The sequence below is a fragment of the Williamsia soli genome (assembly GCF_017377795.1).
Classification (GTDB): Bacteria; Actinomycetota; Actinomycetes; order Mycobacteriales; family Mycobacteriaceae; genus Williamsia; species Williamsia soli.
On the sequence record NZ_JAFRDR010000008.1, the window covers coordinates 1 to 57671 of the forward strand.

Consider the following 57671-nt stretch of genomic DNA (forward strand, 5'->3'; position numbering starts at 1 on the left):
ATTCCAGCGCTCGATGATCCGCTGGGTGTTCATTGCGCCCAATCTAGTGGCACCGGACGCGGTCGCACATCAGACCTGGGGTGGATCTGTATCCCCGGAATTGGTGGGTTGTGGCGACGCCGACCTGGACGAATGCTCGCCAGAACCCACCACGATCGGGCTAGCGCAGGAGTGCTCGTGACATCACGACGCGCTGGATCTGGTTGGTGCCCTCGTAGATCTGGGTGATCTTGGCATCACGCATCATCCGCTCCACCGGGAAATCACGGGTGTAACCGGCACCACCGAACAACTGCACCGCATCGGTGGTCACCTCCATCGCCACATCCGAGGCAAAACACTTCGCCGCCGCCGAGATGAACCCCAGATTCTTCTCCCCTCGCTCAGCCCGCGCCGCCGAGGTGTACACCATCAGACGAGCAGCCTCGATCTTCATCGCCATATCCGCGATCATGAACTCCACACCCTGAAACGAGCTGATCGACTTCCCGAACTGCTTACGATCCTTCACGTACGCAATCGTCTGATCCAGCGCCCCCTGGGCAATACCGATCGCCTGCGCACCAATAGTCGGACGCGTGTGATCCAACGTCTCCAGAGCCGTCTTGAACCCGGTACCCGGCGCGCCGATGATCCGATCACCCGGAATCGTGCAATTCTCGAAATACAACTCCGCAGTCGGCGAACCCTTGATCCCCAGCTTCTTCTCCAACGGCCCGACCGTGAACCCCGGATCGTCCTTGTGCACCATGAACGACGAGATCCCGTTCGCACCCTTGTCCGGATCGGTCACCGCCATCACCGTGTACCACGTCGACTTGCCACCATTGGTGATCCAGCACTTGCTGCCGTTGAGCACCCAGGTGTCACCGTCCTGCTTCGCCCGGGTCTTCATCGACGCCGCATCCGAACCGGCCTCACGCTCGGACAACGCATACGACGCCATCGCCTCACCCGAAGCGATCGAGGGCAGCACCTGCTGCTTCAGCTCCTCCGAACCCTTCAGGATCAAACCCATCGTGCCGAGCTTGTTGACCGCCGGGATCAGCGACGCCGACGCATCCACCCGCGCGACCTCCTCGATCACAATGCACGCCGCCACCGAATCGCCACCCTGCCCATCGAACTCCTCGGGCACATGGATCGCGTTGAACCCCGAAGCGGTCAACGCCGCCAAGGCCTCATCGGGAAACCGCGAATTCTCATCCACATCAGCCGCGTACGGCTCGATCTCCTTCTCCGACAGCGCCCGAATCGCCGCACGCAACTCATCGTGCTCCTCACCGAGCTTGAACAAATCGAAATCGGGGTTGCCGGCCATCAGAACACTCCTCATATGCGCCAGTGAAAAATCGGACTCCTCGCCCGAGTGCAAAGTCGGGCTCTACGCCCTCAAGCGTAATACCGCGTCCACACTCAGTTACTGGCGGGTAACTGAAGATCGCGTACTCCCCACCGCCACGAAATGTGGAAGCTAGCCTTGGCCGCAGACATCCTATTCTGCCCGAAAGGTGATCGCCCATGAGTCCGAAGACGTCGCCGGCCGAAGCACTCGCCGCCTTCGAGAAGTCAGATTTCACCCATTACGGCCAGACGCGCACGATATACCGGCTCGGCACCGGTCCGGCGGTGATCATCATCGCCGAGATACCCGGGATCACCCCCAAAGTTCTCCGCTTCGCGCGCAAGGTCGCCGAGATCGGCTGCACCGCGGTGTTGCCGAGCCTCTTCGGTGTCGACGGCCTGGATCCGTTGCACGCCGGGCCGGGCGATGCCCGCAAGATGGCGTCGGCACTGGTGCCGCGGTGTATCAGCAGCGATTTCACGGTGCTCGCGACCGGGAAGTCGTCGCCGGTTGTCAACTGGTTGCGAGCTCTCGCCGCTTCCGAACACGAACGGTGCGGCGGCCCGGGGGTCGGGGCGATCGGAATGTGCTTCACCGGAGGTTTCGCACTGGCCATGGCGACCGACGAGCGCCTCCTCGCGCCGGTCGTCGCCCAACCGTCGCTGCCGTTCCGGCCGCTGAACGCGCTCGCGGGCAACATCGACATCTCCGCGGAGGAGCTGGAGACGGTGAAGGGCCGGTGCGCCAAAGGCTTGCAGGTGCTCGGCGTTCGGTTCAAGGGAGACAAACTATCCCCGCCGAAACGCTTCGAGTTCCTGCGCGAACAGCTCGGTGAGGCCTTCGTGGCCATCGAACTCGACGACAGCGATGCCGCGCCGTCTCCGTTGCCACCCCACTCCGCCCTGACCGAGCACCTCATCGACGAACCCGGAACACCCACCAGGCAGGCGCTCGACGACGTGCTCGATCTGTTTCGGCGGAGGCTGCTGACCGAACCGGCCTGACCTCGCGCAGATCCGGCGATCAGCCTCCGAGCAGTTTGTCCTGCAGCGCTTGATCTTTGGCGAGAACCATATCGGACAGATCGGCCTGGAACTGTTCCATCCGGGTGCGCAGCGCAGGGTCCGAGGCGGCCAGGATGCGAACGGCGAGCAGTCCGGCGTTGCGGGCCCCGCCGATCGACACCGTTGCCACGGGAACCCCGGCGGGCATCTGCACGATCGACAGCAGCGAGTCCATTCCGTCGAGATACTTCAGCGGCACCGGCACCCCGATGACCGGCAGCGGCGTTGCCGACGCCACCATCCCGGGCAGATGGGCGGCGCCACCAGCGCCGGCGATGATCACCGAGAGGCCGCGTCCGGCGGCGTCTGCGGCGTAATCGAGCATGCGTTGCGGAGTACGGTGCGCCGAGACGACCCCCACCTCGAAACGAACCCCGAACTCGGCCAACGCCACCGCGGCGGCCTCCATCGTCGGCCAGTCGGAATCGCTGCCCATGATCAGTCCGACGAGCGGACCGTTCGTGTTCTCACCCACCGTGCACATCCCATCCGTCGGTCCAGACCCCGTGCGACATCCAATGTGCGGCCCGTTCCGCGAGTTCCCGCAGCTGCGCGACGTAGTCCGGGTCGTCGACATCGCCACCCGGCGCACCCACGATGTTGACGTGGCCGATCTTGCGGTCGGGCCGTTCGCCCTTCCCGTACAGGTGGACCTTTGCCCGCGGGATTCTCGCGAACAGGTGGTGCAGGCGTTCGTCCATGGACATCGACGGCGCCTGCTCGGCCCCGAGGATGTTGGCCATCACGGTGGCCGGTGCCAGTACCGAGGTGTCGCCGAGCGGATAGTCCAGTACGGCCCGCAGATGCTGTTCGAACTGACTCGTGACCGCGCCGTCCATGCTCCAGTGCCCGCTGTTGTGCGGCCGCATCGCGAGCTCGTTGACGAGCAGAGCGCCGTCTGTCGTCTCGAACAGTTCGACCGCCATGACTCCCACCACGCCGAGTTCACCGGCGAGGAACAACGCGAGCCGCTGGGCAGCTTCGGCGAGTTCAGCGTCCAGACCCGGCGCGGGCGCGATCACCACCGCACATTGCCCCTTGCGCTGAACCGTCTCGACCACGGGCCACACAGCGCCCTGCCCGAACGGCGAGCGGCCGACCATCGCCGACAGTTCTCGCCGCAACGCGACCTTCTGCTCGGCCATCAGAGCGGTGCCCGCCGGCGCCTCGTCGACCACCGCCAGAGCCTGCTCCCGGTTGTCGATCAGCCACACACCGCGACCGTCGTAGCCACCGGTGACCGTTTTCAGGACGATTTCCCAGTGATGTCGCTCACCGAACTCGACGAGCGCCTCGCGCGGTGAGCTGGACCCCAACTCGACGTAGTCCGGGATCGGAGCGCCCAGCTCGGCGAGCTTGCGGCGCATCCGGAGCTTGTCCTGTGCGTAGATCAGGGCGGTCGGCGGCGGGAGCACCTTCACCCCCTCTGTGACCAGTGACTCGAGGTGTGCGACCGGAACGTGCTCGTGGTCGAACGTCAGCGCGTGGGCGCCCCGGGCGGCCGCACGAAGGTCGTCGAGGTTGGTGTGCGAACCGAACACCACATCAGGAGTGACCTGAGCTGCAGGTTCGTCCGCCGATGCGGCGAGAACCCGCAGCCGCTGGCCCAGGGCGATGGCCGCCTGATGGGTCATCCGGGCGAGCTGACCCCCACCGATCATCGTCACCACGGGCATACCTGTTGTTGCGGCATCACGGCTGCCGTCGGGCGAATCGGGTGCCGGCGGCACGGTCGGCGCGGGTACCGCGGTCGAATCACTCGTCACGGCTATCCATGTTGTCACGATCTGAGGTGTTCGAATGACACGGGACCGGCCGAGAACGCGCCGGATTAGTTCACCGGCGATGTTTTTTCGTAGACTGCATCCTTGTGTCATTCATCGACGGGCTGATGGCCCGTACCCCGGCGCCCATCAGGGGCCTGGCGATGAAGCACCACGAGCTCATCAAGTTCGCCATCATCGGTGGTTCGATGATGCTTTTCGACATGGCGATCTTCTATTCGCTTAGTCTGACGATCCTCGAGAACAAGCCCGTGGTCGCCAAGATCATCTCGGGTGTTCTCGCCACCATCGTCAGCTACGTCCTCAACCGCGAATGGGCATTCAAGAATCGCGGTGGACGCGAGACGCACCACGAGGCCCTGCTGTTCTTCGCGATCAGTGGCGTCGGTGTGATCTTGCAGGCCGCGCCCCTGTTCGTGGCCAACAACATCTTCGACATCCGCAGTTCCGTCGACGTCACCAAGCTCGTCGTCATCGACTTCGTCCTCGGTTACATCATCGGCAACCTACTGCAGATGGCCTTCCGGTTCTGGGCTCTGCGCCGCTTCGCGTTCCCCGAGTCCGACCTTCGCGGTACCGCGGCCGGTTCCACGGATCCACACCCCACTGCCGAAGATCTCGCGGACGAGGAACTCGGCCACAGCTGACGCCGGACCATCAGCGGGGTTCGGGCCCCCTGGGGAGAACGTGATCGGCATCCGGATCGACTTCGTGTCGCGGCACCACGATGGCAAAGGTCGGCGGGCGACGCTGCAGCAGGTCGAGTCGTCCTCCGTCGGCCTCGATCAGAGCTCGCGCCAGCGGCAGACCGACACCGCTGGACCCGCCCTCGGAGTACCCCCGCTGAAAGACGTGCGGGGCGCTCTTGTCGCTGACACCCGCGCCCTGGTCCGACACCGAGATCCGGATCATGCCGCTCCCGGGCAGCTCGCGGGTCTCGATCAGGCAGTCACCCTCACCATGGCGCAATGCGTTGTCCACAAGCACGCTCAAGGCCTCGCGTAGGCGCGTCGGGGTGACGCGAGCGGCGCACTCTCCCGACGCGACGGCGGAAAGCGTGCGGTTCTGCACGGCGAACGCCTGCCCGTAGTCGGCCACGACCTGGTCCACCTGCCCGGGCACGGCCACCGGGTCGAGCCGCGCCACCTGCTCACCACGCGCGGCGGTGATCAGTTCATCGAGCTCGCTGGTGAGCCGCTCGACCTGGGCGAGCGCGGCGTCGGCCTCGTCCACCACGTCCTGATCGGGATGGATGGACAACTCGTCGAGTCGCAGTCTGATGGCGGTCAGTCTGCTCCGGAGCTGATGAGAGACCTCGCCGACGATCCGGCCCTCACGCTCGAGACGGACCGTGATCTCACGATTCGCGGTATCGAGCGCCGACGACACCCGGTCGAGTTCCTCGATGTCGTAGTGTCTGCCCTCGGTCCCGAAGTCCCCCTGGGCCATGCGCGCCGCTCGCGCGGCGACGTCCTCCAACGGGTCCGCCAGGCGGCCGGCGGTCACCGCGGCCACGACGAGGCCTGCGATGACCGAGGTCGTCACCACCAGTGACACCACCCCGACGGCCGCCCATTGCCTGCTGCGGACCTGCGAGTAGGGCACCGACAGCGTCACCGAGCCCGCCTCGCCGAGGGTCAGCGATTCCGTCACGGGTTCTTCGTCGAACGACGCCCCGATGTCGAGTCTTGCCTGATCTGTGCCGTCTTCGGACACCACCGGAAAATAGATCTCCAGCCGTCCACCTTCGGGGACGAGCAGCCGGAACTTGTCGCGATCCAGATCGCCGCTGACCGAACCGTCCGGCCCCTCCTGGTTGAGGAGCTCCGCCGACACGCGTTTGAGTCGATCGTCGAGATCTTGGTGTGCGGTGTCGTCGACCCACCACCAGGCCGTGAACATCAGCGGCACACCCAGCAGCAGGCCGATGCCCATGACCATGGCCATCATCGACCGCAGGATTCGTCGGCGCACGTCTAGTCGGGGTCGAAACGAAAGCCGACGCCGCGCACTGTGACGATCCGCTTCTTGCGGCCGGGACGATCGTCCCCGATCTTGCGGCGCAGCCAGGAGATGTGCATGTCCAGGGTCTTGGAGGAGAGCAGATCCGGTGTTCCCCACACCTCGGTGAGGATCTCCTCGCGGCTGACCACTTCGCCGCCGCGTTCCATCAGATATCGCAGCAGATCGAACTCACGGTTGGCCAGGGTCGCGTCCTCGCCGGCCACCAGAACTCGACGCCCGCGAGCGTCGAGATGGATGTCACCGGCCTCGATCACCACGTCGGCACTCTGTTTGCGGCGCAACAGCGCCCGCACCCGGGCGAGCAACTCGGCCAGCCGGAACGGCTTGCCGACGTAGTCGTCGGCTCCGGCGTCGAGACCGACGACGAAGTCGACTTCGTCGGTCCGTGCGGTCAGCATCAGTACCGCGAGCTGCGGACGTACGGCCCGGATGCGCCGGCACACCTCCAATCCGTCCATCTCGGGCAGCCCGAGGTCGAGAACCAGGAGCTCGAATCGTCCGCTGCGGGCCATCTCGAGGGCTTCGGTGCCGGTCGTGACGACCTCGCAGCCGTATCCCTCACGGCTCAAGGCGCGGGCGAGGGGCGTAGCGATGGCTTCGTCGTCTTCGGCCAGCAGAACTTCGGTCACCTTGCCAACTTAGCCCCGCCGACCCAGACCTGGTCGTGACCGGCACGCACCACCAGCGCCCCCGCATCGGTGATGCCCGAAATGGGCGATTTCCCTCGCGGCCTGAGCCACCTCGATGGATCCAGGGACGTTCAGGTGCGCCCGCGCTTGGAGAACTCCCCGTGGGTGTGTCCGTCCCACTTCTCGTACACCTGCTTGACCTTGGGGTTGTCCTGTTCCCGGATCCAGTCGCACAGGTCGGCGTCGGCATTCGGATTCGTGACGATGATGGTGTGGAGATCTTCGTGCTTCTCGGCGAGTTCTCGGAGTTTCTCGCTGCTCGTCGACGGGTCGGCGGCCTCCAGCGCATCCCGCGGGTCGAGGAACGGACCGCGCGGCGCGTCGAACCCGCCTCCCCCGACCTCGTCCTCGTCGATCGCGTCCCTGCGCATGGCCGCGGAATTGAACAGCAGGTTCAGGACGATTGCCGTGAGCGCTCCCGCCGAGATACCTGAATGGAAGATCGTCTGGAACCAGTCTGGGAACTGGTCGTAGAGGTCCAGAGCCACGTCGACCGGCGCAGCGCCCAGGTTGCGATCGGTGTAGTACAGCTTGGCTTCGGTCAGCATCGCGACGCCGACGGAGATCGCGACGACCAGGATGTTGGAGTTGTTGAACTTCACCTTCGACAGGGTTCGCACGCCACTGGCGGCGACCATGCCGAACAGCGCCACACCTGCGCCACCGAGAACCGGCATCGGGATGCCCTCGACGATCGCGGCCATCTTGGGCAGCAGTCCGAGGATCACCAGGATGATGCCGGCACAGGTGGCGACGTGACGGGTCTTGACGCCGGTGATGGCGACCAAACCGACGTTCTGGGCGAATGCCGTGTACGGGAACGTGTTGAAGATGCCGCCCAGGACGGTCCCGAGGCCGTCTGCGCGCAGGCCGTCCGCCAGTTTCTGTGGGGTGATCTTCTTGCCGACGATCTCGCCGACCGCCACGGTGTCGCCGGTGGTCTCCGTCATGATCACGATGGCGACGATCAGGAGCGCGAGAATCGAACTGATCTGGAATGTCGGCGCGCCGAACTGGAACGGTTGTACGAAGCCCACCCAGTCGTAGTGACTCACGTTGTCCCAGGTGGGCATTCCGAACGGGATCGAGATCAACGTGCCGGCCACCAGACCGAGCAGGACCGACACCCGGCGCAGCGCGTCCGGAGCGAATCGCTCGATCATGAGGATGATCAACAGGGTCAAAAATCCCATGCCGATCGCACTCGGGGCGCCGAAATCAGGTCCCTTCGCGGTGCCGCCGCCGAACCACCCTGCTGCGACCCGCATCAGTGACACCCCGATGATCAAGATGATCGTTCCGGTGACCAGCGGAGGGAAGAACCGGATGAGCTTTCCGAACACCGGCGCCATCAGGATCATGAACAATCCCGAGGCGATCACCGCACCGTAGATCGCTGTGATGCCGTGTTCGACGCCGATCGTGATCATCGGGGCGACCGCGGCGAAAGTGACGCCCTGCATCAGGGGCAGTCTCACGCCGAAGCGCCAGAAGCCCACTGCCTGAAGGATCGTCGCGATGCCCGCGACGAACAGATCGGCCATGATCAGGTGCACGATGTCCGACGATTCGAGCTCGCCGGCACTCACCATGGCGCCACCGACGATGAGTGGGACAGCGACCGCGCCGGCGTACATGGCGAGCACGTGCTGGAGGCCGAGCGGAAGGAGCCGCGTAAGCGGAGGGACCTCGTCGACGGGGTGTTCGGCGGCGCGACCTCGGGCGATCACGGAGAGGAACGACATGGGCGTCCTAACGATGCGATGGAGCGTTGACGATGAGATCGTCGAACTCGCACATTTCGGACATCTGACCAGGAGGTTTCACCGGTGTTTCGGCCGGCATGCACCGGGCGCCACGGCGGACCTATGCCGGATCAACGGCGGAAGTCGTCGCCGTCCCGGGTGTCGAACACCTCGTGGTAAAGCAGGGAGTGCACCCGCTCGACGTGCGGGATGTCGTTGAACTCCAATGGATCCTCGGATGCCGATTCGATGATCAAAGTGCCGGTACGCAGCACTCGGTCGACGAGTCCGTGCCGGAACTCGACCGAGTTGATGCGCTGTACCGGGATGTCGATACCCGAACGGGTGACGATCCCGTTCCGGTAGGTCACCCGGCGATCGGTCAATACGAAATGAGTTGTGCGCCAGCTGATGAACGGACGGACGAAAAACCAGATGACGATCACCAGCCACACCACGGCGATGACTATTCCCACCACGAGTTTGGCGGTGGAGTTGATGTCGGAGGTGGACAGGTACCCACCGGCGACACCGGCGAGGGCCGTACCGACGATGAACACGAAGGTCGGGAGCAGCAGGCACTTCCAGTGCGGATGGTGATGCAGCACCACCCGCTCGCCCTGGGCCAGGATGCTCTCGGGATACCCCATCGACAAACCCCTCCGACTCGCGCCACGCCTCGCGCGACCGGTGCGCGCGGTTCCACTGCATCGCAATCAAACCAGATGCAGACGTACCGGTGGGCTTCGGCGAGGATTCGCGCGCCACGGCGCCGCTGGTCAGTAGACTCAGCCGCATAGGGAGGTGCGAGATGTATCCGAACGACCCGAACAAACCGCGTACCGCGCGTTACGACCGGGGCTATGACCCGGAACCACAGGCGTACAGCCAGTCGTACCCACAGCAGCCGGGCTACGGTCAGGACCAGGGCTACGGGCAGCAACCGCCCGCGGACCAGTACTACGCGGCCGCGCCGGCGCAGCCGCCGCGCCGCCCCAGGTCGAACCGGCCCCAGGTCAATCCGACCATGTTCATCGGCGGCGTCCTGGCCACCGCGATCGTCACCGGTCTCGCGGCCTGGCTGGTCGCCTGGTTGATCCGATTGGTGATCGAGCGCGTGAACGAGACCGGCAAGCTGGGTGTCTGGAACCCGATGGCCAACGACGAGTACTGGTTCGCCGTCGTCGCCTTCCTGTGTGCGCTCTTCGCAGGAGCTCTCTGGTACGTCCTGCAGTTGGCGACACCCTCACCCAACCAGTTCTTCTCGTGGATCGTCGGCTTGCTGATCATTGCAGCTGTGCTGATCCCACTGCTGCTCTCGCGGGATTGGACCACGGGTATCTCGACCGCGATCATTCACGCGGTGATCGGGCTGCCGATCCTTTTCCTCGTGCCCGCGATGGGCACGAAGAGCATGGAACGGCGCTAGCGCAGACCTTCAGTCCGCCAGTCGTAGGTGGGTGACGTCGCCGGCCGCGACGGCGACGTGCTCACCCCCCGCGACGTCGACCACCACTCGTCCGGTGCTGTCGATCGCGGTGGCCACACCGACGAGCTCGTCCCCGACCGGCAGTTGCACCCTGACCCGGTGCCCGAGAGTTGCGGACGCGGCGCGATAGTCGTCAGCGACCGCCCCCAGATCGGCGGGCCACTGATCGAGCCTGTGCGAGAGTGCGATGAGCAGGGCCGCCGCCAGATCGGCTCGGTCGACCTCGGCGCCGGCCAAGCTCAGAGACGTCGCGGTCGGCACGGGCAGTTCATCCTCCGACAAGCTGACGTTGATCCCGATCCCGATCACGACGACCGGCCCCGCCGGTCCATGCGTCAATTCCGCCAGGATGCCGGCGACCTTGCGGCTGTCGCCGTCGACCGGCAGCAGGACGTCGTTGGGCCACTTGAGTTGCGGTTTCAGATCAGTCACCGCCTCGATCGCCTCGACGACCGCCAGACCGGTCAGCAGCGGAAGCCAACCCAGGGCACTCGGCTGATCCGAGGTGTCCGCCGCTGCGGCCACCGAAAGGGCGACCTGCGAGCGAGGCGGACTCGTCCACGACCGCGAGTGTCTGCCGCGGCCCGCGCTCTGGTATTCGGCGACGAGGACCGAACCCGTGGTGTCACCCGAACCCGACAGCGCAACGAGGTCGGCATTGGTCGAACCGGTGTCCTCCACCACCCGGATCGACCGCCACCTGGTGCCTGCCACCTTGGCGATGAGGACGTCGGGATCCAACGGTGCGCGCGTGTCTGTCATGAGGTCACAGCCTAGAGCTGTGACAGCGATTTTATGTGTGTCGAAGAGTACCGGATCAAACATGAGAGAACCCTCAGGTTAGCCCGGTCTGCACCCCCACCGAGGGCAGTGGATAGCATCAAGGCCATGACGAGTGCCCCCCAGGACGCGGAACCGACGCCGGACATCCACACGACCGCAGGAAAGCTCGCTGACCTGCATAATCGCCTATCGGAGGCGAAGCACCCGGTCGGTGAGGCAGCGGTCGAGAAGACCCACGAAAAAGGCAAGCTCACCGCACGCGAGCGAATCACCCACCTGCTCGACGACGGCTCGTTCGTCGAACTCGATGCCCTTGCGCGTCATCGCAGCACCAACTTCGGGCTCGCCGAACGACGCCCACTCGGAGACGGTGTCGTCACCGGATACGGCACCATCGACGGCCGCGAGGTCTGCGTGTTCAGCCAAGACGTCACGGTCTTCGGTGGCAGCCTCGGCGAGGTCTACGGCGAGAAGATCGTCAAGGTGATGGATCTGGCCATCAAGACCGGCCGCCCCCTGGTCGGGATCAACGAGGGCGCAGGCGCCCGCATCCAGGAGGGCGTCGTCTCCCTGGGCCTCTACGGCGAGATCTTCCACCGCAACGTCCGCGCCTCTGGCGTCATCCCGCAGATCTCCCTGATCATGGGTGCAGCGGCCGGTGGGCACGTCTACTCCCCCGCACTCACCGACTTTGTCGTCATGGTCGACAAGACCAGCCAGATGTTCGTCACCGGCCCCGACGTGATCAAGACGGTCACCGGCGAGGACGTGACGATGGAAGACCTCGGTGGCGCTCAGACACATATGGCGAAATCCGGTGTGGCGCACTATGTCGCCAGCGACGAGGAAGACGCCCTGGATTACGTCAAGGAACTGCTGGGCTACCTGCCGAGCAACAACCGGGCTGATCCGCCGCGACTGCCTGTCGCCGAACCGGCCGCCGGATCGATCGAAGACACCCTCACCGAGGAAGATCTCGAACTCGACACCCTCATCCCGGACTCGCCGAACCAGCCGTACGACATGCACGAGGTCATCCGCCGCATCCTCGACGACGATGAGTTCCTCGAGGTCCAGGCCGGGCGCGCGACGAACATCATCGTCGGTTTCGGTCGCGTCGACGGTCGCAGCGTCGGTCTGGTGGCCAACCAGCCGACCCAGTTCGCCGGTTGCCTCGACATCAACGCCTCCGAAAAGGCCGCGCGATTCGTTCGTACCTGCGATGCCTTCAACATCCCGATCATCACGCTCGTCGACGTGCCCGGCTTCTTGCCCGGCACCGACCAAGAGTTCAACGGCATCATCCGTCGGGGCGCGAAACTGCTCTACGCATATGGCGAGGCGACCGTCGGCAAGATCACCGTCATCACACGCAAGGCCTACGGCGGCGCCTATGACGTCATGGGGTCCAAGCACATGGGCGCCGACGTCAACCTGGCATGGCCGACCGCCCAGATCGCGGTCATGGGCGCCTCAGGTGCGGTCGGGTTCGTCTACCGCGGCAAGCTCAAGGATGCTGCTGCGAATGGCGAAGACGTCGATGCCCTGCGGCTGCAGCTGCAGCAGGAGTACGAGGACACCCTCGTCAATCCATACGTCGCCGCGGAGCGTGGGTATGTCGACGCGGTCATCCCGCCCTCGCACACGCGCGGCCAGATCGCGACTGCCCTCAAACTGCTCGAGCGCAAGCTCGTCAACATGCCACCGAAGAAGCACGGGAACATCCCCCTATGAGCGACGACACGGTGGCGGAGGCCACGGATACCGCACCGGCGAAGCCATTTCTCACTGTCGTGAGAGGCAACCCGTCTGACGCCGAGGTCGCCGCGCTCGTAGGCGTTTTCGCGTCCGCCGGCGACTCGGGCGGACCGGTCGACAGCGGCCCGCGAAACCTGTGGGGCACCCCATCCGATCGCCTGCGGGCCGCAACCGGCCTGGCTCCGAGCGTGTTCCCGAACCTCGCGTTCGGCTACTGACTCCCCGTGGACGCGCGGTGAGGTCTCGATGACCCGCTTCATACTGGCATCGGCCTCACCGGCGCGGCGTCGGATCCTGCAGGCAGCCGGACTCGACCCGATGGTTCAGGTTTCCGACGTGGACGAGGATGCCCTCATCGCCGAAATCGGTTCGAGCACATCACCCGCGGACATCGTTGCCGCTCTCGCCAGGGCGAAGGCCGAGAGCGTAGTGGCCGCGCTCGATCCCGGCCTCCGAGACGACGCGGTACTCGTCGGGTGCGATTCGATGCTCCATCGCGGCGGTGCACTCACCGGCAAGCCGCATACCGCTGCTGCTGCCCGAGCCCAGTGGCACGCGATGCGCGGCACGGAGGCCGAGTTGCTGACGGGCCATTGCCTGGTGCGACTGATCGCCGGCGAGGTTGCCGCCACCGCGAGCCGGACCGTCACGACCACAATACGTTTCAGCAGTCCGACGGATGCGCAGATCGACGCTTATGTCGCCACCGAGGAGCCGTTGACGGTGGCCGGGGCATTCACTCTCGATGGCCGTGGCGGCTGGTTCGTCGACGGGATCGACGGCGATCCGTCATCGGTGATCGGCATCAGCCTTCCGCTGGTACGTAGCTTGCTCGACGATGTCGGAGTGAGCATCACCGACCTCTGGGTGTGACGGCCATCGCTCGTCAGGTTCCGCCGGCCACGTCTGATCACCACATTCGGTGATCGAGGCCCCACGCAGTCAACTCCTCCCCGATCTGTTTGCGCATCAGATCGGCGTCTCCGAAGTGGTCGGGGTGGATCCCGAAGAACGTGATCGTCACCTTGTCCCCGTACTCGACTGCCCACGCCGCCACCGCAGGTCCCAGCGTCCTGCGATGCTGCGGAGGGCGGCCCTGCATGATCGCTCTGATCCCGAACGACGTCGCCGTCTCTCCGCCGAGTTCGAGCGCAGTCCGAGGCACGACCCCCAGATTCGACACCGTGGTGTCCGGGCCCGGTATCGACTGCATCATCTTCCCGATCAATCGTTTCGGTAGCAGACGCACAACCGGTTGCAGGTTGTCGGCCACCGCGGCCGCCCCGTTGTTCGCATAGTCGATGAAGGCTTCCTTGCTCAGCGCTCTGATCTCGCCGAGGCCACGGTCGGGTGTGATCTCCCCGGGCACTCGAATCCACACGCCACCAGATGCATTCGCACGTTCGTCACCGTCGCCGCGCCTGCTGACGGCGATACACAAACGCATCGCCGGCGCCGGAACGGGATACCCCGAGCGTTGCACCAGGCCGCCGAGTAGCGCGGTGAACAGACTGTTCGACGTGCCGCCGTGTTCGGCCGCCCGGGCAATCCACTGCTCCTTGTCGACATCCGCGGTGGCGAGCGTTGTCTCGGGGCCACCACGATCCGGGGTCATTGCCGCCTTCGGGGACTGTGGTTCCTTCGGGACGCTGTCCACCGATGTGTCTTTGCCGCGCTGCTTCCACAGCGCCGTGGCAAGGAGTGTGCACGACCGGGCAGCCGCTGCCACCTGTTGCCGGGCATCGGTGAGATCGTCCCGTAACCCAGGCCAGCCGCGCGTCTGATCCAGGGTGGGCAGCGTGTTGGTCGACGCACCTGCGTGAGCGGCGGCGAGTGCCGCATAGACGCCCTGTCCGTCGGAGACCATGTGCGAGACCAACAGTGACAGCGCGTACCCGCCCGATCCGGTCGGTGCCCCGTCCAGCTGCCACCCGTGACCGTCCGCCGGTCGCAGCGCCGAACCGCGAACACGTTCGTCCATCCACGCCCCGATCTCGTCGTCGGCGATGGGTGACGGCGCACACCTCAGATCAGGAACCTCGTCGTGACGGACCCACCGATCGCGGGCCAGTGGTACCCGGGTCCGGCGTACCCGGCGGTTCAGCGACCCGGCTGCCAGCTCATCACGCAGTCGGACCAGCGCCGCCTCACCGGGGTGTCGGTCGAAGACCCACAGGAACTGGATGGGTGCACCGAGGCCGAAAAGGTCCTCGGCCAACAGATAGGATTCATCCGCACCGGTGACCCGATCTGCTTGTATTCCTTGCTCAGACATGAGTTCGTCCTCCGATCAATGCATCACCAGATGCGGTGCGGCAGTCCCCAGGCAGCGAGTTCGGCAGTGAGCAGGCGGTGCAGTTCCGGCCGGTCGCCGAACCGGGATTCGTCGAATGCCGCCACCGAGAACGTGAGCTGATCGCCCACCTCGAGTAGCCAGGACTGGACACCCTCGCCGAACCGGTAGGGCTGCGACGGGTCGACCCCCTGCGCAATTCCGCGGAACGCGACACCGGAGGCGGGTACCCCGCCCAGCTCCGAGAGTTCCGGGGTGAAAGCGCCGAGATTGGATGCGACCGCGTCGGGCATCCCGCTGCCCGAGCTGACCGCCTTGACGATCAGAGATGTCGGCAGCAACCACATCAGCGGTAGCAGATGGATCATGGCAGGCCTGCGGCCTGCTGCGAGCGCGGTGAAGGCGGCCTTGCACTTTCGCCGGATCGGGCCCAGGTCGCCGCCTGCGGCCGGCTCGTCGATCAGGTAGACGGACACCCCTGCGGTCGCGTTGCCTCCCTCGTCATCCGCCGTTCGACTGCTGACGGGGACCCCCACCTTGATCGGCTCTCCGAGTGGTGCGTAGCCGCTGGTTCGCAACAACCCTGAGATGACGGCCACAAAAAGGCTGTTCGAGGTGCCTCCGTGCTCCTCGGCGACCTTGCGCCACACGTCGACGTCCACACTGACGATCGCCCACGGGCCGGCGGCAGCGGGCGCCCTGACGTTCATCGGCGGACGGGGTGCGCGCATCGGGGGTGGTGGTGTCGAGTCGCGGCGCATCGTGGAGATCGTCGCGCGCACGACGCCGTGCGCCGCGGCGACGATCTGGCGAATCGAGTCACCTGCATCCGCCGCGCCGGCATGCGCCTGAGGACGCACGGACAGGGCGTCTGCTCCCCTGCCTCCGAGCGCGTCTGCGGCGGCCGACACCGTCGCCTTACCGTCGGCGACCAGATGAAGCGTGGTCAGGGACAGTACGAAGCCGCCGTCGACGGTGGGCGCGCCCCGCAGCCGCCACGACGTTCCATTCTCGGGATCCAGAGGCGCGGAATACATCTCCCGGGCCGCCCATCTCTCGACCGCGTCGCTCTCGACCGTCGTCTCGTCGAGCAGAAGATCCGGTTCCATCTCGGAGTGGACCCATCGCGGGCGCGAAAAGGGAAACGGCGACGTGATCAGGCGCCGATTCAAGGGGCTGGCCGCCAAGCGTGCGTTGACGGCCATGAGCGCGTCGTGGGAGGGCGGACGATCGAACCTCCACAAGACCTGCAGCACCACCGACCACCTGAAGGCACGGCGCACGAACCAGTAGGTGAAATCTTCGGGGGCCAGTCGCGTCATGATCAGGCCGACAATCGAATCGAGCGCCCCTGCCGGGCGGCGTTCTCGATCAGGTCGACCGTGCCTGCGGCGGCCTGCTCGGCGGGGATGAGGCATGACGCCAGCGTCGCTGCGCGATCGGTGTACGCCCTGCCGAGTACCAACTCGAGATTCTTCGTCAAAACGTCGACGTCGAGAGTTCTGAGCGGTATCGATGCCCCCACGCCCAGCCGCTCGAGTTGCAGCCCCCAGAAGGGCTGGTCCGAACCGAGCCAGCACACCAGTGCCGGTTTGCCCGCCCGGACAGCTGCGGACGTGGTACCCGCACCGCCGTGATGAACCACCGCCCGGCACCGCGCGAACACGCGTCCGTGGTCGACCGCCCCGACCACGCGCACGTGTTCGCTCGAGGTCCGGCCGAAGTCGTTCCACCCTGCGCACACCAGGGCGCGCTGCCCAAGCGTTCGGCACGCCTCGTCGATCGCGGCCAACAGAGCGTCCGGATCGGGTACGGGCATACTGCCGAACCCGAAATAGATGGGAGGATCCCCCTTGTCGATCCAGGTTTCGGTGTCGGGATCCACAGGGTCGGAGCCGATCCGGCCTCGCAGATCCGCCGGGAGATCGATGAAGCCGACGAGTGGGCGACCCGGACCCCACACCCGCGTGAGTTCGGGACAGAAGACAGGATCGTATGCCTGGACCTCGACCGCTCCGTAGTCCTGCATTCGCCGTGCCAGGGGCTGCTTCGCCGGCTCGAGCCCGAGCAGGCGCCGGAGCCGGTTCTCTCGTCCCTTGGTCAGCTGCCAGAACGCCGCCGTCACGGCAGCCCAACTGACTGCGTTCACGCGAGCGGGAAGCGTCAGGGGCGCCCCGGGGAACGGCGAGACGAAAGGATTCTCCGTCACTGGTGCATGATGCAGAACGAAGAACGGAATGTCGTCTCGTTGCGCGAATGCGAAAACAATTTGGGCCGTGGTGAATCCGGTCACCACCGCGTCGGCACCCACTGCGAGCCCGAACATCTCGTCGACCATCTGACTCCATCCGTGATCACGGATCTCTGCGAGCGCACGGAGACGCTTGAGAGGCCCACCGGTGCGCACGCCCTCTCGGATGACGGCCGAGTTGATGTGGGCCCGGGTGTCGTAGCCGAACGGGCGAGCATCGAGTCCGGCCCCTGCTGCGAACTCGACCAGGTTGGGCGGCGCTCCGAAGACCACCTCGTGTCCACGTCGCAGCAGTTCCGCACCCAGCACGACCGCGGGTTGGATATCACCACGCGTTCCGTTGAACGCGAGGACAAAACGCATCATCGCCTCCCCGCACCGTCTCGGCCCCGACCGCCGTCATTCACATCATCTTAGGTGAGGCGTTAGGGTCGTGCAGGGTCAGCGAATCCACCACCGGGAAGATCGAGCCTGCTTGGCCGAGACGAGGGGCGATGAAATTTGTACTGGCGTTCAACGGAAGTCGCGGAGACGTGCAGCCCGCGATCGCCCTCGGGAGCGAATTGGCCATGCGCGGTCACGAAGTCGTGCTCGCAGTCCCACCGAACCTCACCGACTTCGCCAGGGCGTCCGGTCTGCGGGTGCACCGCTACGGGCTCGACACTCGAGAACTTCTCCGCTCCGAGGTCGTCTCGCGGGACCTCAAGTCCAACAACCCGGTCACCAAACTGCGTGCGGTGTCGGAGATCACGCTCAGGGGCGGGCGGACCATGCAGCAAGAACTGCTCGACCTCACCGCCGACGCGGACGCCATCATCGGCGGCAGCGCAGGCCAGGAACGAGCACTCAATGTCGCGCTGGTACGTGGTATCCCTTACATCCCCATCCATCTGTGTCCCATTCGTCGCAACGGTGAGGTGTCACTGCTCACTCAGTTCGGTATCGATCCTCCGCGGCCCGTGGCACGCGCGAGCTGGACGATACTCGAACAGATCCTATGGCGGGCAACCCGATCGGCAGAAAACGCACTCGGATCCGAGTTGGGACTCCCCGCGGCCGACGCACCCGCGGCCACTCGGATCGAAAGGCAAGGAGTGCCGGAGATCCAGGCGTACGACCCCGCGTTGTTCTCCGACCTGACGTCGGAGTGGGGTGCGCGCAGACCTTTGGTGGGGTTCTTCAACCTCACGCCACAGACCCGAAAGCAGATGAGCGACGGGCACTCCGACGATGAGCTGCAGAGGTGGCTCGACGACGGACCACCACCGCTCTACGTCGGATTCGGGAGCATGGCCGTGGCCGATCCCGACCGCTTGGCGAGGGTGATCGTGGCCGCGACCGAGTCCCTGGGGCTGCGGGTTCTACTCGCCACCGGATGGGGTCGTTTGACGTTCGATGCGCCCGATGATCGGATCTACGCCGTTCCCGCCGTCGACCACGACGCGATCCTGCCCCGGTGCGTCGCGGCCGTCCATCACGGTGGCGCGGGCTCCACCGCCGCCTCCCTGCGGGCAGGACTGCCGGCACTCGTCTACTGGCTGGGCGCCGACCAGCCCCTGTGGGGCAGACAGATTCGTCGCAGCGGCGCCGGATTGAGTTCTCCACTCGCCAACATCGATGTGAACGGATTCCGCAACGCCCTCGCGGAGATACTGACGCCTGATCACACCCGCGCGGCGCGGGACCTGTCCGCGCAGTTGGTCACGCCTGCCGCAGCAGTCGCCGCAGCAGCAGCGCACGTCGAGCATGCCGTGCGATCGTGATGTACGCGCTATCGCTGCTCAGTGATCCGGGGCAACGGATGTCTCGTCACGGCATGATCCGATCGTGGGTCGGCCGCAGTACGTTCTTGGCCGCGAACCCGCCGGTTTCTTTGTCGTAGGCCCGGATCACCACCAGTCGAACGGCATGGAGTGTCGTGACCGTCGGCAGGTACACCAGGGCCGCCAGTGCTGCCCATCCGAACCGCCTGTGGACCAACAGGGTTCGCGGAAGGCAGATCATATAGGTCACAAACCCCGGCACGCTCGTCTCCATCCGCCGGGGTGAGACACCCACCGTGATGTCCGGCAGAAAGGCATTTCGTCCGCCAGATTCCTTTACGCAGAGTCCGGTGTCGACGTCCTCGAACAGGTCACGACGCAGGCTGACCCGATCGCGAATCTGCAGCCACGTCTCACGACGCAGCACCATGTTGGACCCATACAGCACCGGAACGCTCTTGACATCGATGGGCGTGGACGTGCCCGCACGTGATGTCTTCACTCGTCGCGCGCGCAATGGGCTGAACCGTTCCTTCACATCGCTCAAGGCCGATCCGTAGGGCAGTCCATACGCCTCGCCACGGCCGCACAGCGCCGCCCAGCGGTGTTCTGTGTCGCTCTGCAGGAACTCGACGATCGTCCGAGCCCAGTGCGGCGGCACGAGTGTGTCGGAATCGATCCTTGCCACCACCGGCCCGCCGCTGGCGTCGAGACCGGCGTTACGGGCGAAGACGAGTCCCTGCCGGGTCTCGGAGATCATCCTGATCTCCGGATGTCGCTCGGTGAATGTGGCGACGATGTCTGCTGTCTTGTCGGTCGAGTTGTTGTCGACGACCACGATTTCGAGGATGTGATCGAGCTGGCGGCTCAAGCGTTCAAGACATTCGCCGATCACCTCCTCTTCGTTGAAGGTGGGGACCACCACCGACAAACACTTCGAATCCATGACTCTCCTTCGACGTCGAGTTCGCACAGATCGATCCGCTCCCTGACAGATCGGTCAGGTCTTGCGCATGTACACCCGCAGGGTCAGGGGTGCAAAGATGGCGAGCACCACCAGAGCTCCGATCAGCGACCAGGCGATCTGCGGACCGAAATGTCCGTCGACGGCCAGTTCTCGTACCGCGGAGACGAGATGCGAGACGGGATTGACCGACGCGAAAGACTGCATCCACCCGGGCAACGTCGTGACGGGCACCAACGCGTTCGACACGAAGGTCAGCGGCATCAGGATCAGCATCGAGACCCCCTGCACCGTGGATGCCTTGTTCATCAGGACTCCCATCAGCGCAAATATCCAGCTCAACGCGAATGCCACGACGATGACGAGCAGACAGCCGGCAAGAAGCCCGGCGATACTTCCGGGGCGGTATCCCATCGCGAATCCGACAAGAACCGTCACCCCGGTCGCCACCACATAGCGCACCACATCCGCCAGCAGCGAACCGGCCAGTGGTGAGATCCGGGCGATGGGAAGAGATTTGAAACGATCGAAGACGCCCTTGTCGAGATCCTCGCGCAGTTGCACACCGGTGGTCACCGACGCCGCGACGGCGACCTGGACCAGCACACCCGGGATCAGCAGCGGAAGATACGCGTTGACGTTGCCGGCGATGGCTCCACCGAAGATGCTCGAGAACAACACCGTGAACACGATCGGCAGGATGACCACGTCGAACAGCTGTTGCGGATTGTGCTTGATCTTGAGCAACCCACGCTCGGCCATGGTCAGTGCCTGCGAGACCGATCTGCCCATCGAGACGTGTTTCGGGATGTGCCGGTCGGCAAGCAACGCAGCGACTTCGGGATCGAACGGGATTCCGGTACCCGCGGTCATGCGGCGTCCTCCCGGATCTCGGGTACCTCCGTGGGCTGCCCGGTGATGGTGAAGAACACCTCGTCGAGGCTGGGCTTCTGAACATTGATCTCCCGAAGCTCGATGCCCGCCGCTCGCAGCGCGAACAACAGCTCCGGTAGGAGCGAGAGATCGTCCAATGGTGCGGCGACCCCTCCGTTGCCGGACACGGTGGCCTCCGTGCGTGTGTAGCCGGCGACAATGCCCGCCGCCTCCCCGGCCGCCGTCGGATCACTCAGGGCCAGGCCGAGCGTCGAGGACCCGACGGCAGCCTTCAGGTCGTCCGCGGTTCCGTCCGCGACGAGCCGGCCGTTGTCGATCACCGCGATACGATCGGCCAACTGATCGGCTTCCTCGAGATACTGCGTGGTCAGCAGCACGGTGGAACCTGCGGCGACCAGCGCTCGGATCGTGGTCCACATCTGCGCGCGGGTCCGCGGGTCGAGTCCGGTGGTCGGTTCGTCGAGAAACAGCAACGGTGGGCGCGAGATCAAGCTGGCCGCGAGGTCGAGGCGCCGACGCATACCACCGGAGAAGTGCCGCAGAGACCTGTCGGCCGCGGCTTCCAGGCCGAACTCCTCGAGGAGTTGAGCCGCTTTGGATTTCGCCGCAGTCCGCGACAAGCCGAGGAGCTTGCCGAAGATCATCAGGTTCTCGGCCGCGGTCAGATCTTCGTCTACGGACGCATACTGACCCGTCACCCCGATCAGGGATCGCACGGCCGTGGCATCGCGGACGACGTCGTAACCGAAGACCGCCGCATGTCCGGCGTCGGGCCGAAGCAGTGTGGCGAGCATGCGCACGGTGGTGGTCTTGCCGGCACCGTTGGGCCCGAGCACGGCATAGACGATGCCCGCAGGTACTGCGAGGTCTATGCCATCGACTGCACGAAAGGTGCCGTAGCTCTTCACGAGTCCGGTCGCCTCGATCGCCAGCGGTGATCGGTTGCCCATCGCGTTTCTCCTCCTAATGGACACCGCTTCTGGTCGCCCCGTTTGGATCACATTTCGCTACCTGGCCATTTCCCTATCCGGCCACGACGCCAACATATAGGGCAGAAGAAATATCGAACGACGAATGTATTCCGTCGAGCATTTACCCCACAGCCGAAGGTTAGTCCCTGCCAACGAATTCCCGCAAGAGTGGCACACGGTCCGGCGACTTTTCGTTTCCCATCAAAGCGACTGTAAGCCAACTTATTTCACATCGATGTCACATGACGGACACCAACTCGCAAAAAGTACGCGACTACGCCATGCAGACGCTGCCCCGCCACTCGTACCGCGCCTGACAAAATGCCAGTTAGGAGATTGTTTTCAGCGATTGGACAACCGTTTCACGCACTTCCGAAGAACTGTGTTGTCCGACTGTTTGCAACGCTAAACGTGATGAACAACACTTTATCCTCGCGACGAAATCGCGTGAGTTCAGCCATACGATTGGGAAGCGCAGTCAGAACCTCTCCGACGATCAGCGATCTCAATCACACGTCATCACCGGAAACCGGATGCGGGACTATGGAATTCACTGAACTTGCAGATTATCCGCTGCCCTCGGGCAGTCTCACCGAGTGGATACCCACGACCGGGGCCGACGGCGCATGCTGGTCCGTGGACTCCCGCCCTCTCACCTACGACCACGAAGACCATTACACGCGCGGGCTGTCGGGTGAACCGTCAAACGGCCAATCTGCTTGGCTTGGGTCAGCTTTCGAGATTCACCTGCCGTTTGATGCCGACGCCGTCAGGCGAACGCTCCGGGCGTGGATGCTCCGACACGAGGCATTCCGAACCACGGTGACCAAAACTGTTGACGCGCAGGGTCGTACCCACCTCGCCCGGCTCACCAGCTCCGGCGAGGTGCTGGAGGTGGCTCCCCATTCCGTCGGTCGACTCGGGAACGGGGCTCACGTACGTGCACACCTGGTCGACCTGTTCGACACCCAGATCTCACCGCTGACGTGGCCGCACTGCCTGGTGGCAACCATCTCCGACGCCGACGCACCGATTGCCGGCAACGGCTTCCTCGTGGTCTTCGGAGCCGACCACTCGGTGATGGACGCGTATTCGATGCTGCTGGCCATCAGCGAGATCCAGCGCTTGTACGCGTACGAACTCCACGGAATCGATCCCGCTCTGTCCGAGATCGGCAGTCATGTCGACTTCAGCGCGAACGATCGCATCATCGGCGGCGGGCTCACCGCTGAGCATCACGCGGTCGAGAAGTGGCAGCGATTTCTCGACGCGGGAGACGGGCAGTTCCCCCGTTTCGGACTGCCGGTCAAACCCGAGGGCATCAACCCACATGCGGGCCGGCAGCAGAACGGGATGTCCACGTGGCTGCTGTCGACGGAGGAGGTCAACCGAGTCAACGCCAACTGCCGCGAACTCGGGCACAACATGCAGTCGGCCGTACTCGCGTCGCTCGCGCTGGCGCAACGCGAACTCGTGGGCGAGTCCACGCTGCGATTCGTGATGCCGATGCACACCCGTCACGAGTCACAGTACGTCGAATCGGTCGGCTGGTACGTCGGCATCATCCCGGTCGAGGTGGACATCACCGCCGCCGAGACCTTTGGTGACTGCATGGGGGCGAGCGCGGAAGCGGTGGCCGCCACCAAGAGCTTCGCCCGCTATCCCTACCCTCGCATCGCCCAATTGCTCGGAAGGCACGCAGTCCCACAGTTCGTGGTCTCCTACCTCGACGTGAGATTCGTGCCCGGGGCGGCGGAATGGGAACGGTGGCGCGCACGCACCCTGCGCAGCGGCACATTCTCGGACGACGAGGTGTACCTGTGGATCGCCCGGACCCCGGTCGGCATGACGGTGTCGGCCCGCTTTCCTGCAACCGAGGTCGCCGACACAGGAGTACGACGTTTCATCGATGCCCTCGGTGAACTACTGCTCGGGTTCGCCCGCGACGGTGACCATCCCACCGCCGGTCGTTCACCGACCTCGCTCACGATCCACTACTCGCAAGACAAGTTCCCGGCCTAGACCGGTTCAGCGGGACGACTTCCCGGTACAGAGAGGCGCTCAACGTGATCATCACCGCGATGGATTGGTGGACCCCGGCCGGTGGCACCCTGCTCGAGTGGCATCCGACGGCGACCGCGCGGGTACGCGCGGCAGCGGCAACCCAGGACGCGGGCCCCCTGTCTTTCCTGCAGGAGAATCACATCAAGGCATGCCATGTCGCTCGGCAGGGCGGCGGTGACCACAAGGCCTATCTCGGCTCGGGCACCGACATCGACGGTGATCTCGATCGCAGTGCCCTGACCCGGGCATTGCGCAGTTTCGTACTACGCCATGAGGGTCTGCGAACCTGGTTCGACACCGACGGGGTCGCGATCACCCGATACCTCCTCGATCCCGAGGCTGTCGACTTCGAGGTCGGGGTGGTCGGAGAGTTCACCGAGTCCGAGCAATTCCGGGAGTACCTCCACCACCGCTTCGGGAATGAAGCGGTGGCGACGAGCTGGCCGGGATTCGCATTCGGGGCGATCAGCCGTGCCGGCAGCTTCACCCTGTACTACGGGTGCGACCACGCGCTGAGCGACGGGGCCTCCCAGGCTCTGGCGCTCGCCGAGATCGCGGAGTTGTACGACGCCGAGATCACCGGAAACGCGCCGGCCCACTTCGCGAGCGCACCCACCGGCAGTTTCGTCGAGTACGCGCGGCTGGAGAATCAACTCGCCGCCGGTTTTACCGCCGACTCCACCGAGATCGTCGAGTGGCGCGACATCTTCGATTCACATGGCGGATCCATGCCGGGATTCCCCCTGGACCTGGGCCTGGCGCCAGGTGAGACGGCCCCGGTCCGCCCGGTCGAACTCAACCTGCTCGACGCCGACGGCATCGCCCGGTTCGAGCGCATCTGCACGGAGGCCGGCGGCACCTTTTTGTCGGGGATCTACGCCGCGGTTGCACTCACGGAGTACGAACTGGCCGCCCGCGCCGACTATTTCGGGATCTCGGTACTCGCGACGCGGCTCGTCGCCGACTTCGGGATGTCCCAGGGCTGGTTCTGCAACTTCGCCCCGGTCGCGTTCGGCGTCGAAGGCGCACGATCGTTCACCGATCTGGTGCCGGCCGCGTTGGCCGGCTACACCAGGGCGAAACGTCTCGCCGCCGTTCCCGCACAGAGCGTCATCGCCGCGCTGCTGACTTCGGGCGCCTCGCCCGCCGATGTCGCGGCAAGTCCCAACCTCCTGTCATACATCGATTTTCGCCGTTTCCCCGGATACGGAGGGCAAGCCTATGACCGCGGCGTGCTCTTCACCGGAGAAGGCCGGACCGCAAATGCCTCGATGTGGTTCAACCGCGACGACGATCGTCTCTACCTCGGCAGCCAGACCCCGGACACCACTCTGGCCCAGCTTCAGGTCAAGCGGTATCACGAACACCTGTGGTCGGTTTTCGATCGGGTCGTCACCGGCGGGGACTACGCTGTACCGAGTCCGGGACCCACGGGATGTGCGACGGAAGAGATGTCTCTGCCATGAACATCGGATCGAGGTAACCGCGCTTGCACGTCACCACCATTGACCGCTACCTACCCGATCCCGGCAACCTGATGCAGTGGACGGTCGACTCCGGCGCCGTTCAACCTGTCGCCTCGCCGGTACCGCCCTCGTTCAACCAAGGTTTCCACCTGAGTGGAACCGAAGGCGAAAGCGTCTGGCTTGCAGCAGCATTCGATATCGAAGGGCGGGTCGACGACAAAGCACTCGAACGCGCCTATCGACTGCTGATCGCACGCCACGGCACGTTGCACAGTGCATTCGTGCGACGCGACGGCGAGATCGAACGGGAACTCTACGACCCCGCCGAGCTGATCCTGAAGCAGGAGCCCATGGTCCGAACGGACTCACCTGTTGGATTGCGGGATCTGCTGTGGAGCACGTTGAACACGGCGTGCCACCCGTTCGGTTTTCCCGCCTACCTGTTGGCCGCAATCGATCGGGCCGAGCGCTCGACCGTCTTCTGTGGCTTCGACCACGCCCATGTAGACGCGTACTCGATGTCGATCATCATCGACGACCTCTATCAGCTCTATCGCGGTTGCCTCACCGAACCCGGCGGATTCTTCGCCGACACGATGCCGATGGCGGGCAACTTCGTCGATTACTGCGCCGCTGAAGCAGAGGCCGCGATCATCGGCCCCCGTGACCCGCGGATGCGTGCCTGGCTGAAGTTCTTCGACGAGCACGACAACACCCCTCCGGGTTTCCCGCTCGACCTCGGACTGCCTCCCGGTCAGTCGGCACCTCAGGCGGTGGACCTGCGCGACCTGCTCGATGCAGGCACCACCGCCGCTTTCGAGGTGTTCTGCCGGCGCAATGGTGCATCCGTGTTCGCGGGCATGCTCGCCGCGATGGCACGGTGCGTCCGGGTTCTTGGGGGCGGCCCACAGATGTCACTGCTGTTCCCACTGCACACCCGCCGCTCCGAACAGTGGCGCGGTGCGGTCGGCTGGTTCACGACCAACGCACCGATCAACGTGGCCGCGACCGAGGACTTCAACGAATCCGTTCAGCGTGCGGGTCCGGCGCTGCGCACGGCGGTCTCCCTCGGCGAGGTGCCCGTCCCACACGTCCTCGCGGCGATGGGAGGCCTCAACCATCAGCGAAGTGACATCTTCATGGTCTCGTTCGTCGACTACCGCGGACTCCCCGGTGGGTCCGCGCACGAGGACATCGGGGCGCACCACGTGTCCAACGTGACCACCGCCGACGACGCGCAATTCTGGATTTCGCGGACCGAGCGTGGGCTCGCCCTGCGCAGCCGGTATCCGGGCACCGATGCCGCCGAGCCGGTCATCTCATCGTTCCTCGGTGAACTCTCCCGGTTCCTGCGGCAACCCTGGTAGCTCCACGAGCTCCTCCCGCGCACTACGCTCGTGAGGTATTCGCCCCCGCAACGCCCAGCCGATTTGGAGCAAACCCGTGACCGTGGAGATCGACAACAACCCCGGCTTTGCCGAGTACGTTCACCCCGAGCGCCTGGTCAGTACCGAGTGGCTCAGCGCCCACCTCGGCACCGACGGTCTCAAGATCGTCGAATCCGACGAAGATGTGCTCCTGTTCGACATCGGGCACATCCCGACCGCGCAGAAGGTCGATTGGCATCTGCACCTCAACGACCCGGTGACCCGCGACTACATCTCCGGCGAACAGTTCGCGGAGCTGATGCGCAGCAAAGGAATTCGCCGCGATGACACCGTGGTCATCTATGGCGACAAGAGCAACTGGTGGGCCGCCTACGCTCTGTGGGTGTTCACGCTGTTCGGCCACGAAGACGTCCGCTTGCTCGATGGTGGCCGTGACGCCTGGTTCTCCGAGGACCGCGACATCACCTTCGATGTACCCGACTACCCCGAGTCCGACTATCCGGTCGTGCAACGCGATGACTCGCAGATCAGAGCATTCGCCGACGAGGTGAGGGCCGGCATCGGCACCGAACCACTCATCGACGTCCGGTCACCGCAGGAGTACTCCGGTGAGCGCACCCATATGCCGGAGTACCCACAGGAAGGTGCGCTGCGCGGCGGCCACATCCCCACCGCGGTGTCGATCCCATGGGCAAAGGCCGCGGCCCCGGACGGGCGGTTCAAACCGGCCGCGGAGCTGCGCGAGCTGTACTCGGACTTCGCCCCCGACCAGTCGACCATCGTCTACTGCCGCATCGGGGAGCGCTCGTCGCACACCTGGTTCGTGCTCACGCATCTGCTCGGTTTCGACAAGGTCCGCAACTACGACGGCTCCTGGACCGAATGGGGCAACGCGGTGCGGGCGCCGATCGTCACCGGCGACGAACCGGGCACCGCGAGTGGCACGCGGTGACCGCGGCGCTCGACGAGATCATCGAGGACTTCGCCGCCCTCTCTGACTCGGAGAAGATCCAGCTGCTACTCGAGTTCTCCGACGAACTCCCCGAATTGCCGGACGACCTCGCCGAGGCGGCGATGGAACCGGTGCCCGAGTGCCAGTCACCGTTGTTCCTCTCGGTGGACGACAGCGACCCCGACTCGATCCAGCTCTTCTTCAGCGCTCCACCACAGGCGCCGACCACCCGCGGATTCGCATCCATTCTCCATCAGGGGCTCAACGGGGCCAGCGCAGCGGAGATACTGGCGGTACCCGGAGACTTCTACACCAGCCTCGGCCTCGACTCCGCGATCAGCCCGCTGCGACTTCGCGGGATGGCGGCCATGCTGGCCCGCATCAAAGCGCACCTGGGCCCGACGGGTCGATGAAGTTCATCCAGATGATGGACCAGCCCGTCGAACCGGGCGGGCTGGTCGAGTGGTCGCCGTACACCGACGGCGGATTGGCGCACTGGAAGGCCGATTCCCGGCCCACGTCCCACAATCACGAGCAGCACCTGCGCTCGGCATTCGAGTACCGGCTACGCCACCGCCGTGAAGGCGGACGCGAATCCTGGCTCGGGCTGGCCATCGATTTCGACGAGCCCCTGTCCATCCCTGCGATCCGCTCCACCTTCTCGATGTGGATCGACCGGCACGAGGTGCTGCGCAGTCATGTGGTCATCTGGGCCGACCGCCTGGCCCGGATGACGACGCCCCCCGGCTCGGTGAAACTGAAAATGGGCAAGGTCGGCTGGTACGGCGAACCGGGACCACTCCTGGACCAACTCAGCGGCACCTTCGACCGGGCGACCGCGCCATTGCAGTGGCCCGCATACCTTTTCGCGACGGTCGCCCGCGAACGTTCATTCACGCTGCTGTTCGCGGCCGACCATTCGCTGGTCGACGGTTACTCGCTGATCATGGCCCAGCACGAGTTGGTGTCGCTCTACGCAGCGAGCCGCCGCAAGGTCCAACCCGACCTTCCCGCCGTGGGTTCGTACGTCGATTTCAGCGCGTACCAGCGCCGTGAGGCGGACGCGGCAGGCTCCGATCACGAGGCGATCGCAGTGTGGTCGGACTTCCTGCGCGACACCGGAGGGAAGCTCCCGGGCTTCGAACTCGGCGGTGACGCCGAACCTGCCCAGGTCGAGCCCGGCCACGAGTCCGGGGCGGACGAGCACGCCGAACTCACCCCGCAAGGGTCGATCACCGCCGAGCTGCTCGACGACGAACAGACCAACAGATTCACCGCTGTGTGTTCGGCGGCAGGCGGCTCGCTTTTCGCCGGCGTCATGGCGGCGCTCGGCGCGGTGTATGCCGACCTCGGTGGTGGCCCGGTGATGCGGTGCGTCATCCCCCGCCACACTCGGGGCGACCAGCAGTGGTTCGGGGCCCTCGGCTGGTTCGTGGCGACCGTCCCGTTCCGGCTCGACAGCTCCCAGCCGGCCGATTTCGGCCAGGCGATCGGACGTGCCACCGAGGAACTGCGGCGGGTCCGTAAAGCATCGAGTCTGCCGTTCCTTCGCGTCGGGCAGATCCTCGGGCAGGAGTTCGACTTCCCGGAGCCGAAATTCGTGGTCTCGTTCATAGATCTGCGGTTCGCCCCCGGTAACGCCGAGGCCGACGCCGGCCGGGCACGGGTTCTGCGCAGCCACAACTATTCGGCAGACGAGGTGTACATCTGGATCAACCGCACGGCGTCGGGGCTGCGCATCTCGGCCCGCTTCCCCTCGCACGGTCGAACCCACAATCAGGTCGGCCGTTTCCTCGGTGCATTCGGCGATTTCCTCACCGCGATCGGCGACCAGAGCACCTACGGAAAAGTTACCCGCGAGTAGGAAAACCGCACCGAGCGAGCGATCTGTGGGTTGGGGTCGAGCCCGGAGAACGAGGTGCTTAGACTCCATTGAGTGCTGCCGACCACGACCCGTGGCCGCGGCGGCCCACGTACCGAGACATCGATACCCGAGACAATGTCGCCGACGCTCATCCACCAGCGCCCAACAGGAGATCAAGTGCCAAGTCACGCCAGCACAGCACTCACGAAAGTCCTCATCGCCAACCGCGGAGAAATCGCGGTACGAGTGATCCGGGCCGCAAAGGACGCCGGCCTGTCCAGCGTCGCGGTGTACGCAGAACCCGATGCGGACGCCCTCTTCGTGAAGCTGGCCGACGAGGCCTTCGCCCTGGGTGGCCAGACCTCGGCCGAGTCGTACCTTGTCTTCGACAAGATCCTCGACGCCGCCGCCAAGTCCGGCGCCGACGCCATCCACCCCGGCTACGGCTTCCTGTCCGAGAACGCCGAGTTCGCCCAGGCCGTCATCGACGCCGGGCTCACCTGGATCGGGCCGTCCCCGCAGTCGATCCGAGACCTCGGCGACAAGGTCACCGCGCGTCACATCGCCCTGAAGGCGAACGCCCCCATGGCACCCGGCACCAAGGACCCCGCGAAGGACGCCGGCGAGGTCGTCGCGTTCGCGCAGGAGCACGGTGTACCCGTTGCGATCAAGGCAGCATTCGGTGGTGGTGGTCGCGGCATGAAGGTGGCGTACACGATCGAAGAGATTCCTGAGCTGTTCGACTCGGCGACCCGTGAGGCCGTCGCCGCATTCGGCCGCGGCGAGTGCTTCGTCGAGCGTTACCTCGACAAGGCCCGCCACGTCGAGGCCCAGGTCATCGCCGACCAGCATGGCAACGTCATCGTCGCCGGAACCCGCGACTGCTCGTTGCAGCGCCGTTTCCAGAAGCTGGTCGAAGAGGCACCCGCCCCCTTCCTGACGGTTGAACAGCGGGAGAGAATTCACTCTTCGGCGAAGGCCATCTGCAAGGAAGCCGGGTACTACGGCGCCGGCACCGTCGAGTTCCTCGTCGGCGCGGACGGATTGGTCTCGTTCCTCGAGGTCAACACCCGCCTGCAGGTCGAGCACCCGGTCACGGAAGAGACCGCCGGCATCGACCTCGTGCGTCAGCAGTTCCGGATCGCTGCCGGTGAGAAACTCGAGTTCACCGAGGATCCGACCCCCCGCGGCCACTCCTTCGAGTTCCGGATCAACGGCGAGGACGCCGGCCGTGGCTTCCTGCCCGCCCCCGGTCCCATCAGTGTCTACAAGGAGCCGACGGGCCCCGGTGTCCGCGTCGATTCCGGCGTCGTCGAGGGTGACGTCATCGGCGGTCAGTTCGACTCGATGCTGGCGAAGCTGATCGTCACCGGCGAGAACCGCGAGCAGGCGCTCGAGCGCTCACGCCGCGCTCTGGCCGAGTTCCAGGTCGAGGGCCTGGCCACCGTGCTCCCGTTCCACCGCCACATCGTCTCGAATCCCGCCTTCATCGGCGATGGCGAAGGCTTCGACATCTACACCAAATGGATCGAAACCGATTGGGAGAACCCGATCGAGCCGTACACCGGCGCGCAGCCCATCGAGGAGGACGACGCCGAGCCACGCAAGACCGTCGTGGTCGAGGTCGGTGGACGCCGCCTCGAGGTCTCGCTCCCCGGCGACCTCGCTCTCGGCGGGGGCGGCAATTCGAACGGCGCCGTCAAGAAGAAGCCGAAGTCCCGTACCCGCGCCAAGGGCGGCGCCGCCGCGGCATCGGGTGATGCCGTGAGCGCACCCATGCAGGGCACCGTCGTCAAGGTGGCTGTCACCGAAGGCCAAGAGGTCACCGCGGGCGAACTCGTCGTGGTTCTCGAGGCCATGAAGATGGAGAACCCGGTCACCGCCCACAAGGACGGTGTCGTGACCGGACTGTCCATCGAAGCCGGTGCAGCGGTCACCCAGGGCACGGTCCTGTTCGAGCTCAAGTAGGACAGCACCATCGAGGCTGTCGAGATCAACGCAGGCGCGTGGTATCTGCGCGCCCTGCGTGATGACGACCGGGTGACCGACCGGCCGGCGCTCGCGCTGGCCGGTGTCACCGACCCCGACTACGTGCGTGCGTGCGAACGCGGGTGGGATGACGAGACGCGATTCACCTGGGCCGTCTGTGAACCCACCACCGGCGAGATGCTCGCCGAGATCGCGATCGAACCGCTGGGCGACGAAGGCGAGGCCTGCCTGACCGGTTACGCGCGCGAGGGGTACGACGAACCCCTCGCCGCGGCACGCCCGGTGGTCCGCAGATTCGCCGAGGGCGCACTCGGTTACAGGATCGTCGGTTAGAGACCGGGCCCTGGATAGTCGTGATCGAGGCCGGTGCCGAGGTCGCCGCACTCGACGTCGATGACGTCCACCCGGCCGGCGAAGAAGGCCCCTGCGCCGCGATCACCCATCAGTGAATCGAGTACGGCGCCAAAGTGATCGGCACCGATGTACGCCGGATGCCCGATCTGCCCAAGGTGGGTCGCGCGCGCCAATGCCTGTGCCGCAGGGCCTGCCGCGGCCAGCAGTCTCTCGACCTGAGCTGCCGAGACATCGGGAATGTCAACAACGTGTAAAACAACCCCGACCACACCCTGGCAGTCGCGGGCGCGAAGAAGCCCGGCGCGCACCGACTCACTCAGTCCTTCACGCCACATAGGGACCTGCACGGCCTCGGCCCCCTGGGGCATCGTCGCTGCTGCGGCACCCACCGTGACGAACACCCTGCAGCAGCCTCCTGCCAACAGTGCTGCCACGCACCGGCGTAGCCATTCACCTTGTTCTGCAAGGATCTTCGGCATTCCGTATCGCGTTCCCCCACCCGCGGCGAGCAGCACGCCCACGACCGTCGGAGTTCCGTCGACCGAGACACGTTCCTCGGGCAAACCCTTCACAGCCACCTCCCAGACACTGTCCGGCCGACGAGTGACAATGGCGAGTTCATCGCATGGCACTGCCTGTCGGCGACGATATATTGCGTTTTCTCGCCCTGCGGACAAGTCGAGTTGGGGTGATCCTTTCTCTGAGCAATACGGTCGATCCGCAAAGTGTCGACCGCTGTGCGCCCTATAGGACCCTTTCTTCCAAGAGGTATCACGATGAGTAGCGAACCCGAGGCCGACTCCACAGCCACTCCCCCCGTTCTGCCTGTCAGAAAGAAGCGGGTTCATCCTGTCGACGAGGTCCCGCCGGTCGGCAAACTCGCGGTTCTGGGCTTCCAGCACGTCATCGCGTTCTACGCGGGCGCAGTGCTGGTCCCGCTCATCATCGCCGGCGCCATCGGCCTCGACGGCGACGCACTCACGATGCTCATCACCGCCGACCTCTTCACCTGTGGTATCGCTTCCATCCTGCAGGCGGTAGGCATCTGGAAGATCGGCGTCCGGCTTCCGCTGCTACAGGGCATCACGTTCGCCGCACTCGCGCCGGTCATCAAGATCGCCAACGACAACGGCGGAGAACGCGTGGGCCTGCTGACCGTCTACGGCGCCGTCATCTGCGCGGGCGTCTTCACCTTCCTGATCGCACCGTTCTTCGCCAGACTGATCCGGTTCTTCCCGCCTGTCGTGACCGGAACCATCATCACGATCATCGGAATCGCGCTGCTGCCTGTCGGCATCGGGGACGCAACCACAGATCCCGCCACCCACACCTCGGACGCAGGCAACGGTCGCTGGCTGCTGTACGCGGTGGGCACCATCTTCCTGATCGTCCTCATGCAACGCTTCTTCCGTGGCTTCTGGGCGACCATCGCGGTGCTGCTGGGCCTGGTGGTCGGGACCATCGTCGCCTGGATCCTCGGCGACACGAACTTCAGCGCTGTCGGCGACGCCGACTGGGTCGGATTCACCCCGCCCTTCGCATTCGGTGCACCACGCTTCGACCTCATCGCCATCGTGATGATGATCGTGGTCATGATGATCATCGCCGTGGAATCCACCGGTTCGGTGTTCGCAACCGGTGAGATCGTCGGCAAACGCATCAAGAAGGAAGACATCGCGGCCACCGTTCGAGCGGACGGCCTGGCCACCGTGATCGGCGGCATCTTCAACTCGTTCCCCTACACCGCGTTCTCCGAGAACGTCGGGCTCGTGCGCCTCACCGGCGTCAAGAGTCGCTGGGTGGTTGCCGCAGCCGGCAGCATCATGATCCTGCTGGGCCTGCTTCCCAAAACCGCCAAGATCGTCGAAGCCATCCCCACGCCGGTGCTCGGCGGTGCCGCGATGACCTTGTTCGCCACGGTCGCGGTGGTCGGCATCCACACCCTCGGGAAAGTCGACTTCACCGACCACCGGAACCTGATCATCGTCAGCACGTCACTCGCCATGGGTCTGTACGTGGAGTTCAGCCAGTCCTCGACACCGTCGGAGGTCATCGTCGACGGCAACGTGGTCGAGGTACCGGGTATGTCCGGCGTCGATCAGGCCGTGCCCGGGGTTCTGCTCCAGATCCCGTTCGGGGCCGGAATCACCATGGGTGCCATCACCGCGTTGCTGCTGAACCTGTTGTTCTTCCACACCGGCAGTCGCGGTGTCGCGATCGCAGGTGGCGGCTCGATCCGCTTGGCCGAGATCAACAAGATGAGCCTGGAGAAGTTCCGAGAGACCTTTGGCGGGCTGGTACAGAACGTGACGTGGGTCGTCGACGCGGCGTACGAGCAGCGTCCGTTCGACAATGCCCATGACCTGCGGGCTTCCTTCCAGGACGCGCTCCTCACCGGCAGCGACGAGCAGCAACTGGAATTGATCCGGGCGTTCCCCGATCTCGACGCCGAGGACGAGGTCGGCGACATGATCGCCTCAGATCACACCGCGTTGTCCAATCTCGAAGAGGAAGAGCACGATAACATCGTCGAGTTGGCAAAAGCCTATCGTCAGCAGTTCGGTTTCCCGCTGGTGATCTGCGCCAGAGAGACCGAGCGGTATGAGCGCGTACTCCGGAATGGCTGGACTCGCATGGACAATGCAGCAGGCAGCGAGAAGTCGTTTGCGTTGATCGAGATAGCGAAGATCGCGAACTACCGATTCGACGATCTCGTGGCAGACGCCAATCCCATTGTGTCGGCGCGGTTCAACCGTTTCCAAGACGTGATGGGCTGATACGAAAGGCAGGAGAATCCGTGCGACGAGTCGACTGGCGCGGTGTCGAGAGCTTCAACGAACTGAGCGACCGCCAAGCCATCCACGCCCTCTACGAGTGCTGCACCTCGCGGATCTGGGCGATCCGGGTTGCGGCAGGGCGGCCGTTCACCGACGACGAAGCACTGTTCGAGCGTGCGGATCTGATCTTGGCCGAGCTCACCGAATCCGATCTCGACGAGGCCCTCGACGGGCACCCACGCATCGGTGACCGTGCCGACAACCCGTCGTCGGCCGACGAGCAATCTGGGGTCGTTGGTGCCGACGCCGCGACCATCGACGAGCTCAAGAAGTGCAACGCCGAGTACGAGAGCAAGTTCGGTCACGTCTATCTCGTGTTCGCCAATGGCAGACCGGCAGCCGAGTTGCTGTCCATCCTCAAAGAGCGGATGGGCAACGACCCGCAGACGGAACGACGGGTCATGCGAATGGAACTGGGGAAGATCAACCGTCGGCGGTTGCGAGTGATGCTCGAGCCCGCGGTCCATTACGTCGACGAGGAGGAAGGTGCTCGCCCGTGACCGGCTTGAGCACCCACGTCCTCGATGCGGTCACCGGACTTCCCGCGCCTGGGTTGACCGTCACACTGCATGACGATGCCGGAGTCGAATTGGCCTCGGCGATCACCGATTCCGACGGCCGCATCGCTTCGGTGACCGGAGGTGACCTCGCCGAAGGAATCTATCGCCTCACGTTCGACACCGGTTCATGGTTCAGCGCGAGGGAGATCGAGAACTTCTATCCGGAGGTGACCATCGCGTTCGCCGTCGTGGACACCACGCGGCACCATCATGTACCGCTGCTGCTCAGCCCGTTTGCATATTCCACCTACCGCGGCAGCTGATAAAAGGGAAAGAGACTAGAAGCACCATGGGCATCATTCTGGGCGAGAACCAGTACGGCAAAGCCGAGAACCGCGTCGTTCGGATCTATCGCGATACCCCGCGACACGAGATCAAGGACATCAACGTCGGCAGTGCACTGCGCGGCGACTTCTCCGCCGCCCACACCGACGGTGACCAACGGAAGGTCCTGCCGACCGACACCCAGAAGCAGACGGCCTACGCCTACGCCAAGGAAAAGGGCATCTCGAGTATCGAGCAGTACGGCCTCGACCTCGCCCACCATTTCGTCGATGACAACGATCCCGTCGACGGGGCCCGTATCGAGATCGAGGAGTACGCCTGGGAACGAGCGGTGGTGGACGGCAAGGAACACAACCACACGTGGGTTCGCAAGGGTCAGGAAATCCGCACGGCCGACATCACCGTCGAAGGCAAGGGCGATGCCCAAAAGACCTGGGTCATCGGAGGTCTGAAGGATCTGGTCGTCCTGAAGTCGACGGGATCGGAGTTCCACGACTTCCTCGAAGACGAGTACACCATCCTGCAACCGACCACCGACCGCGTGATGTCGACATCCCTGGTCGCAAAGTGGCGCTTCACGACCACCGACGTCGATTGGGAAGCGATTTATCCCGCCATCAAGCAGATCATCGTCGACAAGTTCGCCACGGTCCAGTCATTGGCGTTGCAGCAGACGCTGTATCAGATGGGCAAGACCATCCTGGAGACGTACGACTACATCGCCGAGGTCAAGTTGTCCGCTCCGAACATCCATCATTTTGTCTACGACCTCTCCCCTTTCGGCGTCGAGAACAACAAAGAGGTGTTCAACGCCGACGACCGTCCCTACGGTTTGATCCAGGCCACCGTCACCCGCGATGATGCTCCCGACGCAGGTCCGTCGTGGACGCAGCAGATGGCTTGGCTCGGCTAGCCCCCTCCCGATGATGGGTCGTTTTGGGGAACAAAACCGCAGGTGGGGTTCGCCAAAACAACCCATTATCGGGGAGTCAGCTGGGATAGCGCGTCGACGAGACCGAGCACGTCCGCGTACTTCGCCTGCAGGTCGAGAAGATTCGCATCGTGCAACTGCGGTTCCCGGTCTCCGCAGGCGTCGGCGACCACCAGTGGCCGGAATCCGTGTTGCAACGCGTCGGTGGCGCTGGCGCGGATGCAACCGGAGGTGCTCAGACCACAGATGTAGAGCGTGTCGATGCCGGCCGCGGTCAGGGTCGCGGCCAGTGATGTCCCGAAGAAGGCGCTGGCATACTGCTTCGTGATCACCGTCTCCCCTGGCTCGGGACGAGGATCGGGGACGAACTCCGCAAGCGGTGACCCCTCCTCGAACACCGTCAGAGCCGGTATCTTCCGCACGAACAATCCGCCGTCGAGTCCGCCGGGCTGATAACTGACGCGAGTGAAGATCACCGGGATCCCCGCCGCGCGAGCCGCGCCCACCAGTGCCGCCGACGCTGCTACCGCATCGTCGACCGGCGCCCGCAGCGGCGAGGAGTCGTCCAGATAGGCCATCGCCAGATCGATGGCCAGCACTGCCGGACTGCGGCCCGGCCCGAGCTGTCCGGCGAACCCTGACTCGTGGTAGGACGCGAGCGTATCGCTCACGCCCGCACCGCCTTCCGTACGTTCACCGGCGGTCGCGGTGCCGGCAGACCGGTCTCGGCCTCGCACCGCTCCAAGATCTCGGGAATGGACGGACCCATGTCAAAGGTTTGGAGTTCACCGCGCTCCGAACGGATCGACTGACGCTTCGCCTCTGTAGCTCCGGTGTCGATCTCGCCGGCGTCATCACACACGACGCCGTACCCGTCTGCTGCTCCGGCCACGCTGACCAGCCCGCGGCGAACCTCGAGCGCAACGAGCTCTGGTTCGCGTGCGAGCGGATCACCCCAACCGCCACCGCCCCAGGTGATGAAGTGCAGTACGTCGCCCCGCGCGACCTCGACGTCGTGGATCTTGCTGGGCAACACCTCGATCTCGCCGGAAGCCCGTTTGATCCACTTGGTGCCGCGTGCGCCGGGTTGGCCGCCGTTGACACCCCAGGGATAGGTGAGCCAGCGATCATCGTGAATCGCGATGGTGCCCGGCTCCTCGAAGTAATACGCGACGTCGACGCCATTGCCTCCGCGATGAAGTCCGGCACCCCCGGTGTCGGTGATCGTCTCCCACCGTTCCACGCGCAGCGGGTAGTACGACTCCAAGTACTCACACGGGATGTTCACGAACGACGGCCAGAGCGAGTGCCCGTCCGGGCCGTCGCCGATCGGCCGGCCGGGGATGCCCCCGAATCCGATCGAGTACAGCTGGAACCACTCGCCGTCGCGCGGACCACCGTCGTAGTATCCCGAATACATGAAGTGCGGCGACGACGAGAACCCCGCCGCATTGAGGATTTCCGGGTTGTTCTGTCCCAGAAGGCCGCCGAATAGGTCGAAGACCCGCCCGATGCCGTGATTGCGACCGTTCAGGGCTGCGGGGAAGCGCGGCTTCCAGAACGAGTCGTCGGGGATCGTGACGTCGATCAGTGGATAGAAGCCGTCATTCCAGAGGATCTGCGGATCGGCGATGGTGATCACGTAGATCCCGAAGAACATCCGGACGAGGTTCTCGTTGATGAAGTAGTTGATCGGGCCGACCGCCTGCGCGGCATCTGCGCTGAAGTCGAGGTGGATCTTCTCGCCGTGTCGCGTCAGTTTGATCGTGAGCTTGTAAGGGCCGTAGCCACAGCCGTCGTCGCAGATGTAGTCGCTGAACTCGATGGTCTCGCCATCGACGAACAACGTTGCCAGAAGCACTTTCATGGCCTGGTAGTTGCGATCGAGGAGCGCGTCGAGCGCCGAGAGATAGACATCGACGCCGAATCGATCACACAGTTCGACGATGCGGCGCGACGCCGTGGTGCACGCCGCGACCAAACCGTTGAGATCGGCGCGGTTCCAGTCGGGCATCCGGACCTGGTTCAGGATGATGTCGAGAGCGGTGTCGTTGAGTTCGCCCTTGTCGTAGAGCTTGAAGGGCGGGATGATCACGCCTTCTTCGTAGATCGTGTGGGCGTCGGCCGGCATGGACGACGGCGTGCTACCGCCGACGTCCGACATGTGCCCGAACATGGACGACCACCCGACCACGCGTCCGCTGTGGAAGATCGGCAACACGATGAGCCAGTCGTTGGCGTGACTGATCGCGGCGCCGCAGGCGTACGGGTCCGAGGTGAGAAGGATGTCGCCTTCACCGACCGTGCCGTCGAAGTTGTCGAGGAAGTCGGGGACGGACAGACCGAACTGTCCGACGACCATCTTGCCGCTCGGGTCGGCGATCAGCGGGAACTCGTCGTGCTGTTCACGGATGCCGGGCGAGAGTGCGGTGCGGAACAGTACCTCGTCCATCTCGTACCGCGCGTTGCGGAGCGCGTTCTCGATGATGTCGAGGGTGACGGGGTCGACGGGGACTGTGTTCACCGGCGTGGTGGTCGTTTCGATGATGGTGGCCATCAGAGTCTCCTACGGATGGGGTGGGTCTCGGTGGGATGGGTGACGAGGTCAGAGCATCGTTGTTCAGACCGGGCGGATGAGAAGGCTGGCACTGGTATGGACGGTTGCGGCGTGACCGGAGAGAACGAGTGTGGTCGAGTCCATCTCGGTGATGACCGCAGGACCGGTCACCACATTTCCGGCAAGCAACTTCGACCGGTCGTAGATACCCGCCGACACGTACGCGCCGTCCATCCACACCTCGGTCGTCTTCACCAGGGCTGCCGCCGGATCGGCATTTCCTTGCGCCAGTTCCTTCCACGCGACCTCGGGGCGCGGACCACTGACGGTGACACGCAGGTTGATGACTTCCCGCTCGTTCTTGAGGAGAAATGAGAAGAGCCGCTGGTGTTCGGCATCGAATGCCTCGCCGAGTCCGGCGAGCACCTCACCGCTCTCGAGGACCGCCGGATCGAGATCGACGGGGATCTCGAACCCCTGACCGTGGTACCGCAGGTCCACCTGATACTTGGCCGTCTGCTGTTCCGCCGGAACTCCCTCGGCCGCCAGACGCCCCGCTGCCGATTCAGCGAGTTCTGCCAACGCCGTACACAATTCGGAGTCGGTGGTCTCGGAGAACGCGCGGATCAGAGTGCGGGCACTCTCATCCCGCAGACACGTCGTCGCGTCGCCGTACGCACACAGGACGCCTGGCGACGGTGGCACGATGACCGGCCACGAGCCGGTGAGTTTGCCGAGTGCGTTCGCGTGCAGTGGACCGGCTCCACCGAACGAGACCAACGCGAAGTCGCGGGGGTCGAAGCCCTGCTGGACACTGACCAGGCGCAGCGCGCCGAACATGTTCTCGTTGACGATGTCGACGATCCCCGCGGCCGCGACCTCGGGGCTCGCGAGTCCCATGGCGTCGGCCACGGTGGCAACGGCCGTCCGCCCGGCCTCGACGTCGAGACTGACCTCACCGCCGGCCAGTTCACTGGGCAGATAGCCCAGGACCACATTGGCGTCGGTGACGGTCGGTTCGGTACCGCCAGCGCCGTACGCCGCCGGACCGGGGTCGGCACCCGCCGACTGCGGCCCCACACGAAGCGCTTTCGTCAGTTCGGGGACGTGGGCGATCGAACCCCCACCCGCACCGACGGTGCGAACGTCGACGCTGGTCGCGCGGACCGACAGGTCACCGACCTTGGTCTCGCGACCGATCCGGGGCTCGCCCTTGAGTACCAGCGCGACATCGGTCGACGTGCCGCCCATGTCGAAGGTGAGGAAGTCGGTGAACCCGGCCTGCTCCGCGAACCAGACCGCTCCGGTCACCCCGCCGGCCGGCCCCGACAGCAGGAGCGACACCGGGTCCTCGGCGGCCTTGGCCGACTGCACCAGGCCGCCGTCACTCCGCAGGATCGACAGCGGCGCCTCGATCCCCTTCTCCCGCAAGGAGTTGTCGAGGTTACGCACATAGCGCGACACCTCCGGTTGGACGTAACTGTTGGCGACCGTGGTCAACGTCCGCTCGTACTCCCGCATCTCGGGGAGGACGTGGCTGGAGATCGACACCGGGATGCCGGGCAACTCCTCTTCCGCCCAGGCCGCGACCTGCTTCTCGTGGGCGTTGTTCGCGTAAGAATTGATCAGCGAGATCGTCAGCGCCTCGATGCCGTTACCCGCCAGGGAACGCAACGCCGCCCGCGCCTGGTCCTCGTCCAGGGCCGTCACCTCCGAGGCGTCGGCCCCGATCCGGCCGATCACCTCGACCGTGTCCTCGAGCTTGGCCAGCGGTTCGGGTTTGGGCCAGATGATCCAGCCGGCCAGCCCGCCCGGTACGAACGAGCGGGCAATCTGCAGAACCTGACGGAATCCGTCCGTCGTCACCAGACCGACCTTGGCGCCCTTGTTCTGCAGGATGGCGTTGGTCGCCACCGTGGTGCCATGGAGGACCTGCCCGACTTTGGACAGGTTGATGCCCGCCTCGGCGCAGACTTTGGTCACGCCGTTGAGCACACCGATGGATTGGTCGGCGGGCGTGGACGGCGTTTTTGCCCGGAACGTGGTTCCGGAGGTCTCTTCGAGCAGCAGCACGTCGGTGAATGTGCCGCCGACGTCAACTCCGAGCCGGTATCGCATACGGATCTCCAGTGATGGTTGGTGTGGAAGGGCTGGTGTCAGATGGTGCCGCGCTCGACGAGCGCGGCCTGGTCGGAGTCGGTGAGTCCGAGCAGCGCGCCGTAGATGTCAGCGTTGTGCTCACCGAGTGCGGGGCCGGCGTGCCTGACGGCGCCGGGGGTCTTGCTCAGCTTGGGGAACACCCCGTGCATGGGGAACTCACCGAAGTCCGGGTGGGCCAGCTTCACAATTGCCTCACGCGCCGCGAAGTGCGGATCGGCGAACATGTCGCTCGCGGTGTAGATCCGCCCGGCCGGGACCCCCGCCTCGTGGAGCAACTCCAGCAGTTCCTCGGTGCCGCGCTCGGCGGTCCAGGACGCGATCAACTCGTCCAATTCGTCCATGTTGACCCCGCGAGAGGCGTGGTCGCGGTACCGCGGGTCGTCGATCAGATCGGTCCGGTCCATGGCGGTCGCCAAACGCCCGAACACGCTGTCCTGGTTGGCCGCGACCAGGATCATGCTGTCCTCCTTGGTCGGATAGACGTTGCTCGGTGCGATGTTCGGCAGGACCGAACCCGTCCGCTCGCGCTGATAGCCGCCGATGGCCCATTCGGGCAGAAGCGACTCCATCATGGCGAGCACAGCCTCGTAGATGGCCGAGTCGACGACCTGCCCGACACCTGTCTTCTCTCGATGGTGAAGGGCGGCCAGGACACCGATCGTCGCGAAGACCGCTGCCAGGGAATCACCGAGTGAGATCCCGGCGCGGGACGGGGCGTTCGTCGGATCGCCCGTCACATAACGGATCCCACCCATCGCCTCGCCGATCGAACCGAACCCGGCCCGGGCGGAATACGGACCACTCTGGCCATACCCGCTGACCCTGGCGATGATCAGCCCCGGATTGATCTCGTGCAGTTCTTCGACACCGAGGCCCCATCGTTCGAGTGTCCCCGGCCGGAAGTTCTCGACGACCACGTCGGCCTCGGCAATGATCTGACGGGCCAGATCCTGGCCTTCGGGACTTCGGAGATTGCAGGTGACCGACTTCTTGCCGCGGGCGACGACCGGCCACCACAGCGACTTGCCGTGTGCCTTCTCGCGGCCCCACTGTCTCATCGGGTCACCCACCCCCGGTGATTCGAGTTTGATCACCTCCGCACCGAAGTCGGCCAGCAGCTGACCACAAAACGGCCCGGCCAACAGTTGACCCATCTCGACGACCCTGAGGTCGGTCAACGGTCCGGCGGGTGCGTCTGCAGTTGTCATGGCATGAACTCCTCACTCTGCCGGGCATCGACGACCGGCTCGGTATCTACTGTGAGCGCTTGTAACAGCACGGATTTGGCGGCCCGTACGTGTGCTCGCATGACTGATTCGGCCCACACCTCGTCGCGATTGCGCAACGCCGCCACCAGATCCCGATGGTGAGCACAGCTGCGGGTGAGATCTTCGGGGGCATACCGATGGAACGTGCGCATGACCAGCGGCAGCTGGATGACGGCCCCGAGCATGGTGGTGAGCCGGTTGCTGGCAGCGGCGGCCCGCACGATGGCGTGGAACTCGTCGTTCAGCTGGGCGACGAGGTCGAGACGTTGCCGGGGTCCGGGAACTGCGGCGACCTCCATCAGGTCACACAGTTCGGTCATACGATCGAGGTCCTTACCGTCGATACGGCTCGCGGCGCGGACCGCGGCCATGGCCTCCAGCGTCATCCGGAGGTCGTAGATCTCCTCCAGGTCATCGGCCGTCCACTCGTAGACTCTTGCACCGCGGTGGGGCAAGACCTCGACCAATCCCTCCATCTCCAGGCGGCGTAGAGCCTCACGTACCGGCGTCCTGCTCGCATCGGTCAGCTCTGCGATCTCGACCTCGCCGAGGCGCGCGCCAGGCTGGTAACGACCATCGACGATGGCATCCCGGATGTGCGCGTACACCCGGTCGACAGCACGAGTCATTGATATCTCCGCATCTTCGTATTGTTCACAATCTAGGTAGCAAAAATAGTTTTGTCCCGCGTTTGAGTGTTAATTTTTTATTTCGTGAGGGCTATTGCATACAACTAGGCCCGTGGGCAAAATGGACCAATGACTGCGACAACGCTGGTGGAGGTCAGCCCCCGCGACGGGCTGCAGAATGAGCAGACCCTGCTCTCGGTGGACGAGAAGGTCGAGTTGGTCAACCGCAGCGTTGCCGCGGGGGTCCGACGTATCGAGGCCGTCAGTTTCGTCAACCCCAAACGGGTGCCGCAGATGGCCGGCGCCGAAGAGGTCATGGCGCAGGTCCCCCGGTCACCCGACGTCTCCTACATCGGCCTCGTGCTCAATCGGCGTGGCCTCGAACGAGCACTGGCTGCCGGTGTGGACGAGGTGAACGCGGTTGTCGTCGCGACCGACGAGTTCAGCAGGCGTAACCAGGGTTGCACTGTCGACGAAGGCATTTTGGCCTGGGATGACATCGCCGCCGACGCCAAGGCCGCTGGGGTTCGCACCACCGTCACGATCGCCGCGTCCTTCGGTTGCCCGTTCTCGGGCGACGTCGACCCCACCCGGGTGATCGAGCTCGCCGATCGACTTGCCCAGGCGGGTCCGGACGAGATCGCGCTGGCCGACACCATCGGCGTCGGCGTACCCCAGCAGGTCCGCATCCTCGCCGACGGACTGTCCCGAGTGGCACCGGGGGTCGCGCAGCGATGGCACTTCCACAACACCCGCAACACCGGATACGCCAACGCGCTCACCGCACTCGAGACCGGCGCCCACGCTCTGGACTCCAGCATCGGCGGATTCGGTGGCTGCCCGTTCGCGCCGGCGGCGACCGGCAACATCGCCTCCGAGGACTTGGTCTACGCCCTCAACCGATCCGGGGTCACCACCGGGGTGTCCCTCGAAACGCTCACCGAGACCGCGGCGTGGCTCGGGCAGCGCCTCGCCAAAGAGGTTCCTGCGCTTCTGGGCAGGGCGGGCAACTTCCCCACCGTGTGAATTGCGCCCAGACCGCCAGGGGTTAGACTCGCCGGTGCAGTTGGTTTGACGACATCCAGGTCTGGTGCGGAGCCCCGCGGTGACCGACTGTCGTCAGAGAAGCGCCGAGTAACGGCGTGAGAGGGAACCCGGTGAGAATCCGGGACTGTCCCGCAGCGGTATACGGAAGCGACCGCCGTCAGAGCACTGGGGAAATCCCTGGGAAGCGACGGTCAGTAGGTTCGGCAGGTGCGCCCATCGTGGCGCAGGCCGAGTGCCGTGAGTCCGAAGACCTGCCCGCTGTGCCGGACACGCCGTGTCCGGCGGCTTGCTGCCTCGTGGAATGGGCGGGTTGCCGGAGACAAGCCATTGGGCGGAGCTGTACCCACCCGTGGCGGCTTTGGGCTTCTTCGGCTGTCCGTCTTCAGGTGGCGACCATTCCGTCGCAATTTTGGAGGACGTCCATCGTGACTGCCGAACTCTTCACCACCACCATCACCGGCGCCGCCCGGATCGGGCCGAACCGGGAACTCAAGCGCGCCACCGAGTCCTATTGGGCCGGACGAATCGACCGCATCGAACTCGACGGGGTGGCCGCCGGTCTGCGCCGCGACGCCTGGACTGCACTGAGCAATGCGGGACTCGACTCGGTGCCGGTCAACACCTTCTCGTATTACGACCAGATCCTCGACACCGCTGAGCTCCTCGGCGCGCTGCCGACGCGATATGCCGGTATCGACGATGACCTCGACCGCTACTTCGCCGCCGCCCGCGGGACCAGCAACCTCGCTCCATTGGAGATGACCAAGTGGTTCGACACGAACTACCACTATCTCGTTCCCGAGATCAGTGACGAGATCACGTTCACCCTGCATCCGCAGAAGGTTCTCTCCGAGCTCGAAGAAGCTCGTGCTCAGCGTGTTCCGGCCCGGCCGGTCATCATCGGGCCGATCACGTTCCTGTTGCTGGGCAAGGCTGTGGATGGCGGAGTCCCACCCATCAACCGGGTGGATGAGTTGACGCCGCTGTATGTCGATCTCCTCGGTCGGCTCGAGGACGCCGGCGCCTCCTGGGTCCAGTTCGACGAGCCCGCTCTGTGCACCGACCTGAGTCCGGAGGTTCTTGCCGCGGTCAGCCGGGTGTACAAGGCGATCGCCGCCGACTACAGCCGGCCGGCCATCATGGTCACGAGTTACTTCGGCGACCTGCGTGAGGCCTTGCCGGTGCTGGCCAAGACCAGCGTCGAAGCCCTCGGTCTCGACCTCGTCAGCGCTGATCCCGACGCCATTGCGGCGGTTCCGGAGCTCCGGACCAAGCACGTCGTCGCCGGCGTGGTGGACGGCCGCAACATCTGGCGCACCGATCTCGACAAGGCGCTCGCCACCCTGGGCACGCTTCTCGGCTCAGTCGGTTCGCTCGCCGTTTCGACATCGTGCTCGACCCTGCACGTGCCCTACAGCCTCGACCCCGAGGACGAACTGGACGACGAGTTGCGGAGCCGGCTCGCCTTCGCTGCGGAGAAGGTCTCCGAGGTGGTGACGCTGTCGCGGGCGTTGCGCCATGGACGCGACACCGTGCGTGAGGAGTTCGCTGCATCGGCCGCGGTACAGGCTTCACGTGAGGCCGATCCTCGGCTGCGCAACAACGACATCCGCGCGCGGTTGTCGTCGGTGCTCTCCGGTGGCGTGACCCGCGGTCCGGCGGCGGAACGCCTGGTCGAACAGACCCGGCGACTGGGTCTGCCCGCGCTACCGACCACCACGATCGGGTCGTATCCGCAGACGTCGGCGATCCGGGTCGCCCGCGCGCAGCGCCGGTCCGGCGAGATCGACAACGCCGAATACCAGCGGCGCATGCGGTCTGAGATCGCCGATGTCATCACGCTGCAGGAAGAGCTCGGGCTGGACGTGCTGGTTCACGGTGAACCTGAACGCAACGACATGGTGCAGTATTTCGCCGAGCAGCTCGACGGGTTCTTCGCAACAGCGAACGGTTGGGTGCAATCGTACGGAACCCGTTGTGTGCGACCACCGATCCTCTATGGCGACGTCGCACGCCCGACTCCCATGACCGTCGACTGGATCACCTACGCACAATCTCTGACCAGCAAACCGGTCAAAGGCATGCTGACAGGTCCTGTGACCATCCTCGCGTGGTCGTTCGTCCGCGACGACCAGCCGCTGGCCGACACCGCGAATCAGATCGCCCTGGCGATCCGTGACGAAACGGTGGACCTGCAGTCGGCCGGTGTGGCCATCATCCAGGTCGACGAGCCCGCATTGCGAGAGTTGTTGCCACTGCGATCATCCGACAAACCCGGCTACCTGCAATGGGCCGTCCGTGCATTCCGGCTGTCGACATCCGGGGTTGCGGACTCGACGCAGATCCACACCCACCTGTGCTACTCGGAGTTCGGTGAGGTCATCGGTGCAATCGCAGATCTCGACGCCGATGTGACCTCGATCGAGGCCGCCCGGTCACGCATGGAGGTGCTCGAAGACCTCAACGGCATCGGGTTCTCGAACAGCGTGGGTCCCGGTGTCTACGACATCCATTCACCTCGGGTCCCGTCGACCGACGAGATCACCGAGTCGCTGCGAAGTGCCCTCAAGGCAGTTCCGGCGCAACGACTGTGGGTGAATCCCGACTGCGGACTCAAGACCCGCGGGCCGATCGAGGTCAAGGAATCTCTCCGAAATCTTGTGGCTGCCACCGCGGCGGTCCGGGCCGATCTCGGCTAAACCGATAGTGTGCCCTTCTGGTGGACGCGACCTGGGGTTTTGTTCGCCAGAAGGGCACAGTTACGGAGCCGGTGGATCGGTTCAGGATCCGCTCTGGAGGACTCCGTCCAGCGCATACGCGGTGTAGGTGTCGGCGAGCGCCTCGACATCCTCGCCGTCGTGTAGCCACCAGCTGATCCCGTTCATCATGTCCAACACCGCAACTGCCGCCTGGTGCGGGTTAACGGCATGGAACTCGCCGGCGGCCACGCCGGCGGCGATCACGTCCCGCACTCGCCGCTGGTAGTACTTGCGGATGTCGGTGATCTCTGCAAGATGCTCCGGTGTCAACGCCGTCTGCTCTCGCAGGCTCACGAGGTGTTCGGTCTGGTGTTCGGCCAGGCTGAGGATGTGGGCCCGAATCAGATTCGCAAGCCGTTCCCGTGGCGTCCCCGCTGCATCGAGCAGGGGCATGTGCTGATCCTGCAGTTCGCGGGTCATCCGTAGCGCGATCGCGTACATGATCTCCTCCTTGCTGGAGAAGTGGTTGTAGAGACTCGCACCCCGGATGCCCACCGCTTCAGCGATTTCCCGCATTCCGACCGTGTGGTAGCCATGCTCGGCGAAGAAGTCCGCCGCCGCTGAGACGATCTCGCCGCGCCGGCCCTCACCGCCGCCCCGCGGGCGCGTCCGACCATCTGACAGTGAGACGACGGTGCCGTCGTCCCCCGACTTCGGAGACACCGGCACTACGCATTCACCTGCCCGTGGAGGCGTCGGAGTTCGCGCTTGAGCAGCTTGCCCTGCGGGTCGACCGGTAGGTCGGTCACCAGGTGGATCTTCTTGGGGGCCTTGAAACTCGCGATCGACTGTTTGCAGTGGTCTACGAGCGCAGCCGCATCAGCGTCCGAACCCTCGCGGACGATCACGAACCCGGTCACCACTTCGGACCAGTAGTCGTCCGGGAGACCGACGACCGCGGCACGGATCACGTCAGGATGACTCTGCAACGCTCGCTCGACTTCCTGCGAAGAGACATTCATGCCACCGGTTTTTATCATGTCCTTGCTCCGGTCGAGAAAGAACAGGTTGCCATCGTCGTCGCGGCGCACGATGTCGCCGGTGTGCACCCAGCCGTCCCGAAGAACCTGTGCGGTGCGCTCAGGGTCTCGGAAGTACCCCGACATCACCGACGGCGACCGACAGATGAGCTCACCGCTGTCAGCCGGCTGCCCGTCGGCGTCGACGATCTCGATCTCCAGATGTGAGACCGGCTTCCCGATCCAGGTGGGGTCACCGTCCGGGATGTCCTCGAGATGCCGGAACCAGCCGACGCTACCCAGCTGAGACAGTTCGGACTGGCCCCAGTACGTCCCCCAGGTGATACCCGGAGCCGAGTCGGCCCAGGCCTTGATCGCGTGGGGTGACACCTGACCTCCATAGGTCATGCACCGCTGGACAGTTCCGACCGATTCGGGGCCGAAGTCGGGATGGTTCGACAGGCCGATGTAGAACGTCGGGGTCTGCGCGAGAACCGAGATCTTCTCATCACGGATCATTCGCAGCGACGCCCCCGCCTCCGTCGTGGCCGGAAGGACCAGCGTCGCCCCCATCATCGTCAGCGTCGTCATCGACCCGATGCCGGCGATCGTGTGAAAAGGCATGACGTACAACCAGATGTCGTCGGGTTGGGTACGCAGACCCCAACTCCACGCCGGACCCGTGGAGATCAGGTAGTTGCGATGGGTGATCATCACGCCCTTGGGAGCCGCTTCGGTGCCGCTCGTATAGACGATCATCGCGAGATCGTGTTCATCGACCTCACAGTCAGGCTCCACCGGGTCCGCGCTGTGGAGCTGCTCGTCGAACGGCATCCAGCCGTCGACCCCCTCGCCGCCGAAGACGAGGTGGTGGTCGATGGCGAGATCGCCCCGCACGGCATCGACCACTGCGGTGAACTCGGCACCGGCCAGCACCACCTTGGGTTCGAGGTGCGAGAGCTGCTGGTGCACCTCGGTCGCTCCGAACATGACGTTGATCCCGGAATAGGCCGCACCTATCTTGAGCGCTCCGTAATAGGCGACAACGGTGTCCACGTGGTTACGCGCGATGACTGCGACCCGATCTCCCCGACCGACACCCAGCGCCAGCAGGGCGTTGGCGCATCGGTTGGCGCGTTGGTCCAGCTCGGCATAGGTGCACACATCACGGGCACCGGAGGTGTCATAGCTGATGAAAGCCGGCTTCGTGGGCAGCGACTTCGCATGGCGGCGAAGCTGATCACCGAGCGTGGCACGCCCCAATGCGGTGGTGTGGATTGCGTTCAAAGACATACGTTTCAGATCTCCGAGGTGAGGAAGCCGACGAGATGATGTTGTTGCCGCCGCGGCTACCGGAACATCGGTGCGTCGAACTCGTCGATAGAGACGATGTCCTCGACCGGACTCCGGGTCAGCTTGGTCGGGAAGTGATCGCGCGGGTATCCGACAGCGATGTGTGCGGCGGTCAAGTACCCCTCCGGAATCCCCAGCAGTTCGTTGACGGCCGGCTCCTCATGGCAGAGAAGGGTCGTCACGGCAGTCGCGACGCCTTGCTCACGCAGCGCCAGACACAGATTCTGCATCGTCGGATAGATCGACGCCCCACCGACGACACTGAGTCTGTCGAGTTCGGCGTCAGTCGGATGCAGGCCGGCGAGTTCGGCGACCACCACGATCAAGACCGGGACCGAAGCCAGATTGTGGGCGAACTCGTTGGCGCTGCGGATGGTCTTGGGCACCGCTCCGACGTCTTTCGTGCCATCGCTGATCGCGGCGTAGTACGCCTCCCAGTACGGGAGGTAAAGATCGGCGAGAGCCTTCTTCTTGGCCTCGTCCCGAACCACGATCCACCGGACCGGCTGGCGGTTGCCACCCTGCGGCCCGAAGCGTGCGACGTCGAAGGCGTCGTACAGGACTTTGTCGGGGACCGGCTCGTCGGAATAGTGCCGACAGGTGCCGGTGGTCCGCATCGCCTCGGATAGCTCCATCAAAACTCCTTGATAACCAGGGCGGCATGACTCAGCCTCACATTTTGACTGACAGCCGTTAGCGTGATTGCAGTCACAGCATTCCTGTCGGTAAACGACTCTGTCAAGCCTCCCGGCCGAATCCGGCCCCATCCGACAGCTACTGAGAATTGGGCTTGCGCAATCTGAACTATCCGTGGTTAGTCTTTCAAGGTGAACCATCAGCCCATCGCGTCCTCACCCTCGGATGACGTGGACCCTGCTCGGTTGAGACGGGCCGTTGTCGCCGCGAACATCCCGACCCTCGTCGCGGTGCTCTACCAGTTGACCGCCGACCGGCGCTGGCTCGCCGAGCGCTATCGACCCACCCGTAGCCGCGGCATGGACGACAACATGACCGGAGGGCTCCCGGACGAGGTCCAAGACGAGATCCGCGCAGCGACTGTCGACGCGGTCCTCGAATGGAACCGGGGTGCCGCGCCGGCCAACGAGACCCTCGACCTCGGCGCGCTGATGGAGGTCATGGAGTTCACGATGGGTGAACCCGTTCCCCACGAGTTCGGCCCCATGATGAGTGAGGTCCTGGGCTTCGACGACACTCCCGCACCCCGTCCGCGCCGCGAGGTGCCCAGCGATTTCTCAGTGGTCGTCATCGGGGCCGGAATCGCCGGGATGCTCTCGTCGGTGCGCCTGACCCAGGCAGGCATCACCCACGTCGTGCTGGAGAAGAACGCCAACGTCGGCGGATCCTGGTGGGAGAACACTTATCCCGGCGCCGGTGTGGACACACCCAGCTACCTGTACTCGCTCTCGTTCTTTCAGCATCCCTGGTCGACGCACTTCGGAAAACGCGACGAGGTGCAGGACTACCTCGAGAAGTTCGCCGACGCCTACGATCTGCGATCGAAGATCCGGTTCGGCACCGAGGTCGAGAGCGCGATCTACAACGAGTCCGAGCAGAACTGGACCATCACCGCACGTGACGCCGAGGGCTCCCCGATCACCCTGTGCGCCAACGCAGTCATCAGTGCTGTCGGTTTGCTCAACCGCCCGAAGACACCGGCGCTTCCCGGCATCGAATCGTTCACCGGCGAACTCTTCCACTCGGCGCGGTGGCCATCGGGTATCGACCTCCGCGGCAAGCGCGTGGCGATCGTCGGCGCCGGCGCGAGCGCCATGCAGATCGGCCCCGCGATTGCAGATGTCGTCGACGACTTGACGATCTTCCAGCGTTCCCCGCAGTGGATCGCGCCCAACGACGTCTACTTCTCCGAAGTGGGCGACGATGTCCACTGGTTGATGGACCACGTGCCCTACTACCACGAGTGGTATCGCGTCCGACTGTCCTGGATTTTCAACGACAAAGTCCACCCGACACTGACTGTCGATCCGGAGTGGTCCGAGCCGAGGCTGTCGATCAACGCGACCAATCACGCACACCGCGGTTTCTACACCCGCTACCTCGAAGACGAACTCGAGGGCAGACCCGATCTCGTCGACAAGTGCCTACCCGACTACCCACCTTTCGGTAAGCGAATGCTGCTGGACAACGGTTGGTACCGGATGTTGAAACGTCCTGGGGTCGAGCTGATCACAGAAGGCGTCGCCGAGATCACGCAGTCGGGACTCAAGGACGCCGATGGTCACGGGTACGAATTCGATGTCATCATCATGGCGACCGGCTTCCACACCGACCGGTTGCTGTATCCGATGGACGTGATCGGCCGCTCCGGCGCGACAACCCGGGAGGCGTGGGGCGAACACGATGCCCGCGCGTATCTCGGTATCACCGTGCCCGATTTTCCGAACCTTTTCATCATGACCGGCCCCAACACGGCACTGGGCCACGGCGGTAGCTTCATCACGATGCTCGAGTGCCAGGTCCGCTACATCATGGATGCACTGAAGCAGATGATCGATGACGACCTAGGCGTGATCGAGTGCCGCAGAGACGTTTACGACGATTACAACCGTGCCGTCGACAACGCACACAGCACAATGGTGTGGACTCACCCGGGGATGAGCAATTGGTATCGCAATGCCGACGGCCGCGTGGTCGCGGTGCTGCCGTGGCGGATCATCGACTACTGGACGATGACCCGCCACGCAGATCTCGCGGACTACGTGACCGAGACCGCGTTGACCACCACTCAGCACTGACCAGATTCGAGCGGTTACTCGAGTTCGATGAGGAGGTCGCCGCCTTCGACGCTCGAGACCGAGGAGATGGCAACGCGTTTGACGGTGCCACCGGCCGGTGCGGTGATCGCGGCTTCCATCTTCATCGCTTCGATGGACCCGATCGCAGCGCCGGCGGCAAGTTGTTCCCCGGGTTCGACAACGATGGTCACCACGCCCCCAAACGGTGCAGCGATGTGCTTGGGATTACCCGCCTCGGCCTTCTCGGCAACGGCCTCAACGGCATCGAGCGACCGGTCCCGAACCTGCACCGGGCGCAGTTGTCCGTTGAGGATGCACATGACCGTCCGCATCCCCCGCTTGTCGGGTTCACTGATCGCCTCCAACCCGATCAAGAGTTCGACGCCGGGTTCGAGTTCCACGCGATGCTCATCGCCGTACCGCAGACCGTAGAAGAACTGGTTCGCCGACAACCTCGAGGTGTCCCCGTACGCCTTCTGGTGCTCCTCGTACTCACGGGTGGGACCGGGGAACAACAACCGATTCAACGCCGCCCGCCGCACCCTCTCCTCAGGCGACTCCAACTGCTCGGTGTCCTCATCAGACAGCGCCACCACCGGTTTGGGCTCAGCCCGACCCTCCAACGCACGACTGCGCAGGGGTTCAGGCCAACCACCAGCCGGGTCGCCGAGCTCCCCGCGCAGGAACCCGATCACCGAATCAGGAATGTCATAGGCGGTGGGATCAGTGGCAAACTCCGTCGCCGAGATCCCCCGACCCACCAGGGTGAGAGCGAGGTCCCCGACGACCTTCGACGACGGGGTGACCTTGATCAACCGCCCGAGCATGTGGTCGGCGTCGGCGTAGGCGCCTTCGACGTCTTCGAACCGGTCCCCCAACCCCAACCCGATGGCCTGCTGCCGCAGGTTCGACAGCTGCCCACCGGGGATCTCGTGGGTGTACACCCGACCCGTCGGCGCCGGGAGGCCGGACTCGAACGGCGCGTACACCTTCCGCAACGCCTCCCAGTACGGCTCGATATCGCACACCGCCGCCAAATCCAGACCGGTGTCGAACTCGGTGTGCGCGGTCGCAGCCACAATCGCCGACAACGCCGGCTGGCTGGTGGTGCCGGCCATCGCCGCCGAGGCGCCGTCGACCGCATCAGCACCGGCCTGCCACGCCGCCAAATACGTCGCGAGCTGCCCGCCGGGAGTGTCATGGGTGTGCACATGCACCGGCAGATCAAAGTTGCTCCGCAACGCCGACACCAGAATCGACGCCGCCTGCGGCCGCAACAGCCCGGCCATGTCCTTGATCGCCAGGATATGCGCCCCCGCCTCCACGATCTGCTCAGCCAACCGCAGGTAGTAATCCAGCGTGTACAGGTCCTCAGCCGGATTCGACAGGTCCCCCGTATAACTCAGTGCCACTTCGGCGATCGTGGTGCCGGTCTCACGGACCGCGTCGATCGCCGGCCGCATCTGATCAACATTGTTCAGGGCATCGAAGATCCGGAAGATATCGATACCCGTCGCGGCTGCTTCCTTCACGAACGCGGTCGTCACCGATTCCGGATACGGGGTGTACCCGACCGTGTTACGGCCCCGCAGCAGCATCTGCAAGTTGATGTTCGGCATCGCCTCCCGCAGCTCCGCCAGGCGCTCCCACGGGTCTTCCTTCAGGAACCGCAGCGCCACATCATAGGTCGCGCCGCCCCAGCACTCCACCGACAACAACTGCGGCGTCAGTGCCGCCACATACGGCGCCACCGCGACCAGGCCGCTGGTCCGCACTCGCGTCGCCAGCAAGGACTGATGAGCATCACGGAACGTGGTGTCGGTGACCCCCAACGCTGTTGACGCCCGCAAATCAGCCGCGAACCCGGCGGGGCCGAGCGTCAACAAACGTTGCCGCGAGCCATCGGGCGGCGTGGAGATGTCGACATCAGGGAGCTTGTCGCGGGGGTAGACCGTCGCCGGGCGCTCCCCGTGCGGCTTGTTCACCGTCACATCAGCCAAATAGTTCAGGATGCGGGTGCCGCGGTCCGCCGACACCCGCGAGGTGAGTAGTTGGGGTCGTTCTTCGATGAACGAGGTGGTGACCCGGCCGTCGCGGAAGTCCGGATCATCCAGGACCGCTTGCAGGAACGGGATGTTGGTGGCGACACCGCGGATCCGGAACTCGGCCACCGCCCGCCGGGCTCGCGCGACCGCCGTCTCGAAATCGCGGCCACGACAGGTGAGTTTGACGAGCATCGAATCGAAATGCGCCGACACCTCCGCACCCAACGTTGCGCCACCATCGAGCCGCACCCCCGCACCACCGGGGGTGCGATAGGCAGTGATCCGCCCGGTATCGGGGCGGAACCCGTTCGTCGGGTCTTCGGTGGTGATACGGCACTGCAACGCCGCACCCCGAATCTGCACCGCCTCCTGCGACAAACCCAGATCGGACAAGCTCTCGCCGGAGGCGATCCGCATCTGCGACTGCACCAAATCCACATCGGTGATCTCTTCGGTCACCGTGTGCTCCACCTGAATCCGCGGGTTCATCTCGATGAACACATGCCGGCCCTCACGGTCGACGAGGAACTCGACCGTCCCGGCACACGTGTAACCGATCTTGCGCGCGAACGCGACCGCATCAGCGCAGATCTTCTCCCGCAACCCCGGCGGCAGATTCGGCGCCGGCGCCAACTCGATCACCTTCTGATGACGACGCTGCACCGAACAGTCGCGTTCGAACAAATGCATCACATTGCCATGTTGGTCGGCCAGGATCTGCACTTCGATGTGACGGGGTTCGATGACGGCTTGTTCGAGGAACACCGACGGATCACCGAACGCCGAATCAGCCTCCCGCGCCGCGGCCTCGATCGCCTCCCGCAGACCCTCGATCGTCTCCACCCGACGCATCCCGCGACCACCACCACCGGCGATCGCCTTCACGAACACCGGGAACGTCATCGATTCGGCCGCCGCCATCAACTCGTCGACATCGGCCGAGGCGTCCGACGAGGCGAGTACTGGCAGACCGGCCTCGCGGGCCGCGGCGATCGCCCGCGCCTTGTTACCCGTCAACTCCAAAATCTCCGACGACGGTCCGACGAACGTGATCCCGGCGTCAGCGCACGCCGCCGCCAAGTCCGGGTTCTCCGATAGGAAGCCGTAGCCCGGGTAGATCGCGTCCGCACCCGCCCGCTGGGCGGCGGCGATGATCTCGGGCACCGACAGATACGCCCGCACCGGATGCCCGGGCTCACCGATCTGATATGCCTCATCAGCTTTCAACCGGTGAACCGAATTGCGGTCCTCGTACGGATACACCGCGACCGTGCCCGCACCCAGCTCATACGCCGCACGAAACGCCCGGATCGCGATCTCGCCACGATTGGCCACCAACACCTTGCGAAACATCAACGCTCCTCCACGCTCACGGACACTGAACAACCTCACCACGACTTCACCCGGCGCGGTGCAGCGAATCGCAGATTGCGACCACAACCTCAGGCGGTCGAGGTCGTCTCCGCTGGTTCCCTGCACGGCCTGACAACTCTACGACCGGACGTAGAACTCACAGAGGGTCAGGCACTGAGTGTGCGTTGCACGGGACCGCTGTAGTCGCTCAGAGGGCGGATCAGCGCATTGGCTCCTTCCTGCTCGATGATGTGTGCGGTCCACCCCGTGATGCGGCTCATCACGAAGATCGAGGTGAACGACTCGATCGCGAAACCCATCAGGTGATATGCCGGGCCGGTCGGGAAGTCCAGGTTCGGTTTGATACCGGTCGCGGCGACCATGAGCTGTTCCAACTCATCCGAGATGGCCAGCCAACGGCCTCCATCGGATGTTGTAGTCGCACTGGCGACGTCGGCAAGAGCCGCCTTCATCGTGGGAACGCGCGAGTCGCCGTGCTTGTAGACACGATGGCCGAAGCCCATGATCTTCTCGTCGTTCGCGAGCTTGGTCTCCAGCCATTCTCGCGCCCGCTCCGGCCTGTCGATCTCGATCAGGTCATGCATGACGGCCTCGTTCGCACCACCGTGCAAAGACCCCTTGAGTGCCCCGATGGCCGCCGTGACCGCGCTGTAGATATCCGACCGGGTCGAGGTGACGACGCGGGCGGCGAAGGTGGAGGCATTGAAGCCGTGCTCGGCGTAGAGCACCATGGACTTCTCGAAGGCCCGCACGATGACGGCGTCGGAGACCTCGCCGAAACACATGTTGAGGAAGTTCTCGCTGTAGCCGAGGCTGTTGTCGGGCGCGATCGGGTCGAGTCCCCGGCGGCGGCGCATGTCGGCCGCGACAATGGTCGGGAGCACCGCCATCATGCGCAGCGACTTGTCGGGGTTCTCCGAGGCGTTGTCCTCCTCGGGGTCTTCGGCACCGAGGAAGCTGATCGCCGTCCGCACCACATCCATCGGATGGCAATTGTCGGGGATACGGGTCAACAGGCTCAGCAGTGACCGGTCCGCGCGACGATAGGACCGCTCCCGTTGGGTGAACAGTGCCAGCTGATCGGCGTCGGGTAGCTCGCCGTTCCAGAGCAGGTAGGCCACCTCCTCGAAGCTGCAGTGTTGGGCCAGATCCTGTACCGGATAGCCGCGGTAGGTCAGCGAATTCGTCTCCTGGACCACCTTTGAGATCGCGGTGGTGTCGACCACGACGCCGGTCAGACCCTTGTGAATCGTGGGTGTACTCATGGAGTCCCTCCCGGGATGGTGAAGTCGAAGATGCTCTGATCGAAGCTGTTGTAGTCGGCGTAGCGCAGGAGGTCGTAAAGTCTGCTGCGGTGCTGCATGGTGTCGAGAATCCCGGATTGAGTCCCCGTGGAATCGATCTCGCGCAGCCCCTGCTCGATGGCGAACATCGCCAGTCGCAACGTGGTGACCGGGTAGATCACCGCGTTGAATCCCAGGTCCTCGAGCTGTGTGGCGGAGAGCAGCGTGCTCTTGCCGAACTCGGTCATGTTCGCCAGCAGCGGGACGTCCACCGCCTTACGGAAGGCCTCGAACTCCTCCGGACCGGTGAGTGCCTCCGTGAAGATCAGATCGGCACCCGCGTCGGCATAGGCCTTCGCGCGCTCGATGGCCGCGTCCAACCCCTCGATGGCGCGAGCATCGGTCCGGGCGCAGATGACGAAGCTCTCGTCCCGCCGCGCCGAGACAGCCGCCTTCACCCGACCCAGCATCTGTTCTGCGGGCACGACCGCCTTGCCATCGAGGTGTCCACAACGCTTCGGGTTGACCTGATCTTCGAGGTGGCAGCCTGCCAGGCCGGCGTCCTCGAGGGCCGTGATGGTACGAGCCGCGCTCATGGGCTCGCCGAATCCGGTATCGGCGTCGATCAAGGTCGGCAGATCGGTGGCGCCGGCGATCTGCCTGCCCCGATCGGTCACCTCCGTCAGGGTCGTCAGGCCGATATCGGGCAGCCCGAGGTCGGCGGACAGCGCCGCTCCGGAGACGTACACGCCTTCGAAGCCGATATCGGCGACCAGTTTCGCGACCAGGGGCGAGAATGCCCCCGGCATCCGGACTATCGACCCGCTGGTCAGCCCCGCTCGCAGCGCCTTGCGCCGATCGGTCGGGCTGACGTCGGTCCCGAGAAGGTGGTCGCCCATCAGAAGATCCCGCTCGGGATGACCGGCGCCCGATCGAGAACTGACGGGCAGACCAG

Annotated in this window: 50 protein-coding genes and 1 riboswitch (1 of these 51 running past the window's edge); of the genes, 23 read left to right on the top strand and 27 right to left on the bottom strand. The window is 64.8% G+C overall.

The features are described from left to right. A partial coding sequence (locus J3S28_RS19870; protein ID WP_207842483.1) for a hypothetical protein occupies window positions 1–181 on the top strand: 181 nt, incomplete at its 5' end. On the opposite strand, the gene J3S28_RS19875 is transcribed toward J3S28_RS19870, so the two are convergent. Continuing rightward, window positions 161–1321, bottom strand: coding sequence for an acyl-CoA dehydrogenase (locus J3S28_RS19875; protein WP_207842484.1), 1161 nt, complete (start codon window positions 1319–1321; stop codon window positions 161–163). The two genes, J3S28_RS19870 and J3S28_RS19875, sit on opposite strands and share 21 nt — an antisense overlap. A 200-nt stretch (window positions 1322–1521) precedes the next feature. On the opposite strand from J3S28_RS19875, the gene J3S28_RS19880 reads away from it, so the two are divergent. Further along, entirely contained in the window at window positions 1522–2349 is an 828-nt protein-coding gene (locus J3S28_RS19880; protein WP_207842485.1) for a dienelactone hydrolase family protein, read from the top strand. Between the two features lie 19 nt (window positions 2350–2368). Here J3S28_RS19880 and purE read toward each other — a convergent pair whose 3' ends face one another. Together purE and J3S28_RS19890 are read right to left on the bottom strand one after the other, a co-directional pair. Then, window positions 2369–2845, bottom strand: coding sequence for a 5-(carboxyamino)imidazole ribonucleotide mutase (gene purE / locus J3S28_RS19885; RefSeq protein ID WP_237341862.1), 477 nt, complete (start codon window positions 2843–2845; stop codon window positions 2369–2371). 31 nt (window positions 2846–2876) lie between these two features. Further along, window positions 2877–4181 carry a 5-(carboxyamino)imidazole ribonucleotide synthase gene (locus J3S28_RS19890; RefSeq protein WP_372436046.1) on the bottom strand — a complete coding sequence of 435 codons (1305 nt, stop codon included), beginning with the start codon at window positions 4179–4181 and terminating at the stop codon, window positions 2877–2879. Window positions 4182–4279: 98 nt separating this feature from the next. On the opposite strand from J3S28_RS19890, the gene J3S28_RS19895 reads away from it, so the two are divergent. Then, on the top strand, window positions 4280–4840 hold the full coding sequence (locus J3S28_RS19895; RefSeq protein ID WP_207842488.1) for a GtrA family protein: 561 nt from the start codon (window positions 4280–4282) through the stop codon (window positions 4838–4840). A 10-nt stretch (window positions 4841–4850) separates the two neighbouring features. Here the strand turns inward: J3S28_RS19895 and J3S28_RS19900 are convergent, their stop codons facing one another. The 4 genes from J3S28_RS19900 to J3S28_RS19915 form a co-directional block, all read right to left on the bottom strand. After that, on the bottom strand, window positions 4851–6143 hold the full coding sequence (locus tag J3S28_RS19900) for a sensor histidine kinase (RefSeq protein WP_237341847.1): 1293 nt from the start codon (window positions 6141–6143) through the stop codon (window positions 4851–4853). Window positions 6144–6169: 26 nt separating this feature from the next. Then, window positions 6170–6847, bottom strand: a complete 678-nt coding sequence (locus J3S28_RS19905; RefSeq protein WP_207842490.1) for a response regulator transcription factor — start codon at window positions 6845–6847, stop codon at window positions 6170–6172. Between the two features lie 131 nt (window positions 6848–6978). Next, complete coding sequence (locus tag J3S28_RS19910; RefSeq protein ID WP_207842491.1) at window positions 6979–8652, bottom strand: nucleobase:cation symporter-2 family protein; 1674 nt, start codon at window positions 8650–8652, stop codon at window positions 6979–6981. Between the two features lie 131 nt (window positions 8653–8783). Then, window positions 8784–9302, bottom strand: a complete 519-nt coding sequence (locus tag J3S28_RS19915; protein WP_207842492.1) for a PH domain-containing protein — start codon at window positions 9300–9302, stop codon at window positions 8784–8786. Window positions 9303–9463: 161 nt separating this feature from the next. Between J3S28_RS19915 and J3S28_RS19920 the strand changes: the two genes are divergently transcribed. Further along, complete coding sequence (locus J3S28_RS19920) at window positions 9464–10081, top strand: hypothetical protein (RefSeq protein WP_207842493.1); 618 nt, start codon at window positions 9464–9466, stop codon at window positions 10079–10081. 9 nt (window positions 10082–10090) lie between these two features. Here the strand turns inward: J3S28_RS19920 and J3S28_RS19925 are convergent, their stop codons facing one another. Next, window positions 10091–10903 (bottom strand): biotin--[acetyl-CoA-carboxylase] ligase, encoded by an 813-nt coding sequence (locus tag J3S28_RS19925; protein ID WP_207842494.1) that lies wholly within the window; start codon window positions 10901–10903, stop codon window positions 10091–10093. Window positions 10904–11029: 126 nt separating this feature from the next. Between J3S28_RS19925 and J3S28_RS19930 the strand changes: the two genes are divergently transcribed. The 3 genes from J3S28_RS19930 to J3S28_RS19940 are packed head-to-tail and all read left to right on the top strand — an operon-like array spanning window position 11030 to window position 13555. Next, window positions 11030–12658 (top strand): acyl-CoA carboxylase subunit beta, encoded by a 1629-nt coding sequence (locus J3S28_RS19930; protein WP_207842495.1) that lies wholly within the window; start codon window positions 11030–11032, stop codon window positions 12656–12658. Further along, window positions 12655–12900 (top strand): acyl-CoA carboxylase subunit epsilon, encoded by a 246-nt coding sequence (locus J3S28_RS19935; RefSeq protein ID WP_207842496.1) that lies wholly within the window; start codon window positions 12655–12657, stop codon window positions 12898–12900. The genes J3S28_RS19930 and J3S28_RS19935 overlap by 4 nt, the downstream gene beginning before the upstream one ends. Window positions 12901–12928: 28 nt before the next feature. Further along, window positions 12929–13555, top strand: coding sequence for a Maf family protein (locus J3S28_RS19940; protein ID WP_207842497.1), 627 nt, complete (start codon window positions 12929–12931; stop codon window positions 13553–13555). Between the two features lie 37 nt (window positions 13556–13592). Here J3S28_RS19940 and J3S28_RS19945 read toward each other — a convergent pair whose 3' ends face one another. The 3 genes from J3S28_RS19945 to J3S28_RS19955 are packed head-to-tail and all read right to left on the bottom strand — an operon-like array spanning window position 13593 to window position 17589. Beyond that, complete coding sequence (locus J3S28_RS19945) at window positions 13593–14957, bottom strand: hypothetical protein (protein ID WP_207842498.1); 1365 nt, start codon at window positions 14955–14957, stop codon at window positions 13593–13595. A 23-nt stretch (window positions 14958–14980) separates the two neighbouring features. Beyond that, window positions 14981–16393 (bottom strand): hypothetical protein, encoded by a 1413-nt coding sequence (locus J3S28_RS19950; RefSeq protein ID WP_207842499.1) that lies wholly within the window; start codon window positions 16391–16393, stop codon window positions 14981–14983. Further along, window positions 16300–17589, bottom strand: coding sequence for a glycosyltransferase (locus J3S28_RS19955; protein WP_207842500.1), 1290 nt, complete (start codon window positions 17587–17589; stop codon window positions 16300–16302). Before J3S28_RS19955 ends, J3S28_RS19950 begins: the two co-directional genes overlap by 94 nt. 131 nt (window positions 17590–17720) lie before the next feature. On the opposite strand from J3S28_RS19955, the gene J3S28_RS19960 reads away from it, so the two are divergent. Further along, complete coding sequence (locus tag J3S28_RS19960) at window positions 17721–18989, top strand: glycosyltransferase (RefSeq protein ID WP_207842501.1); 1269 nt, start codon at window positions 17721–17723, stop codon at window positions 18987–18989. A 46-nt stretch (window positions 18990–19035) separates the two neighbouring features. On the opposite strand, the gene J3S28_RS19965 is transcribed toward J3S28_RS19960, so the two are convergent. From J3S28_RS19965 to J3S28_RS19975, 3 genes are read right to left on the bottom strand one after another with little or no spacing between them, the layout of a single operon-like run. Further along, on the bottom strand, window positions 19036–19935 hold the full coding sequence (locus J3S28_RS19965; RefSeq protein ID WP_207842502.1) for a glycosyltransferase family 2 protein: 900 nt from the start codon (window positions 19933–19935) through the stop codon (window positions 19036–19038). Between the two features lie 54 nt (window positions 19936–19989). Continuing rightward, entirely contained in the window at window positions 19990–20826 is an 837-nt protein-coding gene (locus J3S28_RS19970; protein ID WP_237341848.1) for an ABC transporter permease, read from the bottom strand. After that, window positions 20823–21797 carry an ATP-binding cassette domain-containing protein gene (locus J3S28_RS19975; protein WP_207842503.1) on the bottom strand — a complete coding sequence of 325 codons (975 nt, stop codon included), beginning with the start codon at window positions 21795–21797 and terminating at the stop codon, window positions 20823–20825. The genes J3S28_RS19970 and J3S28_RS19975 overlap by 4 nt, the downstream gene beginning before the upstream one ends. A gap of 843 nt (window positions 21798–22640) precedes the next feature. Between J3S28_RS19975 and J3S28_RS19980 the strand changes: the two genes are divergently transcribed. The 8 genes from J3S28_RS19980 to J3S28_RS20015 all read left to right on the top strand — a co-directional run bounded on the left by J3S28_RS19980 (window position 22641) and on the right by J3S28_RS20015 (window position 31874). After that, complete coding sequence (locus tag J3S28_RS19980) at window positions 22641–23840, top strand: condensation domain-containing protein (RefSeq protein WP_207842504.1); 1200 nt, start codon at window positions 22641–22643, stop codon at window positions 23838–23840. Window positions 23841–23884: 44 nt separating this feature from the next. Continuing rightward, the gene (locus tag J3S28_RS19985) at window positions 23885–25348 is read left to right on the top strand and encodes a condensation domain-containing protein (RefSeq protein WP_207842505.1); all 1464 of its coding nucleotides are present in this window, start codon (window positions 23885–23887) and stop codon (window positions 25346–25348) included. A gap of 23 nt (window positions 25349–25371) precedes the next feature. Further along, the gene (locus tag J3S28_RS19990; protein WP_207842506.1) at window positions 25372–26715 is read left to right on the top strand and encodes a condensation domain-containing protein; all 1344 of its coding nucleotides are present in this window, start codon (window positions 25372–25374) and stop codon (window positions 26713–26715) included. Between the two features lie 76 nt (window positions 26716–26791). Then, window positions 26792–27688, top strand: a complete 897-nt coding sequence (locus tag J3S28_RS19995) for a sulfurtransferase (protein ID WP_207842507.1) — start codon at window positions 26792–26794, stop codon at window positions 27686–27688. Continuing rightward, window positions 27685–28101, top strand: a complete 417-nt coding sequence (locus tag J3S28_RS20000) for a SufE family protein (RefSeq protein ID WP_307797280.1) — start codon at window positions 27685–27687, stop codon at window positions 28099–28101. Before J3S28_RS19995 ends, J3S28_RS20000 begins: the two co-directional genes overlap by 4 nt. Beyond that, entirely contained in the window at window positions 28098–29552 is a 1455-nt protein-coding gene (locus J3S28_RS20005; RefSeq protein WP_207842509.1) for a condensation domain-containing protein, read from the top strand. The genes J3S28_RS20000 and J3S28_RS20005 overlap by 4 nt, the downstream gene beginning before the upstream one ends. Before the next feature lie 135 nt (window positions 29553–29687). Further along, window positions 29688–31520 (top strand): ATP-binding protein, encoded by a 1833-nt coding sequence (locus J3S28_RS20010; protein ID WP_237341869.1) that lies wholly within the window; start codon window positions 29688–29690, stop codon window positions 31518–31520. A gap of 9 nt (window positions 31521–31529) precedes the next feature. Further along, window positions 31530–31874 (top strand): hypothetical protein, encoded by a 345-nt coding sequence (locus J3S28_RS20015; protein ID WP_207842730.1) that lies wholly within the window; start codon window positions 31530–31532, stop codon window positions 31872–31874. Here the strand turns inward: J3S28_RS20015 and J3S28_RS28430 are convergent. Then, window positions 31871–32467, bottom strand: a complete 597-nt coding sequence (locus tag J3S28_RS28430) for a nucleotidyltransferase family protein (protein ID WP_307797306.1) — start codon at window positions 32465–32467, stop codon at window positions 31871–31873. The genes J3S28_RS20015 and J3S28_RS28430 overlap by 4 nt on opposite strands. Before the next feature lie 204 nt (window positions 32468–32671). Between J3S28_RS28430 and J3S28_RS20025 the strand changes: the two genes are divergently transcribed. Genes J3S28_RS20025 through pucL form a run of 4 tightly spaced genes read left to right on the top strand, consistent with a single transcriptional unit; the run spans window position 32672 to window position 36490 of the window. Further along, the gene (locus J3S28_RS20025; protein ID WP_207842512.1) at window positions 32672–34672 is read left to right on the top strand and encodes a solute carrier family 23 protein; all 2001 of its coding nucleotides are present in this window, start codon (window positions 32672–32674) and stop codon (window positions 34670–34672) included. A 20-nt stretch (window positions 34673–34692) separates the two neighbouring features. Then, window positions 34693–35232 carry a 2-oxo-4-hydroxy-4-carboxy-5-ureidoimidazoline decarboxylase gene (gene uraD / locus J3S28_RS20030; protein ID WP_207842513.1) on the top strand — a complete coding sequence of 180 codons (540 nt, stop codon included), beginning with the start codon at window positions 34693–34695 and terminating at the stop codon, window positions 35230–35232. Next, a complete protein-coding gene (gene uraH / locus J3S28_RS20035) occupies window positions 35229–35555 on the top strand; it encodes a hydroxyisourate hydrolase (RefSeq protein WP_207842514.1) in 327 nt (108 codons plus the stop codon). Before uraD ends, uraH begins: the two co-directional genes overlap by 4 nt. Before the next feature lie 26 nt (window positions 35556–35581). Next, window positions 35582–36490, top strand: coding sequence for a factor-independent urate hydroxylase (gene pucL / locus J3S28_RS20040; RefSeq protein WP_207842515.1), 909 nt, complete (start codon window positions 35582–35584; stop codon window positions 36488–36490). A 65-nt stretch (window positions 36491–36555) separates the two neighbouring features. Here the strand turns inward: pucL and J3S28_RS20045 are convergent, their stop codons facing one another. The 5 genes from J3S28_RS20045 to J3S28_RS20065 form a co-directional block, all read right to left on the bottom strand. Beyond that, window positions 36556–37179, bottom strand: a complete 624-nt coding sequence (locus tag J3S28_RS20045; RefSeq protein WP_207842516.1) for an isochorismatase family protein — start codon at window positions 37177–37179, stop codon at window positions 36556–36558. Then, complete coding sequence (locus J3S28_RS20050) at window positions 37176–39065, bottom strand: hydantoinase B/oxoprolinase family protein (RefSeq protein WP_207842517.1); 1890 nt, start codon at window positions 39063–39065, stop codon at window positions 37176–37178. The genes J3S28_RS20045 and J3S28_RS20050 overlap by 4 nt, the downstream gene beginning before the upstream one ends. 63 nt (window positions 39066–39128) lie before the next feature. Beyond that, on the bottom strand, window positions 39129–41183 hold the full coding sequence (locus J3S28_RS20055; protein WP_207842518.1) for a hydantoinase/oxoprolinase family protein: 2055 nt from the start codon (window positions 41181–41183) through the stop codon (window positions 39129–39131). Between the two features lie 38 nt (window positions 41184–41221). After that, entirely contained in the window at window positions 41222–42433 is a 1212-nt protein-coding gene (locus J3S28_RS20060; protein ID WP_207842519.1) for a CaiB/BaiF CoA transferase family protein, read from the bottom strand. After that, the gene (locus tag J3S28_RS20065) at window positions 42430–43122 is read right to left on the bottom strand and encodes a GntR family transcriptional regulator (RefSeq protein WP_207842520.1); all 693 of its coding nucleotides are present in this window, start codon (window positions 43120–43122) and stop codon (window positions 42430–42432) included. Before J3S28_RS20065 ends, J3S28_RS20060 begins: the two co-directional genes overlap by 4 nt. Window positions 43123–43251: 129 nt before the next feature. Here J3S28_RS20065 and J3S28_RS20070 point away from each other — a divergent pair, with 129 nt between their 5' ends. Together J3S28_RS20070 and metE are read left to right on the top strand one after the other, a co-directional pair. Next, the gene (locus J3S28_RS20070) at window positions 43252–44148 is read left to right on the top strand and encodes a hydroxymethylglutaryl-CoA lyase (RefSeq protein WP_207842522.1); all 897 of its coding nucleotides are present in this window, start codon (window positions 43252–43254) and stop codon (window positions 44146–44148) included. An 83-nt stretch (window positions 44149–44231) separates the two neighbouring features. After that, a riboswitch (cobalamin riboswitch) is annotated at window positions 44232–44442 on the top strand. Window positions 44443–44594: 152 nt separating this feature from the next. Then, entirely contained in the window at window positions 44595–46868 is a 2274-nt protein-coding gene (gene metE / locus J3S28_RS20075) for a 5-methyltetrahydropteroyltriglutamate--homocysteine S-methyltransferase (protein ID WP_207842523.1), read from the top strand. Between the two features lie 81 nt (window positions 46869–46949). Here the strand turns inward: metE and J3S28_RS20080 are convergent, their stop codons facing one another. The 3 genes from J3S28_RS20080 to J3S28_RS20090 are packed head-to-tail and all read right to left on the bottom strand — an operon-like array spanning window position 46950 to window position 49875. Continuing rightward, window positions 46950–47591, bottom strand: coding sequence for a TetR/AcrR family transcriptional regulator (locus J3S28_RS20080; RefSeq protein ID WP_372436047.1), 642 nt, complete (start codon window positions 47589–47591; stop codon window positions 46950–46952). 5 nt (window positions 47592–47596) lie between these two features. Continuing rightward, window positions 47597–49180 carry a class I adenylate-forming enzyme family protein gene (locus J3S28_RS20085; RefSeq protein WP_207842524.1) on the bottom strand — a complete coding sequence of 528 codons (1584 nt, stop codon included), beginning with the start codon at window positions 49178–49180 and terminating at the stop codon, window positions 47597–47599. 56 nt (window positions 49181–49236) lie between these two features. Further along, window positions 49237–49875 (bottom strand): nitroreductase family protein, encoded by a 639-nt coding sequence (locus J3S28_RS20090; protein ID WP_207842525.1) that lies wholly within the window; start codon window positions 49873–49875, stop codon window positions 49237–49239. Between the two features lie 192 nt (window positions 49876–50067). Here J3S28_RS20090 and J3S28_RS20095 point away from each other — a divergent pair, with 192 nt between their 5' ends. Continuing rightward, on the top strand, window positions 50068–52014 hold the full coding sequence (locus J3S28_RS20095) for a flavin-containing monooxygenase (protein WP_372436040.1): 1947 nt from the start codon (window positions 50068–50070) through the stop codon (window positions 52012–52014). 14 nt (window positions 52015–52028) lie between these two features. Here the strand turns inward: J3S28_RS20095 and J3S28_RS20100 are convergent, their stop codons facing one another. From J3S28_RS20100 to J3S28_RS20115, 4 genes are all read right to left on the bottom strand, one after another. Beyond that, window positions 52029–55412, bottom strand: coding sequence for a pyruvate carboxylase (locus J3S28_RS20100; protein WP_207842527.1), 3384 nt, complete (start codon window positions 55410–55412; stop codon window positions 52029–52031). A gap of 167 nt (window positions 55413–55579) precedes the next feature. Next, window positions 55580–56698 (bottom strand): bifunctional 2-methylcitrate synthase/citrate synthase, encoded by a 1119-nt coding sequence (locus tag J3S28_RS20105; protein WP_207842528.1) that lies wholly within the window; start codon window positions 56696–56698, stop codon window positions 55580–55582. Further along, complete coding sequence (prpB, locus tag J3S28_RS20110; RefSeq protein ID WP_207842529.1) at window positions 56695–57615, bottom strand: methylisocitrate lyase; 921 nt, start codon at window positions 57613–57615, stop codon at window positions 56695–56697. Before prpB ends, J3S28_RS20105 begins: the two co-directional genes overlap by 4 nt. Then, window positions 57615–57671, bottom strand: the 3' portion of a protein-coding gene (locus J3S28_RS20115) for an MmgE/PrpD family protein (RefSeq protein WP_207842530.1). The gene runs 1449 nt beyond the window's last position; 57 of the gene's 1506 nt are visible here — the last part of the coding sequence; its start codon lies beyond the right edge, outside the window; the stop codon is at window positions 57615–57617. The genes prpB and J3S28_RS20115 overlap by 1 nt, the downstream gene beginning before the upstream one ends.

Excerpts from the sequence above, each read along its gene's own strand:
- J3S28_RS19875 (WP_207842484.1), bottom strand. The coding sequence starts at position 1,321 with ATGGCCGGCAACCCCGATTTCGATTTGTTCAAGCTCGGTGAGGAGCAC.
- J3S28_RS19880 (WP_207842485.1), top strand. The coding sequence starts at position 1,522 with ATGAGTCCGAAGACGTCGCCGGCCGAAGCACTCGCCGCCTTCGAGAAG.
- purE (WP_237341862.1), bottom strand. The coding sequence starts at position 2,845 with ATGGGCAGCGATTCCGACTGGCCGACGATGGAGGCCGCCGCGGTGGCG.
- J3S28_RS19900 (WP_237341847.1), bottom strand. The coding sequence starts at position 6,143 with ATGATGGCCATGGTCATGGGCATCGGCCTGCTGCTGGGTGTGCCGCTG.
- J3S28_RS19910 (WP_207842491.1), bottom strand. The coding sequence starts at position 8,652 with ATGTCGTTCCTCTCCGTGATCGCCCGAGGTCGCGCCGCCGAACACCCC.
- J3S28_RS19915 (WP_207842492.1), bottom strand. The coding sequence starts at position 9,302 with ATGGGGTATCCCGAGAGCATCCTGGCCCAGGGCGAGCGGGTGGTGCTG.
- J3S28_RS19920 (WP_207842493.1), top strand. The coding sequence starts at position 9,464 with ATGTATCCGAACGACCCGAACAAACCGCGTACCGCGCGTTACGACCGG.
- J3S28_RS19925 (WP_207842494.1), bottom strand. The coding sequence starts at position 10,903 with ATGACAGACACGCGCGCACCGTTGGATCCCGACGTCCTCATCGCCAAG.
- J3S28_RS19930 (WP_207842495.1), top strand. The coding sequence starts at position 11,030 with ATGACGAGTGCCCCCCAGGACGCGGAACCGACGCCGGACATCCACACG.
- J3S28_RS19935 (WP_207842496.1), top strand. The coding sequence starts at position 12,655 with ATGAGCGACGACACGGTGGCGGAGGCCACGGATACCGCACCGGCGAAG.
- J3S28_RS19940 (WP_207842497.1), top strand. The coding sequence starts at position 12,929 with ATGACCCGCTTCATACTGGCATCGGCCTCACCGGCGCGGCGTCGGATC.
- J3S28_RS19945 (WP_207842498.1), bottom strand. The coding sequence starts at position 14,957 with ATGTCTGAGCAAGGAATACAAGCAGATCGGGTCACCGGTGCGGATGAA.
- J3S28_RS19950 (WP_207842499.1), bottom strand. The coding sequence starts at position 16,393 with ATGCCTCATCCCCGCCGAGCAGGCCGCCGCAGGCACGGTCGACCTGAT.
- J3S28_RS19955 (WP_207842500.1), bottom strand. The coding sequence starts at position 17,589 with ATGCGTTTTGTCCTCGCGTTCAACGGAACGCGTGGTGATATCCAACCC.
- J3S28_RS19960 (WP_207842501.1), top strand. The coding sequence starts at position 17,721 with ATGAAATTTGTACTGGCGTTCAACGGAAGTCGCGGAGACGTGCAGCCC.
- J3S28_RS19965 (WP_207842502.1), bottom strand. The coding sequence starts at position 19,935 with ATGGATTCGAAGTGTTTGTCGGTGGTGGTCCCCACCTTCAACGAAGAG.
- J3S28_RS19970 (WP_237341848.1), bottom strand. The coding sequence starts at position 20,826 with ATGACCGCGGGTACCGGAATCCCGTTCGATCCCGAAGTCGCTGCGTTG.
- J3S28_RS19975 (WP_207842503.1), bottom strand. The coding sequence starts at position 21,797 with ATGGGCAACCGATCACCGCTGGCGATCGAGGCGACCGGACTCGTGAAG.
- J3S28_RS20005 (WP_207842509.1), top strand. The coding sequence starts at position 28,098 with ATGAAGTTCATCCAGATGATGGACCAGCCCGTCGAACCGGGCGGGCTG.
- J3S28_RS20010 (WP_237341869.1), top strand. The coding sequence starts at position 29,688 with ATGTCGCCGACGCTCATCCACCAGCGCCCAACAGGAGATCAAGTGCCA.
- J3S28_RS20025 (WP_207842512.1), top strand. The coding sequence starts at position 32,672 with ATGAGTAGCGAACCCGAGGCCGACTCCACAGCCACTCCCCCCGTTCTG.
- pucL (WP_207842515.1), top strand. The coding sequence starts at position 35,582 with ATGGGCATCATTCTGGGCGAGAACCAGTACGGCAAAGCCGAGAACCGC.
- J3S28_RS20050 (WP_207842517.1), bottom strand. The coding sequence starts at position 39,065 with ATGGCCACCATCATCGAAACGACCACCACGCCGGTGAACACAGTCCCC.
- J3S28_RS20055 (WP_207842518.1), bottom strand. The coding sequence starts at position 41,183 with ATGCGATACCGGCTCGGAGTTGACGTCGGCGGCACATTCACCGACGTG.
- J3S28_RS20060 (WP_207842519.1), bottom strand. The coding sequence starts at position 42,433 with ATGACAACTGCAGACGCACCCGCCGGACCGTTGACCGACCTCAGGGTC.
- J3S28_RS20065 (WP_207842520.1), bottom strand. The coding sequence starts at position 43,122 with ATGACTCGTGCTGTCGACCGGGTGTACGCGCACATCCGGGATGCCATC.
- J3S28_RS20070 (WP_207842522.1), top strand. The coding sequence starts at position 43,252 with ATGACTGCGACAACGCTGGTGGAGGTCAGCCCCCGCGACGGGCTGCAG.
- J3S28_RS20085 (WP_207842524.1), bottom strand. The coding sequence starts at position 49,180 with ATGTCTTTGAACGCAATCCACACCACCGCATTGGGGCGTGCCACGCTC.
- J3S28_RS20090 (WP_207842525.1), bottom strand. The coding sequence starts at position 49,875 with ATGGAGCTATCCGAGGCGATGCGGACCACCGGCACCTGTCGGCACTAT.
- J3S28_RS20100 (WP_207842527.1), bottom strand. The coding sequence starts at position 55,412 with ATGTTTCGCAAGGTGTTGGTGGCCAATCGTGGCGAGATCGCGATCCGG.
- J3S28_RS20105 (WP_207842528.1), bottom strand. The coding sequence starts at position 56,698 with ATGAGTACACCCACGATTCACAAGGGTCTGACCGGCGTCGTGGTCGAC.
- prpB (WP_207842529.1), bottom strand. The coding sequence starts at position 57,615 with ATGGGCGACCACCTTCTCGGGACCGACGTCAGCCCGACCGATCGGCGC.